General features: G+C 71.9%; 55 protein-coding genes, 1 rRNA gene and 2 riboswitches (1 of these 58 only partly in view). Of the genes, 31 read left to right on the forward strand and 25 right to left on the reverse strand.

Translation table 11 applies throughout. From position 1 onward, the window contains the following. The 12 genes from rrf to ACEZDG_RS17320 form a co-directional block, all read left to right on the forward strand. Positions 1-80, forward strand: a 5S ribosomal RNA gene (rrf, locus tag ACEZDG_RS17265); the annotation flags it as partial. Between the two features lie 144 nt (positions 81-224). After that, on the forward strand, positions 225-833 hold the full coding sequence (locus tag ACEZDG_RS17270) for a CDP-alcohol phosphatidyltransferase family protein (RefSeq protein ID WP_380509846.1): 609 nt from the start codon (positions 225-227) through the stop codon (positions 831-833). A 94-nt stretch (positions 834-927) separates the two neighbouring features. Continuing rightward, the gene (locus ACEZDG_RS17275; protein WP_380509849.1) at positions 928-3426 is read left to right on the forward strand and encodes a sugar phosphate nucleotidyltransferase; all 2499 of its coding nucleotides are present in this window, start codon (positions 928-930) and stop codon (positions 3424-3426) included. A gap of 150 nt (positions 3427-3576) precedes the next feature. Beyond that, entirely contained in the window at positions 3577-4476 is a 900-nt protein-coding gene (locus ACEZDG_RS17280; protein ID WP_380509851.1) for a DUF881 domain-containing protein, read from the forward strand. Next, positions 4473-4805, forward strand: coding sequence for a small basic family protein (locus tag ACEZDG_RS17285; protein ID WP_380509854.1), 333 nt, complete (start codon positions 4473-4475; stop codon positions 4803-4805). The genes ACEZDG_RS17280 and ACEZDG_RS17285 overlap by 4 nt, the downstream gene beginning before the upstream one ends. A 42-nt stretch (positions 4806-4847) precedes the next feature. Then, complete coding sequence (locus tag ACEZDG_RS17290; RefSeq protein ID WP_380509857.1) at positions 4848-5654, forward strand: DUF881 domain-containing protein; 807 nt, start codon at positions 4848-4850, stop codon at positions 5652-5654. Positions 5655-6063: 409 nt separating this feature from the next. Continuing rightward, a complete protein-coding gene (locus ACEZDG_RS17295; RefSeq protein ID WP_380509860.1) occupies positions 6064-6588 on the forward strand; it encodes an FHA domain-containing protein in 525 nt (174 codons plus the stop codon). A gap of 18 nt (positions 6589-6606) precedes the next feature. Next, the gene (ftsR, locus tag ACEZDG_RS17300) at positions 6607-7359 is read left to right on the forward strand and encodes a transcriptional regulator FtsR (RefSeq protein ID WP_380509863.1); all 753 of its coding nucleotides are present in this window, start codon (positions 6607-6609) and stop codon (positions 7357-7359) included. A gap of 47 nt (positions 7360-7406) precedes the next feature. Next, positions 7407-7880 carry a bifunctional nuclease family protein gene (locus ACEZDG_RS17305; RefSeq protein WP_370149843.1) on the forward strand — a complete coding sequence of 158 codons (474 nt, stop codon included), beginning with the start codon at positions 7407-7409 and terminating at the stop codon, positions 7878-7880. Positions 7881-8091: 211 nt separating this feature from the next. After that, entirely contained in the window at positions 8092-8775 is a 684-nt protein-coding gene (locus tag ACEZDG_RS17310) for a MerR family transcriptional regulator (RefSeq protein ID WP_380509866.1), read from the forward strand. Between the two features lie 58 nt (positions 8776-8833). Continuing rightward, positions 8834-9583: a SanA/YdcF family protein gene (locus ACEZDG_RS17315; RefSeq protein WP_380509869.1), complete on the forward strand. Its 750-nt coding sequence runs from the start codon at positions 8834-8836 to the stop codon at positions 9581-9583. A gap of 29 nt (positions 9584-9612) precedes the next feature. Beyond that, entirely contained in the window at positions 9613-11091 is a 1479-nt protein-coding gene (locus ACEZDG_RS17320; protein ID WP_380509872.1) for a DNA polymerase IV, read from the forward strand. Between the two features lie 115 nt (positions 11092-11206). On the opposite strand, the gene ACEZDG_RS17325 is transcribed toward ACEZDG_RS17320, so the two are convergent. Continuing rightward, positions 11207-12490 (reverse strand): PRC and DUF2382 domain-containing protein, encoded by a 1284-nt coding sequence (locus ACEZDG_RS17325; protein WP_380509875.1) that lies wholly within the window; start codon positions 12488-12490, stop codon positions 11207-11209. 152 nt (positions 12491-12642) lie between these two features. Beyond that, positions 12643-12734, forward strand: a riboswitch (glycine riboswitch). Beyond that, positions 12735-12834: riboswitch (glycine riboswitch) on the forward strand. Positions 12835-12887: 53 nt separating this feature from the next. Between ACEZDG_RS17325 and gcvP the strand changes: the two genes are divergently transcribed. Further along, positions 12888-15755, forward strand: coding sequence for an aminomethyl-transferring glycine dehydrogenase (gene gcvP / locus ACEZDG_RS17330; protein WP_380509878.1), 2868 nt, complete (start codon positions 12888-12890; stop codon positions 15753-15755). An 86-nt stretch (positions 15756-15841) separates the two neighbouring features. Here gcvP and ACEZDG_RS17335 read toward each other — a convergent pair whose 3' ends face one another. After that, positions 15842-16033: a DUF5999 family protein gene (locus ACEZDG_RS17335; protein WP_380509880.1), complete on the reverse strand. Its 192-nt coding sequence runs from the start codon at positions 16031-16033 to the stop codon at positions 15842-15844. A 250-nt stretch (positions 16034-16283) separates the two neighbouring features. Beyond that, a complete protein-coding gene (locus ACEZDG_RS17340; protein WP_380509883.1) occupies positions 16284-16874 on the reverse strand; it encodes a hypothetical protein in 591 nt (196 codons plus the stop codon). A gap of 420 nt (positions 16875-17294) precedes the next feature. Here ACEZDG_RS17340 and ACEZDG_RS17345 point away from each other — a divergent pair, with 420 nt between their 5' ends. After that, on the forward strand, positions 17295-18821 hold the full coding sequence (locus tag ACEZDG_RS17345) for a glutamate--cysteine ligase (RefSeq protein WP_380509886.1): 1527 nt from the start codon (positions 17295-17297) through the stop codon (positions 18819-18821). A gap of 99 nt (positions 18822-18920) precedes the next feature. After that, the gene (locus ACEZDG_RS17350) at positions 18921-19730 is read left to right on the forward strand and encodes a CPBP family intramembrane glutamic endopeptidase (protein ID WP_380509889.1); all 810 of its coding nucleotides are present in this window, start codon (positions 18921-18923) and stop codon (positions 19728-19730) included. A gap of 43 nt (positions 19731-19773) precedes the next feature. Here the strand turns inward: ACEZDG_RS17350 and ACEZDG_RS17355 are convergent, their stop codons facing one another. Both ACEZDG_RS17355 and ACEZDG_RS17360 read right to left on the reverse strand, forming a co-directional pair. After that, positions 19774-20679 carry a sigma-70 family RNA polymerase sigma factor gene (locus tag ACEZDG_RS17355; RefSeq protein WP_380509892.1) on the reverse strand — a complete coding sequence of 302 codons (906 nt, stop codon included), beginning with the start codon at positions 20677-20679 and terminating at the stop codon, positions 19774-19776. Between the two features lie 96 nt (positions 20680-20775). Then, entirely contained in the window at positions 20776-21174 is a 399-nt protein-coding gene (locus ACEZDG_RS17360; protein WP_380509895.1) for a VOC family protein, read from the reverse strand. A 92-nt stretch (positions 21175-21266) separates the two neighbouring features. Between ACEZDG_RS17360 and ACEZDG_RS17365 the strand changes: the two genes are divergently transcribed. Then, positions 21267-22301: a helix-turn-helix transcriptional regulator gene (locus ACEZDG_RS17365; protein ID WP_380509898.1), complete on the forward strand. Its 1035-nt coding sequence runs from the start codon at positions 21267-21269 to the stop codon at positions 22299-22301. Positions 22302-22320: 19 nt separating this feature from the next. On the opposite strand, the gene ACEZDG_RS17370 is transcribed toward ACEZDG_RS17365, so the two are convergent. Further along, positions 22321-22692, reverse strand: coding sequence for a hypothetical protein (locus ACEZDG_RS17370; protein WP_380509901.1), 372 nt, complete (start codon positions 22690-22692; stop codon positions 22321-22323). 73 nt (positions 22693-22765) lie between these two features. Next, positions 22766-24292, reverse strand: a complete 1527-nt coding sequence (locus ACEZDG_RS17375; RefSeq protein WP_380509904.1) for a PE-PGRS family protein — start codon at positions 24290-24292, stop codon at positions 22766-22768. Positions 24293-24389: 97 nt separating this feature from the next. On the opposite strand from ACEZDG_RS17375, the gene ACEZDG_RS17380 reads away from it, so the two are divergent. Next, positions 24390-25055, forward strand: a complete 666-nt coding sequence (locus ACEZDG_RS17380; protein ID WP_380509907.1) for a PadR family transcriptional regulator — start codon at positions 24390-24392, stop codon at positions 25053-25055. Here the strand turns inward: ACEZDG_RS17380 and ACEZDG_RS17385 are convergent. Next, positions 25033-25758, reverse strand: a complete 726-nt coding sequence (locus tag ACEZDG_RS17385) for an HAD domain-containing protein (RefSeq protein ID WP_380509910.1) — start codon at positions 25756-25758, stop codon at positions 25033-25035. The two genes, ACEZDG_RS17380 and ACEZDG_RS17385, sit on opposite strands and share 23 nt — an antisense overlap. A 160-nt stretch (positions 25759-25918) precedes the next feature. Between ACEZDG_RS17385 and ACEZDG_RS17390 the strand changes: the two genes are divergently transcribed. Further along, positions 25919-26521, forward strand: coding sequence for a Clp protease N-terminal domain-containing protein (locus tag ACEZDG_RS17390; protein WP_380509913.1), 603 nt, complete (start codon positions 25919-25921; stop codon positions 26519-26521). Between the two features lie 92 nt (positions 26522-26613). On the opposite strand, the gene ACEZDG_RS17395 is transcribed toward ACEZDG_RS17390, so the two are convergent. Together ACEZDG_RS17395 and ACEZDG_RS17400 are read right to left on the reverse strand one after the other, a co-directional pair. Continuing rightward, positions 26614-26988 (reverse strand): hypothetical protein, encoded by a 375-nt coding sequence (locus tag ACEZDG_RS17395; RefSeq protein WP_380509916.1) that lies wholly within the window; start codon positions 26986-26988, stop codon positions 26614-26616. After that, positions 26985-27929: a helix-turn-helix transcriptional regulator gene (locus ACEZDG_RS17400; RefSeq protein ID WP_380509919.1), complete on the reverse strand. Its 945-nt coding sequence runs from the start codon at positions 27927-27929 to the stop codon at positions 26985-26987. Before ACEZDG_RS17400 ends, ACEZDG_RS17395 begins: the two co-directional genes overlap by 4 nt. A 95-nt stretch (positions 27930-28024) precedes the next feature. Here ACEZDG_RS17400 and ACEZDG_RS17405 point away from each other — a divergent pair, with 95 nt between their 5' ends. Next, the gene (locus ACEZDG_RS17405) at positions 28025-28870 is read left to right on the forward strand and encodes an NAD(P)H-binding protein (RefSeq protein ID WP_380509922.1); all 846 of its coding nucleotides are present in this window, start codon (positions 28025-28027) and stop codon (positions 28868-28870) included. A gap of 58 nt (positions 28871-28928) precedes the next feature. Here the strand turns inward: ACEZDG_RS17405 and ACEZDG_RS17410 are convergent, their stop codons facing one another. Beyond that, entirely contained in the window at positions 28929-29702 is a 774-nt protein-coding gene (locus tag ACEZDG_RS17410; RefSeq protein WP_380509925.1) for an alpha/beta hydrolase family protein, read from the reverse strand. Here ACEZDG_RS17410 and ACEZDG_RS17415 point away from each other — a divergent pair. After that, positions 29689-29865: a hypothetical protein gene (locus ACEZDG_RS17415; RefSeq protein WP_380509928.1), complete on the forward strand. Its 177-nt coding sequence runs from the start codon at positions 29689-29691 to the stop codon at positions 29863-29865. The genes ACEZDG_RS17410 and ACEZDG_RS17415 overlap by 14 nt on opposite strands. Before the next feature lie 407 nt (positions 29866-30272). Here ACEZDG_RS17415 and ACEZDG_RS17420 read toward each other — a convergent pair whose 3' ends face one another. The 4 genes from ACEZDG_RS17420 to ACEZDG_RS17435 all read right to left on the reverse strand — a co-directional run bounded on the left by ACEZDG_RS17420 (position 30273) and on the right by ACEZDG_RS17435 (position 34887). Further along, positions 30273-31052, reverse strand: coding sequence for a hypothetical protein (locus ACEZDG_RS17420; protein WP_380509931.1), 780 nt, complete (start codon positions 31050-31052; stop codon positions 30273-30275). 129 nt (positions 31053-31181) lie between these two features. Then, positions 31182-31799 carry a hypothetical protein gene (locus ACEZDG_RS17425; protein WP_380509934.1) on the reverse strand — a complete coding sequence of 206 codons (618 nt, stop codon included), beginning with the start codon at positions 31797-31799 and terminating at the stop codon, positions 31182-31184. Between the two features lie 344 nt (positions 31800-32143). Then, positions 32144-33796 carry a TROVE domain-containing protein gene (locus ACEZDG_RS17430; RefSeq protein WP_380509937.1) on the reverse strand — a complete coding sequence of 551 codons (1653 nt, stop codon included), beginning with the start codon at positions 33794-33796 and terminating at the stop codon, positions 32144-32146. A gap of 503 nt (positions 33797-34299) precedes the next feature. Beyond that, positions 34300-34887 carry a TerD family protein gene (locus ACEZDG_RS17435; protein WP_380509940.1) on the reverse strand — a complete coding sequence of 196 codons (588 nt, stop codon included), beginning with the start codon at positions 34885-34887 and terminating at the stop codon, positions 34300-34302. Positions 34888-35119: 232 nt separating this feature from the next. On the opposite strand from ACEZDG_RS17435, the gene ACEZDG_RS17440 reads away from it, so the two are divergent. Then, entirely contained in the window at positions 35120-35650 is a 531-nt protein-coding gene (locus ACEZDG_RS17440) for a phosphohydrolase (protein WP_380509943.1), read from the forward strand. 165 nt (positions 35651-35815) lie between these two features. Here the strand turns inward: ACEZDG_RS17440 and ACEZDG_RS17445 are convergent, their stop codons facing one another. After that, a complete protein-coding gene (locus ACEZDG_RS17445) occupies positions 35816-36415 on the reverse strand; it encodes a hypothetical protein (protein WP_380509946.1) in 600 nt (199 codons plus the stop codon). Then, complete coding sequence (locus ACEZDG_RS17450; RefSeq protein ID WP_380509949.1) at positions 36412-36633, reverse strand: hypothetical protein; 222 nt, start codon at positions 36631-36633, stop codon at positions 36412-36414. Before ACEZDG_RS17450 ends, ACEZDG_RS17445 begins: the two co-directional genes overlap by 4 nt. Before the next feature lie 264 nt (positions 36634-36897). Here ACEZDG_RS17450 and ACEZDG_RS17455 point away from each other — a divergent pair, with 264 nt between their 5' ends. After that, positions 36898-38277, forward strand: coding sequence for a hypothetical protein (locus ACEZDG_RS17455; RefSeq protein WP_380509952.1), 1380 nt, complete (start codon positions 36898-36900; stop codon positions 38275-38277). Here the strand turns inward: ACEZDG_RS17455 and ACEZDG_RS17460 are convergent. Continuing rightward, a complete protein-coding gene (locus ACEZDG_RS17460) occupies positions 38271-38813 on the reverse strand; it encodes an NUDIX hydrolase (RefSeq protein WP_380509955.1) in 543 nt (180 codons plus the stop codon). The genes ACEZDG_RS17455 and ACEZDG_RS17460 overlap by 7 nt on opposite strands. Before the next feature lie 180 nt (positions 38814-38993). Between ACEZDG_RS17460 and ACEZDG_RS17465 the strand changes: the two genes are divergently transcribed. Further along, positions 38994-39116 carry a hypothetical protein gene (locus tag ACEZDG_RS17465; RefSeq protein ID WP_380509958.1) on the forward strand — a complete coding sequence of 41 codons (123 nt, stop codon included), beginning with the start codon at positions 38994-38996 and terminating at the stop codon, positions 39114-39116. A gap of 61 nt (positions 39117-39177) precedes the next feature. Continuing rightward, the gene (locus ACEZDG_RS17470; protein WP_380509961.1) at positions 39178-39726 is read left to right on the forward strand and encodes an NUDIX hydrolase; all 549 of its coding nucleotides are present in this window, start codon (positions 39178-39180) and stop codon (positions 39724-39726) included. A gap of 79 nt (positions 39727-39805) precedes the next feature. Here ACEZDG_RS17470 and ACEZDG_RS17475 read toward each other — a convergent pair whose 3' ends face one another. Further along, positions 39806-41227, reverse strand: a complete 1422-nt coding sequence (locus tag ACEZDG_RS17475) for a sugar porter family MFS transporter (RefSeq protein WP_380510951.1) — start codon at positions 41225-41227, stop codon at positions 39806-39808. A 175-nt stretch (positions 41228-41402) separates the two neighbouring features. Next, on the reverse strand, positions 41403-42110 hold the full coding sequence (locus ACEZDG_RS17480) for an FMN-binding negative transcriptional regulator (RefSeq protein ID WP_380509964.1): 708 nt from the start codon (positions 42108-42110) through the stop codon (positions 41403-41405). A 77-nt stretch (positions 42111-42187) separates the two neighbouring features. Between ACEZDG_RS17480 and ACEZDG_RS17485 the strand changes: the two genes are divergently transcribed. Further along, complete coding sequence (locus ACEZDG_RS17485) at positions 42188-43534, forward strand: aminotransferase class I/II-fold pyridoxal phosphate-dependent enzyme (RefSeq protein WP_380509967.1); 1347 nt, start codon at positions 42188-42190, stop codon at positions 43532-43534. A 42-nt stretch (positions 43535-43576) separates the two neighbouring features. Here ACEZDG_RS17485 and ACEZDG_RS17490 read toward each other — a convergent pair whose 3' ends face one another. The 3 genes from ACEZDG_RS17490 to ACEZDG_RS17500 form a co-directional block, all read right to left on the reverse strand. Next, positions 43577-45238: a VWA domain-containing protein gene (locus ACEZDG_RS17490; RefSeq protein WP_415860280.1), complete on the reverse strand. Its 1662-nt coding sequence runs from the start codon at positions 45236-45238 to the stop codon at positions 43577-43579. 211 nt (positions 45239-45449) lie between these two features. After that, positions 45450-45692 (reverse strand): DUF5302 domain-containing protein, encoded by a 243-nt coding sequence (locus ACEZDG_RS17495; RefSeq protein ID WP_380509973.1) that lies wholly within the window; start codon positions 45690-45692, stop codon positions 45450-45452. A gap of 63 nt (positions 45693-45755) precedes the next feature. Continuing rightward, entirely contained in the window at positions 45756-46232 is a 477-nt protein-coding gene (locus tag ACEZDG_RS17500) for a MarR family winged helix-turn-helix transcriptional regulator (RefSeq protein WP_380509976.1), read from the reverse strand. A gap of 114 nt (positions 46233-46346) precedes the next feature. Here ACEZDG_RS17500 and ACEZDG_RS17505 point away from each other — a divergent pair, with 114 nt between their 5' ends. After that, positions 46347-46760: an organic hydroperoxide resistance protein gene (locus ACEZDG_RS17505; protein ID WP_380509978.1), complete on the forward strand. Its 414-nt coding sequence runs from the start codon at positions 46347-46349 to the stop codon at positions 46758-46760. A gap of 19 nt (positions 46761-46779) precedes the next feature. Here the strand turns inward: ACEZDG_RS17505 and ACEZDG_RS17510 are convergent, their stop codons facing one another. Then, the gene (locus ACEZDG_RS17510; RefSeq protein ID WP_380509981.1) at positions 46780-48207 is read right to left on the reverse strand and encodes a pyridoxal phosphate-dependent decarboxylase family protein; all 1428 of its coding nucleotides are present in this window, start codon (positions 48205-48207) and stop codon (positions 46780-46782) included. Between the two features lie 155 nt (positions 48208-48362). On the opposite strand from ACEZDG_RS17510, the gene ACEZDG_RS17515 reads away from it, so the two are divergent. After that, complete coding sequence (locus ACEZDG_RS17515; RefSeq protein ID WP_380509984.1) at positions 48363-49316, forward strand: SDR family oxidoreductase; 954 nt, start codon at positions 48363-48365, stop codon at positions 49314-49316. A 120-nt stretch (positions 49317-49436) separates the two neighbouring features. After that, positions 49437-50420 carry a phospholipase D-like domain-containing protein gene (locus ACEZDG_RS17520; RefSeq protein ID WP_380509987.1) on the forward strand — a complete coding sequence of 328 codons (984 nt, stop codon included), beginning with the start codon at positions 49437-49439 and terminating at the stop codon, positions 50418-50420. Positions 50421-50456: 36 nt separating this feature from the next. Here ACEZDG_RS17520 and ACEZDG_RS17525 read toward each other — a convergent pair whose 3' ends face one another. Next, the gene (locus tag ACEZDG_RS17525) at positions 50457-50705 is read right to left on the reverse strand and encodes a hypothetical protein (protein WP_380509990.1); all 249 of its coding nucleotides are present in this window, start codon (positions 50703-50705) and stop codon (positions 50457-50459) included. A 171-nt stretch (positions 50706-50876) separates the two neighbouring features. On the opposite strand from ACEZDG_RS17525, the gene lnt reads away from it, so the two are divergent. The 3 genes from lnt to glmS form a co-directional block, all read left to right on the forward strand. Then, the gene (gene lnt / locus ACEZDG_RS17530) at positions 50877-52514 is read left to right on the forward strand and encodes an apolipoprotein N-acyltransferase (protein WP_380509993.1); all 1638 of its coding nucleotides are present in this window, start codon (positions 50877-50879) and stop codon (positions 52512-52514) included. An 88-nt stretch (positions 52515-52602) separates the two neighbouring features. Beyond that, positions 52603-52866 (forward strand): hypothetical protein, encoded by a 264-nt coding sequence (locus ACEZDG_RS17535; RefSeq protein ID WP_380509996.1) that lies wholly within the window; start codon positions 52603-52605, stop codon positions 52864-52866. Positions 52867-52913: 47 nt separating this feature from the next. After that, positions 52914-54408 carry the 5' portion of a glutamine--fructose-6-phosphate transaminase (isomerizing) gene (glmS, locus tag ACEZDG_RS17540; RefSeq protein ID WP_380509999.1) on the forward strand. Its footprint extends 332 nt past the window's final position, so the window shows 1495 of its 1827 coding nt (coding positions 1-1495); its start codon is at positions 52914-52916; its stop codon lies off the right edge, out of view.

The raw sequence follows: 54408 nt of genomic DNA on the forward strand, positions 1-54408 counted from the left end.
TCCCGAACCCGGAAGCTAAGCCTCACAGCGCCGATGGTACTGCAGGGGGGACCCTGTGGGAGAGTAGGACGCCGCCGAACAACCATTCCAGCGAAGCCCCCTGACAACACGTCAGGGGGCTTCGCTGCGTTCCGGGCCAGGAGCCGGGCGGCCGGCGCGAGGCGGTGGGCTGTGGGGAAGGTAAAGTCGCGGTACATCGTCCGTTCGTTCCAGGAGGCCCTCGGGTGGAGGTTCAGGAGACGCGAGTCCAGACCGACCGCGTGCTCACCATCCCCAACGTGCTGAGCATGGCTCGGCTCGTTGGTGTGCCCGTGTTCCTCTGGCTGGTGCTGTGGCCGGTGTTCGGGGGGCCGCACAATGACGGGTGGGCCATCCTGATCCTGATGGCCAGCGGGGTGAGCGACTACCTCGACGGGAAGCTCGCTCGTAGGTGGGGTCAGATCAGCAGGCTCGGGCAGTTGCTCGATCCGTTGGCGGACCGCCTGTTCGTGCTGTCGACCATTGTCGGGCTGACCTGGCGCCAGATCATGCCCTGGTGGCTGACCGTGCTGCTGTTGGGGCGCGAGGCGTTCATCGCGTCTCTGCTGCCGATCCTGCGGAAGCACGGCTATGGTCCGCCCGAGGTGAATTTCCTCGGCAAGGCGGCCACCTTCAATCTGATGTACGCCTTTCCGCTACTTCTGCTCACTACGAGGCATGACTGGCTCGGAAGTGTGGCATTCATCATCGGATGGGCGTTCGTTTGGTGGGGTACAACCCTCTATTGGTGGGCAGGGATCCTGTACGCGGTTCAGACCCGACGGCTGGTCCGGGCGGGTGCCGCGGCCGACTGACCCGGATGCCCCGGTGCGGGTGTCCCGTCCGAGGGTCCGTCGGAGGATGTGAGTCAGTCACGTCCACCAAGGCCACAAGGAGGAACCACCCGACATGAAGGCCGTTGTGATGGCCGGAGGCGAGGGCACGCGCCTCCGCCCTATGACCTCGAGTATGCCCAAGCCCCTGCTTCCGGTCGTGAACCGTCCGATCATGGAACATGTGCTCCGTCTGCTGAAGCGTCATGGGCTGACCGAGACCGTGGTGACCGTACAGTTTCTCGCCTCGCTGGTCCGGAACTACTTCGGGGACGGTGAAGAGCTTGGAATGACGCTCACCTATGCGAACGAGGAGACCCCGCTCGGTACCGCGGGAAGTGTCAAGAACGCAGAGGACGCGCTCAAGGACGACTCGTTCCTGGTCATCTCCGGTGATGCGCTGACGGACTTCGACCTCACCGAGCTGATGGAGTTCCACCGCTCCAAGGGCGCCCTGGTGACGGTCTGCCTGACCCGGGTGCCGAATCCGCTGGAGTTCGGGATCACCATCGTGGACGACGAGGGCCGGGTCGAGCGCTTCCTGGAGAAGCCGACCTGGGGCCAGGTCTTCTCGGACACGGTGAACACCGGGATCTATGTGATGGAGCCCGAGGTCTTCGACTATGTGGCGGCCGACACCTCCGTGGACTGGTCCGGTGACGTCTTTCCGCAGTTGCTCAAGGAGGGCAAGCCGATCTACGGCTTCGTCGCCGAGGGCTACTGGGAGGACGTGGGCACGCACGAGAGCTATATGAAGGCGCAGGCCGACGTCCTGGAGGGCAAGGTCGACGTCGACATCGACGGCTTCGAGATCTCACCGGGGGTCTGGGTCGCCGAGGGCGCGGAGGTGGACCCCGAGGCGATCCTGCGGGGCCCGCTGTATGTAGGGGACTACGCCAAGGTCGAGGCCGGCGTGGAACTGCGCGAGAATACGGTGCTGGGCAGGAATGTGGTGGTGAAGCGCGGGGCGTTCCTGCACCGGGCGATCATCCACGACAACGTCTACATCGGGCCGCAGAGCAATCTGCGCGGCTGCGTCATCGGCAAGAACACCGATGTGATGCGGGCGGCGCGGATCGACGACGGGGCGGTGATCGGGGACGAGTGCCTGATCGAGGAGGAGTCGATCATCGCGGGCCACGTCCGCGTGTACCCGTTCAAGACGATCGAGGCCGGGGCCGTGGTGAACACCTCGGTCATCTGGGAGTCCCGCGGCCAGGAGCACCTGTTCGGGGCGCGCGGCGTCTCCGGGATCATCAATGTGGAGATCACCCCCGAGCTCGCGGTGCGGCTGGCCGGCGCCTACGCCACCACACTGAAGAAGGGCGCGACGGTCACCATCGCCCGTGACCACTCGCGTGGCGCCCGTGCGCTGAAGCGGGCCATGATCTCGGCGCTGCAGGCCAGTGCGATCGACGTGCGCGACCTGGAGAACGTGCCGATGCCGGTGGCGCGGCAGCAGACCGCGCGAGGCAGCGCCGGCGGGATCATGCTGCGGACCACCCCGGGGGTGCCGGACTCGCTCGACATCCTGTTCTTCGACGAGCGCGGGGCGGACCTCTCGCAGGCCGGGCAGCGCAAGCTGGACCGGGTCTACGGACGCCAGGAGTACCGCAGGGCCTTCCCCGGTGAGATCGGCGACCTGACCTTCCCCAGCAGCGTGTTCGACTCCTATGCGGGCACCCTGCTGCGGGCCATCGACACCAGCGGGGTGCCGGAGGCGGCCCTCAAGGTGGTCATCGACGCCGCGCACGGCAGCGCGGGCCTGGTTCTGCCCAGCATCCTGGGCCGGCTCGGGATCGAGGCGCTGACCGTCAACCAGGGCATGGACGAGGCGCGGCCGACCGAGACCTCGGAGGAGCGCAGGGCCGGGCTGGTCCGGCTCGGCGAGCTGGTGGCCTCGTCCAGGGCGGCCTTCGGGGTGCGCTTCGACCCGGTGGGGGAGCGGGTCTCCTTCGTCGACGAGCGCGGCCATCTGATCGAGGACGACCGGGCGCTGCTGGTGTTCCTGGACCTGGTGGCGGCCGAGGGCCGCAGCGGCAAGGTGGCCCTGCCGGTCACCACCACCAGGATCGCCGAGCAGGTCGCGGCGTACCACGGCACCCAGGTGCTGTGGACCACGACCTCGCCCGACGACCTGACCCGGGCGGCCTCGGCGGACGGCACGATCTTCGGCGGTGACGGGCGCGGACGCTATGTCATCCCCGAGTTCAGCGGGATCTTCGACGGCGCGGCGGCCTTCGTCCGCCTGGTCGGCCTGGTGGCGCGGACGCAGCTGACGCTGAGCCAGATCGACGCGCGCATCCCCAAGGCGCATGTGCACCGCCGCGACCTGGCCACCCCCTGGTCGGCCAAGGGCATGGTGATGCGCTCGGTGGTCGAGGCGGCCGGAACCAGGGACGTCGACACCACCGACGGCGTGCGGGTGGTGGAGCCGGACGGGCGCTGGACCATGGTGGTCCCGGACCCGGCCGAGGCGGTCACCCACCTGTGGGCCGAGGGCCCCGACGACGCCTCCACCCAGGCGCTGCTGGACGAGTGGGGCGCGGTGGTCGAGGCCACCGACCACTCCTAGGGCCTGCCCGCCGGGTGCGTTCGGCGTGCGCGGCAAGGCTGTTGGGCCCGTCCCGGGGCTGGATCGTTTTGTCACGATCCGGTCCCGGGTTCGTCCCGTGGGACGCGAGTTGCGTCGGGGATCGTGATCCGACGTGCGACGATGTGGCCCATGTCGGACACCGGTGAGGACGATGGGGCGGAACGGGCGGCGCGCTACGCGCGGCCCGACGCGTCCATGTCGCTGCTGACCAGTGTCATGGAGCACAGCCTCGACGAGGGCTACGCCGAGGCGGCGCGCAGCCGGGGCCGGTACGGGACCAGCCGGATGCCGACCTCGCTGCGCGGCAGGCTCGCGCTGGCGGCCGGTCTGATGCTGCCGGCGCTGGTGCTCACCATCGGCGCGGTGCAGGTCAGGGCGTCCGCGCCGGTGGCCGCGCAGGAGCGGCAGGAGCTGGTGCAGCGGGTCGGCACGGCCCGGGCGAACGCCGACGCGGTGCAGCGGGAGGTCGACAGCCTGCGGAGCCAGATCAAGCAGCTGGGGCAGCAGTCGGGGTCGGCCGGTTCGGCGCAGCTGGAGCAGCTGCAGCTGGTGACCGGGCTCGGCGCGGCGCGCGGTCCGGGGCTGAAGATCGTCCTGGACGACGCGGCGGCGGCCGACACCGGGGGCGGGACCGATCCGCGGACCGCCTCGGGCTTCGGCAACGCCGGCCGGGTCAGGGACCGCGACGTCCAGCTGGTGGTGGACGCGCTCTGGCGCTCCGGCGCCGAGGGCGTCGCGATCAACGGGCAGCGGCTCACCTCGCTGTCCGCGATCAGGGCGGCCGGCGACGCGATACTCGTCGACAACCGTCCGCTGGTGCTGCCCTACACGGTGCTGGCGATCGGCGGCGGCCCGCTGGTGAGCGGGTTCCAGCAGGACGTCGACGGCGGGGTCTACCTGAACCAGCTCAAGATCGACTATGGCATTCAGTACCGCATGACCGCAGAGGACCGAGTCGACCTGCCGGCGGCTGCCAGGGGCAGCCTGCTGTACGCGGTGCCGGCCGGCAGGGGAGGAGCAACACCGTGATCGCCGTACTTGGCCTCGTTGTCGGGGTCGTCGTCGGGCTGGTGGTCCAGCCGGGCATTCCCGCCTCGATGGTGCCGTATCTGCCGATCGCCATCGTGGCGGCGCTGGACGCGGTCTTCGGGGGGATCAGGGCGATGCTCGACGGCATCTTCGACGACAAGGTCTTCGTCGTCTCCTTCCTCTCCAACGTGGTGGTGGCGGCGCTGATCGTGTTCCTCGGGGACCAGCTCGGCGTGGGCTCGCAGCTGTCGACCGGTGTGGTCGTGGTGCTGGGCATCCGGATCTTCTCCAACGCCGCCGCGATCCGGCGCCATGTGTTCCGTGCCTAGCCGGTGCACCCGGTGCTCGGGCCGGGCGGGACGGATGGCAGGATGATCGGCGCAGGTCGGGAGCGGCGGGAGCAGCAGGTGGGGCAGGACCGGGAAGCGGCGGGAGGCACGCCGGGGGGTGTGCGGCAGTCCGGCCGCCAGCGGCTGGGCGCCGCGCTGTGGCCGCCGCGGGTGTCCCGGGCGCAGCTGGTGGTCGCGCTGCTGCTGTTCTCGCTGGGGCTCGGTCTGGCGATCCAGGTGCGCTCCACCAACTCCGACACCCAGCTGCGCGGCGCGCGGCAGGAGGACCTGGTCCGGGTGCTGGACGAGGTCGACGCCCGGCAGCAGCGGCTCGACAGCGAGCGGCAGCAGCTGCAGCAGTCCCTGTCCACCCTGCAGAACAGCTCGCAGCAGGCCAAGGAGGCGCAGATCCAGACCCGCGACAAGGAGCAGCAGCTCGGCGTGCTGGCCGGGACGGTGGCGGCGACCGGGCCCGGCATCGTGCTGACCATCGAGGATCCCGGCGGCAAGGTGCAGGCCGATATGCTGCTCAACACGCTGGAGGAGTTGCGCGCGGCGGGGGCGGAGGCGGTGGAGATCAACGATGTGCGGGTGGTGGCCGGCACCTGGTTCTCCGACGCCGCGTCCGGCTCGGTGTCGATCAGCGGCAAGAGGGTCGCGCAGCCCTACCGCTTCACCGTGATCGGCAACTCGCACGACCTGGACACCGCGCTGGGGATTCCCGGCGGGGTGGTGCAGTCGGTGCGCCAGCTCAAGGCCTCGGCCACGGTGTCCCAGCAGAAGTCCTTGGCGGTGACCGCCTTGATCCCGCTGACCACGCCTGACTACGCTCACTCGGCGCAGCCGTGACCGGGCGCCGGGCCGCAGACGGTCCCGTCGACCGCAGTTCTCAACTATCGTCCATGATGGCTTCACCCTGCCTCCGGGCAGGCTCGTGTTCACGCAAGGGGAATCGTCCGTGAGTCTGTTCTCGAAGCTGTTCGGTCGGAAGTCCCCGCAGGGTGCCGTCGAGGCTCCCACCGCCCGCCACCGCAGGGCGGACGAGGAGCCTTGGGGGCAGCAGGGCCAGCAGGTGCCCGGAATGCGCGGGGCCGGCGACACCGAGACCTTCGCGACCGCGCAGGACCGCCCGCTGTACCGGGAGGACCCGCGACACGCCGAGGGCGGGGGTGCGGGACCCATAGCACCCGAGGCAGTACCCTCAACCTCAGGTGGAGGGTTCGGAACCGACCCCTATCCGCGACAGGAGGCCGCAGGCATGGCGGTGTGCACCCGGTGCGGGAGCAGCAATCCCGAGGCCAGCCGATTCTGCTCGCACTGCGGCGCGCCGCTGCGCGCGCACGGCCAGGCGGAGCGGCCCTCGGAGCAGACCTCGACCATCTCGATCTCCGGCATCGAGGCCTACGACCCGAACGTGGAGACCCAGGTCACCCCGGCGATCTCGCCGGAGGCCCAGGCCGCCGTGGACGCCCTGCCCCCGGGCTCGGCACTGCTGGTGGTCCGGCGCGGTCCCAACTCGGGCAGCAGGTTCCTGCTGGACACCGAGCTGACCACCGCCGGGCGCCACCCGGAGAGCGACATCTTCCTGGACGACATCACCGTGTCCCGGCGGCACGTCGAGTTCCGGCGCACGCCCACCGGCTTCGGCGTCGCCGACGTCGGCAGCCTGAACGGCACCTACGTCAACCGCGAGCGCATCGACGAGGTCCCGCTGAGCACCGGCGACGAGGTCCAGATCGGCAAGTACCGGCTGGTGTTCTTCGAAAGCCGCAGGGGGTACTGACAAACGGAGGGTGGTCCTGTGCAGGGCGACAACGGCAGTTTCGAGGCCGGTTCTGTCGAGGCGGGCAGGCAACTGCTCAGCATCGGTGCGGTACTCGGGGTCCTGCGGGACGAGTTCCCCGAGGTGACCATCTCCAAGATTCGCTTCCTGGAGGCGGAGCGACTCGTCGAGCCGCAGCGGACCCCCTCCGGCTACCGGAAGTTCAGCCGCGAGGACGTCTCCAGGCTCGGGTACGTGCTGCGGATGCAGCGCGACCACTACCTGCCGCTGCGGGTGATCAGGGAGCACCTGGACGCCATGGACGCCGGCGAGGCGCCCCCCGCGCTGCCGGGCGCCGAGCACCAGACGGCCTCCGAGCTGGAACCGGCCGGGCCGGCCGCCCGCGAGGCCTTCGTCCCCGGCCCGCGGCTGGGCCGGGCCGAGCTGCTGGCGGCGGCCGGGGTGGCCGAGCAGCAGCTCGCCGACTGGGAGTCCTACGGGCTGGTCGCGGCGACCCCCGACGGCGGCTTCGACCCGGAGATGCTGCAGGTCGCCCGGCTGGTCGCGGAGCTGGGCCGGTTCGGCCTCGAGCCCCGGCACCTGCGTGCGGTGAAGGCCGCCGCGGACCGGGAGGTCGGCCTGGTGGAGCAGATCGTCGCGCCGCTGCGGCGGCACCGCAATCCGCAGACCCGGGCCCACGCGGCGGCGCTCGCGCGCGAGCTGGCGACTCTCTCGGTGCGGCTGCACGCGGCGCTGGTGCAGGCCGGCCTGCGCGCCCGTCCGGGAGTCTGAGCCGTGAGAACTGGAGTATCCCGGCCCAGCGCCCTAGGGTTGCGGGTGTGAACGAGCTAGACGTCGTGGGTGTCAGGGTGGAGATGCCGTCGAACCAGCCGATCGTGCTCTTGCGCGAAGTCGGCGGCGACCGCTACCTCCCCATCTGGATCGGTCCGGGGGAGGCCACCGCGATCGCCTTCGCCCAGCAGGGCATGACCCCGGTCCGGCCGCTCACGCACGACCTCTTCCGGAACGTCCTGGAGGCGGTCGGGCAGCAGCTCACCGAGGTCCGGATCACCGATCTGCGGGAGGGCGTCTTCTACGCCGAGCTGGTCTTCGCCAGCGGCGTGGAGGTGAGCGCCAGGCCCTCCGACGCCATAGCGCTGGCGCTGCGGACGGGTGCGCCGATCTACGGCAGTGACGGGGTGCTCGACGAGGCCGGGATCGCCATCCCGGACGAGCAGGAGGACGAGGTCGAGCGGTTCCGGGAGTTCCTGGACCAGATCTCCCCGGAGGACTTCGGCAGCAGCAATCAGTAGCCGCTGCTCCGTGGGCCGAGCCCATCCGACACCGGGTACCCCCTGGCAGGGCACGCTAAACCACTCGTCAGGCTGACATCACCCGCCATGCCGAGCGTGGCGATCGTTGACGCGCCTCTGGCAACTGCCTAACGTCGGGTGTGGACGTCCGGAGTGCGCCACCCCGCCACTTCAAGCGACGCTTCCGTGAGACGAGTGGACGGAGGGCCGCGTGAGCAGCACCGGCGACAGCACGGCCGCAGGTGGCTCCTGCCCGATCCACCCCGGGCTTCGGGGCCCGCGGAGAGCGGCCAGACCGGCCCGGATCGGCTGGGAGGCGGTCCCCCCGGTGGTGCCGGGCCAGGTCGGCCCCGGCCCTGACGAGACCATCCCGGAGCTCCACGGCGAGCCCGAGGCGGACCCGGAGCTGATCGGCTACCGCGGCCCCACCGCCTGCGCGGCGGCCGCGATCACCTACCGCCAGTTGGACTACTGGGCCAGGACCGGACTGGTCGAGCCCACCGTGCGGGCGGCCCAGGGATCCGGCACCCAGCGGCTCTACGGGTTCACCGACGTGCTGCTGCTGAAGGTGGTCAAGCGGCTGCTGGACGCCGGGGTCTCGCTGCAGAGCATCCGGGCGACCGTGGTCCACCTCCGCGCCTGCGGTGACGCGGACCTGTCCGGGATCACGCTGATGAGCGACGGCGCCTCGGTCTACCAGTGCACCTCCCCGGACCAGCTGGTGGAGCTGCTGCAGGGCGGCCAGGGGGTCTTCGGCATCTCGCTGGGCGCCGTCTGGCGGGAGCTGGAGGCGGCCCTCGGACGGCTGCACGGGGAGCGGGTGGACACCGGCGAGACCCTGGTCGGCTTCGACCCCGCCGACGAACTCGCACGTCGGCGCAACCGCGCGGGCTGAATCGGCGTCCGCAGTCGTCAGAGCCCCAGGATGCGGCTCCGAGGACGAGGGGGCCGGGATGACGGCGTTGCTGCGCCGGACGGTGCGGGGTATCGGACGGGTGCCGGGCAGGCTGCGGGGCGCGCCGGGGAGGTGGACCAGGCGCCGGGCCGCCGCGCTGCGCACCCGCCGCGGGCAGCGCCGGGCGTTCCAGGCCGGGGTGGTGCTGACCGTGCTGGTGTCGCTGCCGCCGGCCTGGCTCTACGCCGCCGAGACCGGCCGGCTGCGGACCGTGGCCAGCGCCCCGAGCGCCCCGGTGGCGGTGGTCTTCGGCGCCGGCCTGGTGGACGGCAGGCCGTCCCCGTACCTGGCCGGGCGGCTGGACGCCGGTCTGGCGCTCTACCGGGCCGGGAAGGTGCGGGCGCTGCTGGTCACCGGGGACAACGGGCACGTCGGCTACGACGAGCCCGACGCCATGCGCAGCTACCTGCTCGGGCACGGGGTGCCCGCGGACCGGATCGTGCGGGACTACGCCGGGTTCGACACCTGGGACTCCTGCACCAGGGCGCACCGGATCTTCGGGGTGGACCGGGCGATCCTGGTCAGCCAGGGCTTCCACATCCGCCGGGCGGTCGCCCTGTGCGAGGCGGCCGGGATCGACTCCTACGGGGTCGGCGTGGACGAGCCGCACGACGCCACCTGGTACTACGGCGGGGTGCGGGAGCTGCCGGCGGCGGGGGAGGCGGCGCTGCAGGTGCTGTTCACCCCGGACCCGCACCTGCTCGGACCCAGGGTGAACACGCTGGCCAGGCTGGGCGCCACCGGCTGATTGTCGGTGCCGTGCGCGATGATCGGGGCATGCGGGACCTGCCGTCGATCCTCCACCTCGACATGGACGCCTTCTTCGCCTCGGTGGAGCAGGCGTCCAAGCCGAGCCTGCGCGGAAAGGCCGTGGTCGTGGGCGGTCTGGGCGGGCGCGGGGTGGTCGCCACGGCCTCCTACGAGGCGCGGGTCTTCGGGGTGCACTCGGCGATGCCGATGGCGCAGGCGCGGCGCCGCTGCCCCAACGCCGCCTTCCTGGTCCCCAGGTTCGAGCTCTACCGGCAGGTCAGCGACTTTGTGATGGGCCTGCTCCGGGAACTGTCCCCGCTGGTGGAGCCGCTCAGCCTGGACGAGGCCTTCGTGGACCTGGAGGCCGGCCCCTACGGCGAACTGCTGCGCGAGGGCGGCCCGGTGGCCGGGGCGGCGCTGGTCCGGGCACTGGCCGAGGACCTGCGGTCGGACATCCTGACCGAGGTCGGGTTGACCGCCTCGGTCGGCCTGTCCGGGACCAAGTTCCTCGCCAAGATCGCCTCCGAGCAGGCCAAGCCGGACGGCCTGGTGCTGATCGAACCGGGCCGGGAGCGCGAGATACTCGACCCGCTGCCGGTCCGGGCACTGCCCGGGGTCGGCCCGGCCACGGCGGAGACGCTGCGCCGGTTCGGGATCACCCGGGTCTCCCAGGTGGCCGCCACCTCCGAGGACGAGCTGGTGCGGCTGCTGGGCCGGGCGCACGGGGCCGGGGTGCACGCCCTGGCGCTGGGCGTGGACGAGCGGGCGGTGGTGGCCGAGCGGGACGCCAAGTCGGTCTCGGTGGAGGACACCTTCGAGGTCGACCTGGCCGACCGGGAGCGGATCAGAGGCGAGCTGGACCGGCTCTCCGAGCGCTGCGTACGGCGGCTGCGGGCGGCGGGGAGGTCGGGGAGGACCGTGGTGATCAAGGTGCGCCGGTTCGACTTCTCCACGCTGACCCGCTCGGAGACGCTGCCGGCCCCGACCGACGACCCGCTGGTGATCGCCGCGATGGCCCGGCGGCTGCTGGAACAGGTCGAACTGACGGGTGGTGTACGGCTGTTGGGGGTGGGTGTGTCCGGGCTTGCCGACTTCACCCAGGAGGACCTGTTCGCCCAGGCCCAGGCCCTGCGCGAGGCCGAGGAGGAGGCTTTCGCCGAGCTCGCCGCCGAGGCGGAGGGGGAAGCGGAGGCCGCGCTTGCGGAGGACGCCGGTGTCGCCGTGGACGGCCAGGCCGAGGAGGCGGCGTACGGGGGGCCGGACGGGCCGCGGGCGTTCCACCCCGGCAGCAGTGGCACGCCCGGGCGGCGGTGGTGGCCGGGCCAGGACGTCCGGCACGCCGAGCACGGGGCCGGCTGGGTGCAAGGCAGCGGGGTGGGCCGGGTGACCGTGCGCTTCGAACTGCCCTGGGCCGAGCCGGGCCGGGTCCGCACTTTTTCCGTGGACGACCCGGCGTTGGAACCGGCCGACCCGCCGACGATCGCCCGCGCCCGGGGCGGGGCCTGACGCCGTAACTGGCTGGGCGCGCAGTTCCCCGCGCTCCTGAACGTCTGCAACTGAGCCGGTTGCAGTCCGCCAGGGGCGCGGGGAACTGCGCGCCCAGCACACGGCCGGACAGACCCTAGGCGCCGATGGCGTGGCCCGGGAGGTCGGGGCGGGACGGCGGGGTGGACGGCGCGGCCGAGGGGGCCGACTGGGACGGCTGGCCGCTGCCGGGGACCGGGGTCGGGCCGGTGGGCCGGGTGCTGTCCTGGACCTGGATGTGCTCCCGGTGCAGCTCGTCCCTGATGACCTCCTCCTCGGTGAAGCGCTCGGTCACCAGGCGGATCCGCTCCACCGGCACGACCGCCTTGCGGACCACCACCCGCTGCTCGTGCAGGGTGACCTCTTCCATGCTCTCGGCGATGGCCTGGTCCGTCAGCTGGGCGCGCTCCTCCGCGCCGACCGGGACCCGCTCGACCCGGATCCGCTCGCGGATCACCGGCACCCGGCGCTCGACCTGCTCGGCCGTCACGTACTTGCGCAGCCGGGCCCGGCCGAGGACGCGCCACTCGGTGGAGATGTCCAGGCGCTCCTCGCGGCAGACGAACTCGATCGGCTCGGGGACCCCGGTCCGGCCGGGGTCGCCGATCGGCTGCTCCTGGCTCGGCGTCGGCGCGGGCGCGGTGGCGGCGGTGCCGGGAAGCGGCCCGGTGAGCGGGTCGTTGAGGGGGTCGGTCAGCGGGTCGGGACGCGGGGTGGCCTTGGCCAGCGACGGCGCGGTCGTTGCCGCGGCGGCTGCCGCGGCCGGGGCGCCCTGGGCAACGGTCGGCGCGCTCGGCGCGGAGGTCTGGGTCGCGGGCGCCATGAAGGCCGCGGTCCGGCTGGTGTCGGCGGTCTTGGCGGCGGGCGCCGCCGGGGCCGGGGGAGCGATCGGGGTGCTGCCGGTGCCCGTGGCCACCGCTGCGGAGGTCACCGCCGCCGTTCCCGCCACCGTCGCCGCCGCGGGCGCCGCCACGGTCGGCTGGGCGGCGGTGGTCTCGGCCGGGGAGCTGCTCCGGTCGGCCGCCCTGGCGGCAGCCGCCGCCGTCCCCGAGCCGCTGTCGGCGCCGTGCGGGACGTCGAGGCCGTAGTAGCGGTAGAGCTGGAGCTCCTGCTCGGGCGAGAGGTGCTGGCCCACGCCGAAGTCGGGGGAGTCCTTCACCTGGGACTTCTCAAAGGGCACCCGCAGTTCGTCGCTGATGAACTCACTGCTGGTCAGCGGGACGAAGGCGTCGCGGCCGAACAGCCCGGTACGGACGGCCGCCCACTCGGGGCGGCCGGTGGCGTCGTCGAGGTACACCTCGTCCACCGTGCCGATCTTGTCGCCGTTGCGGTCCACGGCCTTGTGGCCGATCAGGTCCCTGGGGTCGATATCGGTCTGCACGGCTCGATCCACTCCTCACGACGCATAGATGGTCAACTCATACGAAAAGGCACAAAGATCGATTTGTCGAGCGCCGGGGGCCGTGCGGGGTGTGTCGCTGGGCCGTTCGAGTGGGGGATCGGGACGCGCTGATAGTCTTGGCGGTGACCGGTCGAGCGTGCGCGGGAGAGTCCGTGCGCTGCTGCGGCGCCGAAGGAGCAACTCCTCCCCGGAATCTCTCAGGCATCCGTACCGCGCGCGCGAGGTCACTCTGGAAAGCAGGCTCCGTGCAGGCGGATCCTCACCGACGGTGAAAACCGGCTCCGGCCGGTGAAGCTCTCAGGTTCCATGACAGAGGGGGAGGTCGTCCCGGCACGCCCACTGTGCCACCCGGGTCCGACCAGGAGGCTCCCCCGCCATGACTTCCCCCTTCGACTCCGAGCTCTTCGAGCGACGGCATATCGGCCCCGACGCCGACTCCCAGGCGAAGATGCTGGCCCAGGTCGGCTACAGCAGCCTGGACGAACTGACCGCCGCCGCCGTCCCGGCCGCGATCCGCAGCCTGGAGGCCCTGGACCTGCCCGACGCCCGTTCGGAGGCGGAGGTGCTGGCCGAGCTGCGCGAGCTGGCCGGACGCAACCAGGTGCTGCGCCCGATGATCGGGCTCGGCTACCACGGGACCTTCACCCCGCCGGTGATCCTCCGCAATGTGCTGGAGAACTCCTCCTGGTACACCGCCTACACGCCGTACCAGCCGGAGATCTCGCAGGGCCGGCTCGAGGCGCTGATCAACTTCCAGACCGTGGTCTCCGACCTGACCGGGCTGCCCACCTCCGGCGCCTCGCTGCTGGACGAGGGCACCGCCGCGGCCGAGGCCGTCGCGCTGGCCCGCCGGGTCGGCAAGGTCAAGGGCGGGGTGTTCGTGATCGACGCCGACGCCCTGCCGCAGACCGTCGCGGTGATCGAGACCCGCGCGGTGCCGGCCGGCGTCGAGACCGTGGTCGCCGACCTCAGCCGGGGCATCCCGGCCGAGCTGGCCGAGCGCGGGGTCTTCGGCGTGCTGCTGCAGTACCCGGGTGCGTCCGGCGCGGTCCGCGACCTCGGGCCGGTGATCGAGCAGGCGCACGGCCTGGGCGCGATCGTCGCCGTCGCCGCCGACCTGCTGGCGCTGACCCTGCTCGCGTCCCCCGGCTCGCTCGGTGCGGACATCGCGATCGGCACCACCCAGCGCTTCGGCGTCCCGATGGGCTTCGGCGGACCGCACGCCGGCTACATGTCCGTCCGCGCCGAGTACGCCCGCAGCCTGCCGGGCCGGCTGGTCGGCGTCTCGGTGGACGCCGACGGCAACCGGGCCTACCGGCTGGCGCTGCAGACCCGTGAGCAGCACATCCGCCGGGAGAAGGCCACCAGCAACATCTGCACCGCGCAGGTGCTGCTCGCGGTGATGGCGTCCATGTACGCGGTCTACCACGGCCCGGACGGGCTGCGGGCGATCGCCGTCCGCACCCACCGCTACGCCTCGGTACTGGCCGAGGGGCTGCGCGCGGGCGGCGTGGAGGTCGTCCACGGCTCCTTCTTCGACACGGTGACCGCACGGGTGCCCGGACGCGCCGCCGAGGTGGTCGACGCGGCCCGGCTGACCGGCGTCAACCTGCGTCTGGTCGACGCCGACCTGGTCGGGATCTCCTGCGACGAGACCACCACCGGGGCCGACCTGGCCTCGGTCTGGACCGCCTTCGGCGTCCCGCACGGCGACCTGGAGGCGCTGGACGCGGCGGCGGGCGAGGCGCTGCCCGAGCCGCTGCGCCGCGCCGACGACTACCTGGCCCACCCGGTGTTCCACGCACACCGCTCCGAGACCGCGATGCTGCGCTACCTGCGCAAGCTCGCCGACAAGGACTACGCGCTGGACCGGGGCATGATCCCGCTCGGCTCCTGCACCATGAAGCTCAACGCGACCACCGAGATGGAGGCGATCACCTGGCCGGAGTTCGCCGGGATGCACCCCTTCGCGCCGGAGCAGCAGGCGGCCGGGTACCTGACCCTGATCCACGAGCTGGAGGACCGGCTCGCCGAGCTCACCGGCTACGACAAGGTCAGCCTCCAGCCCAACGCCGGTTCGCAGGGCGAGCTGGCCGGGCTGCTCGCGGTCCGCGCCTACCACCACGCCAACGGGGACGCCGAGCGCGACGTCTGCCTGATCCCCTCCTCCGCGCACGGCACCAATGCCGCGAGCGCGGTGATGGCCGGGATGCGGGTCGTGGTGGTGAAGACCCTGGTCGACGGCGACGTGGACATCGAGGACCTGCACGCCAAGATCGAGCAGCACCGGGACCGGCTGTCGGTGCTGATGGTCACCTACCCGTCCACCCACGGTGTGTTCGAGGAGAACATCGCCGACATCTGCGCCACCGTGCACGCGGCCGGCGGCCAGGTCTACGTGGACGGCGCCAACCTCAACGCCATGGTCGGCCTGGCCAAGCCGGGCGAGTTCGGCGGCGACGTGTCGCACCTGAACCTGCACAAGACCTTCTGCATCCCGCACGGCGGCGGCGGCCCCGGCGTCGGCCCGGTCGCGGTGCGGGCGCACCTCGCGCCGTACCTGCCGAACCACCCGCTGCAGCCCTCGGCCGGACCTGCCACCGGCGTCGGTCCGATCTCGGCCGCGCCCTGGGGCTCGGCCGCGATCCTGCCGATCTCCTGGTCGTACGTCCGGCTGATGGGCGGCGAGGGGCTGAAGCGGGCCACCCAGGTCGCGGTGCTCAGTGCCAACTACATCGCCAAGCGGCTCGCGCCGTACTACCCGGTGCTCTACACCGGCCCGGCCGGACTGGTCGCGCACGAGTGCATCATCGACCTGCGTCCGCTGGCCAAGTCGGCGGGGGTCAGCGTGGACGACGTGGCCAAGCGCCTGATCGACTACGGCTTCCACGCGCCGACCATGTCGTTCCCGGTGGCCGGCACGCTGATGATCGAGCCCACCGAGAGCGAGGACCTGGGCGAGATCGACCGCTTCTGCGAGGCGATGATCGCCATCCGCGGCGAGATCGACCGGGTCGGCGCGGGCGAGTGGCCGGCCGCCGACAACCCGCTGAGCAACGCCCCGCACACGGCCGCGCTGCTGGCCGGGGAGTGGGAGCACCCGTACAGCCGGGCCGAGGCGGTGTTCCCGGCCGGGGTGAACCCGGCGGAGAAGTACTGGCCGCCGGTGCGCCGGATCGACGGGGCCTACGGCGACCGCAACCTGGTCTGCTCCTGCCCGCCGCTGTCGGACTACGACGCGTAGTTGTTCCGCACAAGCTGTTCGGCACAAGGAGAAGGGGCCGCCACCGGAGCGTTCGGTGGCGGCCCCTCCGCTGGGGTGGCCGTTGCTCAGGCCGCGTGGACCAGGGTGCGGTTCGGGGCGATCACCCGACCGTCGGGGAGGATCTCTCCGGTGTCCTCGAACAGCAGGATGCCGTTGCAGAGCAGGCTCCAGCCCTGTTCGGGGTGGCTCGCCACGACGACAGCGGCTTCGCGGTCGGTGGAGTCGGCCGACGGGCACTCAGGACGGTGCTGGCACATAGCTCGTACCCTCGATTCAGAGTTGCAGATCACCGCGCGGTCCGCCTCGGAGGTGTGAACCGCCTGCTTCTGGGGTAGAGGCAGAGGCCGCCCGCGCTGGTTCCCAGTGTCGACCGATGGGGACGCTTCCGCAGCAGTTTGGTGACATGCGTCACCACTCTCTTGTACAGACCACCCGTTCGGGCCCCACCTTTCTGTCAGGGCATGACGAAGTGACCATGCCCGGCATGGTCACTTCGGGTGATGCCGCTCAGTGAGTAGCAGTCAGCAACTGTCCGTCACCGAGCGGGAGCAGCGACAGCAGCTCGTCCGCGTCGTGCGGAAGGTGCGAGGTGATCCCGAGCGGCGCGGGGGCCAGCGGAATCAGCAGGTCGGCGCTGTGTGACGGGTCGAGCACGGGGTGCAGCCAGAGCGCGGTCATGTAGTGCCCCGGGACCGAAAGCAGTCGCGGCAGGTACACGGTGGGTGACCCCGCGGTGTGCTGCTTGGCCTGCTGCAGCGCACGCAGCGTGGCCAGCGGGTAGGGCCCCTCGGCGAAGTGCGAGAAGGTCTGGCCCTCCGCGGTCTCCCGGGTGTCGGCGGCGGCGACGATCTCCTCCCCGTCGCGGATCAGGAAGCGCCAGCCGGTGCGCCGGGCGCCGGCCAGCGCCGTGGGCGCCGAGGCGCCGGCGGTCGGCAGCCCGGCCGGCGCCGGGGCGAACATGTGGACCGGGAGCGGGTGCGCCGGGGTGAGCACACCGGTCCTGCGCCGCATGCCCGCGGTGCGGACCGCGCGTACGGCGTTCGGGGAGTCGAGCGCGCCGATCACGGCGCGCAGGGCGGCGGCGGGGGGCTGGGGCATCGTCAGCGACATAGGGGGTTCGCCTCTCGGGGCAGAGACAGGCGGTGCGGGAACGTGCCGAGGAGCCGCCGACGGGGCGAGCGCCGGTGACCGGTGGCTGCTCACATGCTGTGGTTCACAGGCTTTGGTGCCGTACATGCGTACGTGACGTAGACGTAGGGGTGCCGGTCGATCAGGGCCCTTGCGGGTGGCCCGGTGCAACTCCTACCCGTGAGGGTGAGTCTATACGAACGGATGCGCGCCGTGACTCTTCTACTACCCAGCGTGTGCGACTGCAAGTGGCCTTCGGGAACGATTGTGTACGCAAGGCCGAGTTGGCACATGCCACCGCGGCGGGCTATCGATCTCGGCGGCTGGGCATGATGCCCACGCACAGGCACGGTGGGGCAGGGACGCGGTCGACCGAGGAGGACATGGCCCATGGGGGAGAAGGTCGCTGCCGGGAGCTCCGATCTGGCGGACCGCCAGCTCTACCGCAGAAAGCTCAGGCAGTGCCAGGAAGCACTCGAAGCCATGCTGGCCGAGCGGCGCTTCGACAGCCCCAGGGCGCTGATGGGCCTGGAGATCGAACTCAACCTGGCCGACGAGGAAGGGCATCCCGCGATGCTCAACCAGGAGGTGCTGGACTCGATCGCCAGCGGTGACTTCCAGACCGAGCTGGGCCGGTTCAACATCGAGGTCAACATCGCACCGCACCGGCTCGGCGGCCGGGTGCTGGAGACCTTGCGCGAGGAGATCGACACCGGGCTCCGCTACGCCGACCGCAAGGCCGCCGAGGTCGGCGCGAGGATCGTCACCGTCGGCATCCTGCCGACGCTGGCCGGCGAGCACGCCGTGCTGGACAACCTCTCCGAGGGCGCTCGCTACCGGCTGCTCAACGACCAGATTCTGGCGGCGCGCGGGGAGGACATGGTCCTCGACATCGAGGGGGTGGAGCGGCTCAGGTTCGACGCGGCGTCCATCGTCCCCGAGGCCGCCTGCACCTCGCTGCAACTGCACCTCCAGGTGACGCCGGGACGCTTCGCCGCGGTCTGGAACGCCGCCCAGGCGCTGACCGGGCCGCAACTCGCCCTGGGCGCGAACTCGCCCTTCCTGTTCGGGCACGAGCTGTGGCGGGAGACCCGTCCGATCCTGTTCGAGCAGGCCTGCGACACCCGCCCGGCCGAGCTGAAGGCCCAGGGGGTCCGGCCGATCACCTGGTTCGGCGAGCGCTGGATCGACTCGGTGACCGACCTGTTCGAGGAGAACCTGCGCTACTTCCCCTCGCTGCTGCCGATCTGCGACGACGAGGACCCGATGAAGGTGCTGGCGGCCGGGGGGATACCGACGCTGCGCGAGCTCAAGCTGCACAACGGCACCATCTACCGCTGGAACCGCCCGGTCTACGACGTCACGGACGGGGTGCCGCACCTGCGGGTGGAGAACCGCGCCCTGCCGGCCGGCCCGACCGTGGTCGACACCCTCGCCAACGCCGCCTTCTACTACGGCCTGGTCCGCGCCCTGGCCGACCAGGCCCGTCCGGTCTGGAACCGGCTGCCGTTCGCGCTCGCCGCGGAGAACTTCCACCTGGCGGCGCGGTACGGCCTGGACACCGAGCTGTGGTGGCCCCGGGCCGGACGCTTCGGGGCGCGCGGACCCGCGGTGCGCTCCGGCGGCGGGGTCTCCCGGGTCCCGGCGCGGGAGCTGGTGCTCGAGGAACTGCTGCCGCTGGCCCGTGCCGGACTGGACGCCTGGGGGGTGGAGCCGGTCGACCGGGACCACTACCTGGGCATCATCGAGCAGCGCTGCGTCCGCAACAGCAACGGGGCGTCCTGGCAGAGCGCGGTCTTCCACGACCTGCGGGACCGGCTCGGGCTGGACCGGCGAGCGGCGCTGCAGGGGATGACCCGGCGTTACATGGAGCTGATGCGGGACGGCGCGCCCGTCCACACCTGGCCGGTCCGCTGACACCGGCGGGCCGGCTGACTTCCGCGGTGCGCTGGGGCTCGCGGCACAGGGGGCTGTGCGATGATCGGCCGAATCGATCGTCGTGTGGGAGAAGCCACCGTGAGCAGCAGTACCAGCAGTCCCAGCAGCACCGACCTGCCCCTCCTGGCCCCGGCGAAGCTCACCCGGCGGCTGCTCGGCCAGGAGCTCCTCCTGGTCCTCGCCCTGTCCCTCGGGGCCAACGCCCTCAGCGCGCTGATCAGCTTCATCGGCTCGCTCACCGCGCCCGCGAAGCTCAGTTCGCAGACCGCCCAGCTCAACGGCTCGCTGGCGCCCGGACGGCCCTGGCTGGACCTGAGCTGGCAGCTGTTCGGCATCGCCACGGCGCTGGTGCCGGTGTTCCTGGTGGCCCATCTGCTGCTCCGCGAGGGATCCTCGCTGCGGGCGCTGGGTTTCGACCTGACCCGCCGTCTGAACGACTTCGGCAAGGGCTTCCTGATCGCGGCGGCCATCGGCGGCTCCGGCCTGATGCTCTACCTGGGCGCGCACGCGGCCGGGGTCAGCCTCACCGTGGTGCCCAGCTCGCTGCCGGACGTCTGGTGGCGGATCCCGGTCCTGGTCCTCTCGGCCGCGCAGAACGCGGTGGTCGAGGAGGTCATCGTGGTCGGCTACCTGCTCCGCAGGCTGGACCAGCTGGGCTGGTCCTGGCCTGCGGCGATGGCGACCAGCGCGCTGCTGCGCGGCTCGTACCACCTCTACCAGGGCGTCGGCGGGTTCGTCGGCAACGTGGTGATGGGCCTGATCTTCTGCCTGCTCTACCGCCGCTGGCGCCGGGTCGCTCCGCTGGCCATCGCGCACACCCTGATCGACACGGTGGCCTTCGTCGGCTACGTGCTGCTGGCCGGCCACGTCAGCTGGCTGCCGACCTGACCGACCCCCGTCGCGACCCGACCCCCGCCATGGCCGACCGCGGTCAGGCGTCGAGGACGGCCAGGTCGAGCCCGCGCAGCCGGTCCGGGTCGGCGATCACGTCGATCTCGGTGATCCTGTCGTCGGTGATGGTGAAGGCGAGCACCAGGAACAGCTTTCCGAGCGGGGCCATCACCAGCCCGACCGCCCCGTCGACCAGCGCGGGCTGGGTGAACCTGACCCGCTCGGAGGCGGCGGACGCGCCCCCGGCCACGTTCCGGGCGCCGTGCAGCACCACCGGCTCGGGGGTGGGGCCGGCCGCGCGGTCGGCCCGGAGCACCACGTCCGGGTCGAGCAGCGCCACCAGCGCGTCGAAGTCCCCGCCGCGGGAGGCGGCCACAAAGGCGTCCACGACCCGGCGCTGGCGGCCCAGATCGGCGCCGGACGCCGGGACGCCGCCCTTCACCCGGCGGCGGGCGCGGCTGGCGAGCTGTCTGGCCGCGGTCGGGGACCGCTCGATCATCGGGCCGATCTCGTCGAACGGCACGGCGAACATGTCGTGCAGCACAAAGGCCAGCCGCTCGGCCGGGGTCAGCATGTCCAGCACCACCAGCAGGGCCAGTCCGACCGAGTCGGCGAGCAGCGCTTCCTGCTCGGGGTCGCCCCCGTTCGGACGGTCGGCGGCCCCGTGGCCGGTGACCGGGTCGGGGGCGTACGGGCCGAGGTCGAGCGGGTCCTCGCGCCGGGACGCGCGGGTGCGCAGCATGTTCAGCGACACCCGGGCCACTACCGTGGTCAACCACCCGGTGAGGTTCTCCACCCCGCTGGTGTCGGCGCGGCTGAGCCGCAGCCACGCCTCCTGGACGGCGTCGTCGGCCTCAGCCGCCGAGCCGAGCATCCGGTAGGCCACCGCTCGCAGCCGGGCCCGGTGCTCCTCGAACCGCTCGGTCAGCCATACGCGCTCGTCCATCGGGTCACATTCCTCGGTCGAAGGGTCTCCGGTCTCCTGGGAAGTAGACCCGCGAAAGCCCGCAGATGTGACGACCGTGTCCGGCGGGCGAGAACGTCAGCGGGCGAACTTCTCGACGGCGGCCGGGGTGACCGGGGTGAAGAAGTTGACCAGGTTGCCGTCGGGGTCGCGGAACAGCAGCGACCGGTTGCCCCAGGGCATGGTGGTGGGCTCGGTGACGAAGTCGGCGACGAATCCGGACAGGTTCTCGCGGACGGCGTCCACGTCGTCGACGAGGAACTCGATGATCGCGGTGTGGTTGTCGGCCGGCCGGGCGGCACCGGGCGCGAACAGCCCGACGGTGCGGGTGCTGCCGATGGCCAGGGTGCCGCCGGGGGTGCGGACCTCGGCGAAGTCCTCGGTGGACCAGTCCGCCGGCACCCCGGTCACCCGCTCGTAGAAGCCGACCAGGCGGGTGATGTCGTCGGTGATGACGCGGATCGAGACGAGGTTCATGGTGCTCTCCTTGGGCCGTTGAGCTGGTACATCTCGCAGGCTAGAGCAGATACCGGACAGAAACGGTCCGGTATTCGGGTTAGGCTCGGAGCATGGCTCGACCGACCGGCCGCGTGCTGACCCTCCTGGAACTGCTGCAGTCCGGCGGCATCCGGACGGTGGCCGAACTCGCCGACCGGCTCGGCGTCGACGGACGCACCGTGCGCCGGTACGTGGACCACCTGGTCGACCTCGACGTCCCGGTCGAGTCGGTGCGTGGCCGCTACGGCGGCTACCGGCTCGCCCCCGGCTACCGCCTGCCCCCGCTGATGCTCAATGACGACGAGGCGCTCGCCGTGCTGCTCGGCCTCGTGGCCGGCCGTCGGGCCGGGCTGCTGACCTCGGCGGGTGCGGCCAGCGAGACCGCGGCGGCCAAGATCCGCCGGGTGCTGCCCGAGCGGCTCGCCCGGCAGCTCGACACCGTCCTCGAATCCCTCGCCTTCACCGCCCCGGCGGGCGAGTTCGCCACCCCGGAGACCGGGATCCTGCTCACCCTCGCCGATGCGGTACGTCGGCACCGTCCGGTCCTGATCCGCTACACCTCGCGCGACGGCCGACGCAGCGAACGCACGCTGCACCCGTACGGCATCGTCACCCACGAGGGCCGCTGGTACGTCACCGGCGCCGACCCGGGGGCCGGCGAGGGGGTCGGTTCGGGGGCCGAGCCGGCGGTTGGCTCGGGGACCGGCCAGGACCGGACCTTCCGGCTGGACCGCATCGCCGACGCGCGAACCCTGCCCGGTTCCTTCGACCCGCCCGTCGGGGTCGATCCGGCCCAGCGGGTCCTGTCAGGGCTGGCCACAGCCCCATACCGGCACGAAGTGACCCTGCGGATCCACGGAACGGTCGAACAGATCCGCGCCCGGCTCCCCGCCTCGATCGCGAGCGTGCAGGAACTCCCGTCCGGGGCCGGGGCTGCGCAGTCCGAGCGCTGGTACCGCGTAGAGATCCGGGCGGAACGGCTCGACTGGCTGCCCCCGCTCCTCGCGTCGCTCGACCGCCCCTTCACCATCGAGCGACCGGACGAACTCCGCGCCCTGGTCATCGTGCTCGCCGACCGACTCACCGCGGCTGCCCACCGGCGCTGACCGCCCCGCCGCGATCCTGTCAGCGCCCGGGGTAGCACTGGTCGATCCGGTGCGGGTCATGGAGGACCGTCATCAGCGCGACGATGGTGAGGGCCAGCCCCAACTGCACCGACAACTGGGCCTGCAGCCGGCGGACGCGCCCCGTCTCGCCACGCTCGCCGGCGAAGAGCAGCTTCAGGGCCATCACGGCGCTGATCACCGCGACACAGGCCAGTGCCACCCCGCCGATGGCCAGCGCGGGGTCAAAACTCTGCGGTTCGGTCCGATCCGACTGGCCAGGGCTGAAGCACCCGGACGACAGCAGCAGCAGGATCCACCCCGGAAAGGCCAGGCCGGCTGCGAGGCCGACGACCTCCACCAGCAGTGTCCACAGCGCAATCCGCCACCGCACGTTGCTCCCCCAAGCCCACCCGAGACGCGTTCGATCATCCGCGCGCCTAGGGTGCCAGAGAACTTGAACGTGTTCAACTCTCCTCGATGTGGATGACGTCGGGGCAGGCCAGGTCAATCAGCCGATGGATGACCGCCACGGGCAGTGCGGGGTTGCCGGCTGCGGCCTCGGCGGTGTCCGGATCGCGGAGCAGGCGGACGAGGGCGGGGACGGGCAGTCGCGGATTTCTGATCGCTGCCCGGCGGATCCCGGGGGCGGAGTCGAGCAGGCGCAGCACGGTGGCGGGCGAGAGCCGGGGGTCGGCTGCGGCGCGTGCCCGGACCAGTTCGTGCGGGTCGTCGGCGAAGCGCTCGGTGAGGTCGCTGGTGGAGTCGGGGGCGTCCAGCGCCAACCGGCGCCGCCAGGGGTCCGGGTCGTCGGCGAACCGGAGCAGGGTGTGGCGGGGGAAGTTCGGATGGGAGAGCGCGAGAATGGCGTCCTGCCGCCGCAGCGCGACCTCCAACAGCAGCTCGGCGGGGGCTTCTTCGCAGCACTGGGCGACGGTCGACCGCACCTGGCGGTTGGGGTCGCGGGCGAGGCGGTCCACGACGTCGTGGGGAAGCCGGCGGGCGCGGGCGACGCTGCACCGGATGGCCGCACTCGCGGAGCCGGCCAGGCGGCGCATCGCTTCGGGGTCGTCGTGGAGCTCCTCGACCCAGGCCACGCGGAAGTGGGTGGTGTCCGGAGGCAGGCTTGCGGTGATTGCGGTGCGCAACGGCTCGGTGGCGTCGGGGCGGACGGCGACGGCCAGCCGCACCTGGGGGTCGCTGTCCTGGGCCAGGGCGGTGATCAGGCCGGTGTCCAGGCGGCTGTTCCGGGCAAGGGTGCGGCGCAGACTGCGCTCCGGATGGTGGAGCAGGTGGTCGGCGAGGGTGTGTTCGAGCAGCTGGGAGCGTGCCGCACGCCACTGCTCCGTAGAGTGCAGGGCGTCGAACTCCGGCTGTGTCATCGGCCGGTCGAGGGCAGCCAGCCGGCGCGCGGTCTCCTGTACCTGCGGCGAGGGATCGTCGAGCAGTGCCGCCCGTCGGGCCGGGTCCAGCTGGGGCCAGGAGTATCCGCAGGCCTCCGCGCGCACCTCCGGATCGACATCGGCGGCCAGCGCCACGGCCAGCCGTACCGGTAGGCCCCGGAACCACAGGGCGCGCAGGCGGATCCGCGGATCGGGGTCGCCGGCCCAGCGTTCGAACTCGGCCTCGGTCGCCTTGGGGCAGTGCCAGACAGCCAGTGCCTGGAATCGTCGGCGATAGCGGCCACCGGGTTCGGCGGCGATCAGGCGGGTCCACTGATCAACGCTCATATCCCGCTGGAGTTCGGCGAGTTGCAGGCGGACCCGGCGATCGGGATGCGCGATGGCCGCGTCGACGACCGTGGCTGGCAGCTCCAGCCCTGCCAGCCCGTTGACCACGCCCACCAGCCGCACCAGCTCGTCCGCCGGGGCGATGTGGCTCAGCCCGTGCAGCCACGCCCGCCGCATCGACGGCAGTACGGCCAGCTCCTCGATCCCCACGAACAGCCCGGCCCAGCCGCTGTCCTCCCACTCCCCTGCTCCCCGCATCGACATCCGCACACGCTAGCGGCAGGAATGGCGCTTGCCGAGTGAGTGCTTCCGATATATCGTTGAGGCATCGAGACAGTCGTTCATGGAAGGAACGAAGATCATGCGTTCAGGAGTACCTTTTGACCCCGCACAGCCCGGCCGTTCCGGTCGGGGCGAACGAGGGGAGCGCGGCCATCGGAGCCGTGGGCCGCGGGCGGAGTTCCGGGAGGCTTTCGGCGGCTTCGGGCCGCCGCAGCCCGGGTTCGGCGGTCCCGGCGGACCGTTCGGTCCTGGCTTCGGCCCGTTCCGGGGCGGACCCGGCGGCCGGGGCGGGCGGCACGGCGGTCGGGCGCGGCGCGGTGACGTGCGGGCCTCGCTGCTGGCCCTGCTCAAGGACCGGCCGATGCACGGCTACGAGATGATCCGTGAGATCGCCGAGCGTTCGGGCGGCAGCTGGCGGCCCAGCCCCGGCTCGGTCTACCCCACCCTCCAGATGCTGGAGGAGGAAGGCCTGGTCAGCAGTGAGGAGGACGGCGGCAAGCGGCTGTTCAAGCTCACCGACAGCGGCCGGGCCGAGGCCGAGGCCGGCCCGGAGGCTCCGTGGGAGGAGGCCGGGCAGGGCGAGCACTGGCAGACCGTCAGGGAGTTCGGCCAGGCCGAGGGGGCGGTCCGGGACGCGCTGCGCCAGGTCGTCATCACCGGCACGCCGGACCAGCGGGCCAAGGCGCTGGCCGTGCTCGCCGACGCGAGGAAGCGGATCTACCTCATCCTCGCCGAGGAAAGCTGAGCCGGACCGGGGGTCGGCGCAGCAACCGGTCCACATGGCTTCGGCGCAGTCCCTGCCCGGGGTCGACCGGCATGAGCAGCCGGTCGACCCGGGCGGCGCAGCTGAGCCGGAGCGCGTCCGGGATCAGGTCGTCGAGCCAGGCGAACGGCCGTCCGGCCGCGTGCCGCAGGATCGGCGCCCAGTCGCCGGTGGGCTGCCCCGCGTGGCGCCCGACCGGGACGAAGGGCAGCGCGGGCAGGTCGAGCAGCGGGGCGATGCACAGATTGGCCTGTGCCTCCCAGGTGCTGGCCCAGACCAGCTGGTAGACCGCGGAGAGCTCGCGCAGCCAGTGGCCGTGGCGTACCGACATCAGCACGGTGGAGCCGTGTATCCGATGGGCGGTGAACTCGGCCGCGGGACGCGGGCAGACCGGGTTGAGCACCCCGTCGATGTCGAGGTAGAGCAGCGGCTTGGCGAGCTGTCCGCCGAACGGTGCGGCGGCGGTAGCTGCGGTGCCGGGGAGGAGGTCGATGGAGGGCTCCGGGGGCGGCGGGCGGGGGCAGGTGCGTCCTGCTGTGGTGTCGGACGAGCCGCGGTGCCGACTGGTTGCACGGTATCGGGGGCGCGGGAGTGGCGTGCGCGCCGGGTAGCGCGACTGCGCGCCCCGTGGCGAATCATGGCGAGAGTGATGCGCATCGTTCCCGGTGGGAGCGGCTCGCCCCATGGCGGCGTAACGTGAGGGGTGCACCACAGCCGGTGAGGACAATGAGTAGATCGTATCTGTGGGTTGACTGGTGGTCACGCTTCGCAGCAGACTTCCGGTTGGCAGCGGGCCGTTGTGGCCGTGCCGCCCCTACCCCGTCCCTGACGATGTGGTGGATCACGTGTCACTGAATCTCTTCGGCAGTCCCTCGGCCCATCCTTCGACGGTCGAGAACGAACGCCTGGAACAGATGGGCGCCCTGGAGCCGATAGCGGCCAGGGCCCGGCGCAGAGCTGTCCGCGCGGGCGACACCGAGATCGACACCGGGCACCTGCTGCACGCGCTGCTGGAGTCGGACGAGCGTGCGCTCGGCCTGGTCACGCAACTCCCGACCCAGGCAACCCGGTTGATGGGCTACCTGGCCCAGCGCAGCATCGGTTTCGGCCGCGACTGGCGCCCGGGCGAGGGCGCGAACGCGATACGTCCGCGCCTGTCCGCGCCCCTGGCACCCCCGGGGTGGAGCCGCTCCGCGGCGGCTGCGCTGGAGCGCGCGGCACTGGCCGCGCTGATACGCGACCGCGGTGAGCCGGACGTGCTGGACCTGCTGGCCGAGCTGGTCTCCGACAGCGAGTGCCGGGCCGCCGCGATGCTGCTCGGCGCCGGCGTCGAGCTGCAGGGCACGGTCGCCCGGGTGCGCGCCGCGGCGGGCCGCGCGGCGGAGCAGGACGAGGACGGGGCGGACGAGGACGGGGCGGATGACGACGGGGCGGGCGTAGGCAGGTAGCGCGGTGGGGCAGGGGCGGCAGGGGGTGACGGGGGAGCGGGGGTAGGGGCGGCGGGAGCGGGGCGGGGGAGTGGCGTGGCGGGGGTGGGGCGTCAGTCGCCGAGGGCGGCGCGCAGGTCGGGGTCGGTGGTCTCGGCCCAGGGGGTGCGCACGGTCCGGCGGGTGAGGACGGTCAGCCGATAGCCGGGAAGCCGCTGGTCACGGTGCTGCTCCAGGCGGATCAGCAGCGCCTCGCGCTCGGTGCCGTACTCCTCCGTGGTGCCGGGCCGGTCGTCGATGTGCGCCTGGACGGCGTACTCGGTGATGCCCCCGGACAGCAGGGCGTTGAGCCGGTCGATCTCGCCGAGGAGTGCGCCGACCTCGGCACGGGTGAACGTGTCGGCCTCGGCGCTCTGCGCTTGGTCGAACCTCGCGCGGACGGAGTCGACGGTGGCCGGGGCGGCGGGCGGCCTGGCGGGTGTGGTCAAGGGGTCGACTCCAGAGTCGTACGCGCCGGACGGGTCGGGAGGGAGGGACGGACCGCCCGGAGGGCGGATGCCCGCAGACGGTCGAGGGCCTGGTGGGACGTGGTCCCTGGCGCGGCAGTGTAGAGCAGCAGGCGCTGGTCGTGGCCGGGGACGGTGAGGATCTCGCAGTCGAGTTCCAGCTCGCCGACCAGCGGGTGGACCGTCCGCTTGGTGACGGACCGTCGGACCTCGACCTCACGGCTCGCCCACAGCTCGGCGAACAGCGGGCTGTCGGCGGACAGTTCGTCGACGAGCCGCCGCACCTCGGGGTCGCCGGGATAGCGCCCGCCGGCCCGCAGGTCGGCCACGCACTGACGGGCGAGTTCGAGAGTGTTACCGGAAGCGGCGGCATTCGCACCGCTGAACACCCGCCGCAGCCGGTTGCGCTGACGGAACGGCACCTCGGACAGGTCGCCGATCAGCGCGACCAGCATCCGGTTCCAGGCGAGCACGTCGAAACAGGCGTTGATCACCATGGCCGGGAATCCGTCGAGCCGCTCCAGCAGCCGCAGGACGTTCGCGGGCACCTCGCGGGCCGGGTCGACGGGCGCGGGCGGCTGGTCGGCGAGCCGCAGCAGGTAGTCGTGCTCGTCGCCGGTCAACCGCAGGGCGCGGCCCAGCGCATTGACCACCTGCTCGGAGGGGTGCGGCCCACGGCCCTGCTCCAGCCGGATGTAGTAGTCGACCGAGATCCCCGCCAACAGGGCGAGTTCCTCACGGCGCAGCCCCGGCGTCTGGCGCCGACGACCGGGCGGCAGGCCGACCTCGGCCGGTTGGATCCGGGCCCGCCGACTGCGCAGGAAGCCGCCCAGTTCCGCCCTGCTCGCGCCAGCCCTGTCCCCACCCGCCCTGTCCCCACCCGCGCCGCTCGCGCTCGCGCCACCTGTACCCGCCATCGTCATGACGCCCATGGTGGCACTCGGGCGGCCTGGTACAACCAGTCCCAGGCCCGGCGGTGCCTACCCGGCGGCGTCGCCGCCCGCAGAGACTGAACGGCATGACGATTCTGGTTACCGGGGCGCGCGGCCACGTCGCACGCAGCCTCGTTCAGCAGCTGCTCGCCGCCGACCCCGAGGTCAAGGTCCGCGCGGCCGGACGCGTCCCGGAGGCCGTCCGGTTGCCGGTCGGGGTGGAGCTGGTCCGGGCGGACCTGGCCGAACCGGCGACCCTGGGGCCGGCGCTCACCGGAGCCGCCAAGGTGTTCCTCTACGCCGAACAGCGCGGACTGCGGGGTTTTGTGACGGAGGCGCAGGCAGCCGGGGTCGCGCACATCGTGCTGCTGTCCGCCGCCGGCGCCGATCCCGCCTCGGAGGACGCCATCACCCGCGCGCACGGCGAGGCGGAGCAGACGGTCGCCCGCTCCGGGATCCCGTGGACCTTCCTGCGGCCCGGCGGGTTCGCCACCAACCGGCTGCTGTGGGCCGACACCGTCCGCACCCACGGCGTGGTGCACGAGGCGTTCCCCGACTCGCACTCGTCCCTGATCCACGAGGCCGACATCGCGGCGGTGGCGCTGCACGCCCTGACCGAGCCGGGCCACCACGGCAAGGCCCACACGCTGACCGGGCCGGAGTCGCTGACCGGCCGGCGCCACGTCGAGCTGCTCGCCGAGGCGATCGGCCGACCGCTCCGGATCGAGCCGCAGAGCCTGGACGACTACCGCAGGGCGCTGAGCCGTTGGCCGCCGGAGATCGTGGAGGCCCGGATCCGGCGGATCGCCGCCCTGGTCGACCGCCCGGCCCCCGTCACCGACACCGTCCGCGAGGTGACCGGGCACCCGGCCCGCAGCTTCGCGACCTGGGCCGCGGACCACACCGCGGACTTCGGCCGCTCCGCGGCGTAGGCCGTGGCGCCCGCGGCTGTCCTGCCCTGTCCTGCCCTGCCCCGCCCCGTCGGGTGGGTCAGTGGGCGGCGACCCAGGCGGCGATGTCGGCGACGACCGCGGGGTCCAGATGCTGGGCGGGCTCGTACTCGGCCGGTGACGAGGGGCCCGCGCCGGGGAAGAAGAGATGGTTGTCGGCGTCGTGCACACGGATCGTCACATCCGGGCGCTGGGCCAGGCCGGCCCGCCACAGCGCGAGGTCGTCGGCGACGGTGGCCTGGTAGTCGCGGCCGCCCTGGAGGATCAGCATCGGCCTGCCCGACGCGGCTGCGGTCGCCACCGGGTCGTAGCCGCGCAGATCGAGCCAGTAGGGGGCGGCAACGCCGAAGGGCAGTTCGCTCCTCGGCGTGGACGGGGAGAGGTCGGGGCTGTCGACCGCCTCCGCCAGCCTGGTGAAGGCTTCGACGGCGGGGCGGGCCGCGGCGGCCTGGCCCGGGTTGAGCGAACCGAGGTAGCGGATCTGCCGGACGGCGGCCCAGTGCAGCGGCTGCGCCCCGCCCGCCAGGATGACCAGCCCGGCGACACCGGCCTCGGCCGCCGCCACCCGGGGCGCGACCGTGCCGCCCTGGCTGTGGCCGAGCACAAAGACCCGGTCGGCGTCGACGGACGGGTGCCGGCGGAGCAACTGGACGGCCGCGACGGCGTGGTGGACGTACTCGTCGGTGAGGGTGAAGTCGGGCTCGTTCTCGACCTCGGCGGGATGGGCGTAGGTGACCTTGTCGAAGCGCAGGACCGCCGTGCCGCGGTCGGCCAGGCCCCAGGCGAGGTCCTTGAGGTGCTTGTTTCGCCCCATCGTCCCGTCGCGGTCGGCCGGCCCCGAACCCGCGAGCAGCACGATCGCGGGCAGCAGCGGCAGCGGCAGCGGCCCGGCCGAGTGGCGCGGCTCGGCCGATCCCCGCGGCAGCGGGCACCGCGAGCGGGCCGGAGCCGACGGTCACGTCCTGCTCGTCGAATGACTCCGGGTCCGCGTAGGGCGGTGGCTGCCACGGCCGCACGGGCTCGGCCGCCGCTGCGGGGGCGAGCTGAAGACCGGTCAGCCGGTCCTGGCCGTCCACTCCGACGATCAGCGTCAGCTCCCCGTGCTCGAATACCAGAGGGATCTTCACCACGGCCGCTCCGACCTCCGAGGGCTCGCTCACCGGCGTTCCGGCGGATCGCAGCGGGCCGTTGCGGTCGAGCTCGGCGGTCCACGCGCCCTGGAGCGCCTCGGCCGACACCAGGCCCCGAAGCTGCGGCACGAACATCTCGCGAATCTCCGCGAAGCGCCCCGCCCGCGCCCTGTCGAGCACGCTCAGGGCCGTGGGAACAGCTCCGGTCGCCATGGTGATTCCCTCCGCGTCAACGAGCCTGCAGCGGGGACAGGCTAGGCGATGACGGTGAAATTGTGCTTTGCGCCGAGGGCGGTGAGGGAGGTCCTGCCCGGGATGCCGTTGACGTCGGCGCCGGTCCAGCCCAGGTGGTGGGCGGCGCTGTAGGCCTTCTGCCACTTCGCGTACGCCTCGACGGTCAGTGAGCCGAAGGAGCCGTCGGCTGCGTACTGCGCCGCCAGATAGCCCTCTGCCTTGAGGGCCTGCTCGACCGGGCGGACGTCGGACGGGTGGGTGGTGTGGCCCTGCGCCGCGGCCGGGTCGGCCTTCGCCGCCGCGATCACGTTCTTCAGCGACACCTTCGGCTTGGTCGGGACCGGCTTGGGATCCACGCCCGGCCAGTACGCCGCCACCACCGACTCGTCGTACTGGGCTGTGTTCTTGTACTGGAGGGCGATCGCCCCGGCCGGGATGACCGCGGCGACGCCGAAGTGCGCGATCCAGTAGTGCGGCGGGGCCACGTCCGCGGCGGCGAACGCGGCCCGAACCGCGGGCCAGGTACTGGTGTTGCAGTACACCGTGGGGTCGACTCCGGCGGCGCGGCGCAGCTTCACCCAGCCCGGGGCCTGCGCCGGGGTCGCGTCGCCGGCCTCGACGTCCAGTACGGTGCCGCCGTTGAAGCCGGCCGTCACCGCGATGCCGACGACCACGGCGTGCGGGAACCGGGCCTTCAGCCCGGGGATGTTGGCGTAGCGCCCGTTCACATAACCCGCGACCAGGGTCGCCCCGGCCGGGATGCCGGACGGGTCCACCGCGTCGTACATGTAGCGCGTCACAGTGCAGGCCCTTTCTTCTGCAACTGGAATGCGGTCATGCCACAACGGTAGACCTCGTCCGGCCGCCGGCGCGGAGGTACGGGACGGTAGCCAGGCAGCGCGGCCGTTGCTGACGGCGGGTCAGCGCCGCTAGACGACGTCCGGGATGAGGTTGATCTCCTTGTTCAGGTCAACCGAGTAGTCCTGGGTGATGCTCTGCTTGGCCAGCAGGGCCTGGACGACCCTCCGGGCGAGGGGCTTGCCGTGGTTTCCGGCGTCGATGATCGACCGGGAGAGCAACTGCTCGTCGTTCAGCAGCACTGCGATGTCTGCCATCCGCTGCCACAACGCCTGGTCCGCGTGTTCCTGCGCCTCCTGGGCCAGGATGGCGGCGTCCGTCACCGGGAACACCGGTGCGGCCTGCCGGGCCCTGGCCGTGAGGTGGGTCCGGGCCGCTGGGGCCGCGTGCAGGATCAGCTCGTGCAGCAGACCGCTGTGCAGCCCGCTGCCCAGGGCGTCGACCGGCATGATGACGGTGATGCGGGTGTTCGGCTGCTTCCACTCGACCAGCGTCTCCTGGTCGTCCGCGTCCGACTCCTCGGACGACGACGTTGCCGCTGCCTTGACCTTCTCGACGAGGACGAGGAGCCGGATGTCCTGGACCGTCACGATGCTGTTCACGGTCTGGTCGACGGACGCGACGGCCCTGACGAACTTGCCCGCGTCCTCCTTGAGTGCAGTGGATGCTGTTCCATCGATCGTCAGCACAGGTTCCCCCCTGATGAGCTGATGCGGGCCCCGGTTGGCCCGCGGTCGTGCAGCACGCTATCCGGCAGTGTGTCGACTGGGAACAGAAATGGGCCAATTCGGCTCAAGGGGAAAGGAGTTGACCTGATTGCTGTGAAGCGTGCGACGGCAGGGACACGGTGGTGTCCGATGTCCGGTGGCGACGGACGCCGGCCGACGAGTTTCCCTTCGCCGACCGGATCCATTGGGCCGCTCTGGCACAGCCCGCGTCCTGGCAGCACCTGGTGTGCGGTGTCGATCCTACGAACGGCCCGGAGTCGGTGCGAAGGGTTTTGCGGTCGCCTCGGTTGGGCTGTGACGGTCGGTCAGCCGATCTGCTCCCAGGGCCACTTCGCCGACACGCCACGCTCCAGCATCGGGATCATGCGGAACGCGGAGTCGCCCAGGCCACCGAAGACGTGCCGGTTACGGCTTCCGGAGGGCGCGTGGCCGGCCTGGTAGCCGGCCAGGTTCCAGGTGTACATCGGCACGGTCTCCGGGATCGAGTTGCTGATGCCGACGGGATCGGCGCCGGCCTGCTCGTCGGTGACGATGACGACCCGGTCGTGGCCCTTGAACGTGGCCCGCAGCGCCGCGGCGGTGTCGGTGCCGCCGCCGAGGAACCAGCCTCCGTCCTTCCACTGCTTGACGTCCGTGAGCAGCGATCGGCCGGCGGCGAGGGGGAAGTCCTTGACCTTCGCGCCGGGCCGGTCGTTCCGGTAGTACTTGGCGGAGGAGAACGACACGACGTCCGCGGTCGCGCAGCGCCGGCCGAGGGCGATCCCGAACAGCGCGGCGGCGTCCCAGCGCATCAGGGTACCGTCCTTGGAGAACCCGGCGCTCATCGAGGAGCTGGTGTCGACCAGGATCAGGCTACGGCCGGTCAGCTTCGGGATGTTCGCCAGCGACGCGGTCAGGGCCTTCTCCAGCGCCCAACCCCAGCGCAGCGACGGCGCGGCGTTGTACGCGGAGTAGAACCGCATGGGCAACTGCCGCGAGCGGGCGACCTGTTCCGGGTTGCCGAGGCGCGCGGCCACCTGCTCGGCGACGGTGTCGGACACCCCGGCCTGGTCGAAGTTGCGCAGGTTGCGGAGCAGAGCCGTGTAGCCCATGTTCGGGATCACGGTCTCCCAGGCGTCCTTGTCCATCGGCCCCTGGAGCCAGCCGGCGAGGGCCTCCCAGGTGAGCTTGGAGGCACGGAACAGGTTGTCCTGCTCGGTGGAGCCCCCGCCGAGCAGCACGGCACGGCGCTCCGCGACGGGCACGGCCATGAGCAGCGCGTGGGCCCGGACCGGGCCGAGGCGTGCGGGGATCTCGGTGTCGCGTCCGTGGCGCCGGTCGATGGCGTGCTTGAACAGGTCGCCCTGCCAGGGCTTGTCCGCGGCGGGGGAGGGGTGCACGAGTTCGAGGACGTCGCCGAAGCGGTAGCCCTTGGAATCGGTGTCGTACTTCAGCAGCGCCTTGCTGTCGTACAGGCGCTGGACGGCGTCCGCGACCCCGCGCTTCACCGGCTTGGGCAGGTTGCGGCCGTAGCGCGAGGTCCAGTACGCGAGCAGCTCGCCGGGCTCGTCGGGGCGCTGCAGCACGGAGGCGATGACCTTGCGGTTCAGCCCGGCTGTTGCGTCGGAGGGGTCCGGCCCGCCGGCGGCGAGGCGTGCCTTGACGAACTCGGCCGCCCCGACGATGGAGGCGGTGCGCATGTTCCCGTCGCCGCGGAGCCAGCCGAGCAGGCCGGCGGTCCATGCGGGGTCCTGTACGGCGAGGGTGTGGACGAGCTGGGTGAAGCGGTCGTCGCGGGCGCCGCCGGTCTCGTAGAAGGCGTCCTGGCCGACGAAGTTGGCGACGGCGAGCAGGAAGAGCTCGGACTTGGCGCTGCGGAGGTGACCGGTGCCGCCCTCGTGGGTGACGGTGGTCCGTCCCGTGCTGGTCACGGGCGAGAGCGCGGTCGGCTTGGCCGTACGGGTGTTGAAACGGGACATGGAGAACCCCTCGCGTGGGAGGGGAAGACGATGCGGTGGGTGCCCGAGATCGAAGTCGGCAACGGAACGGGTCTCTTCACTGCCGTGACCGGGGCAAGGCGGAGCCTCGCACCGGGACGACTCCAAGAAGTATCCGTGGCCTGCGCACCGGGCACCCCGATGCATGTCCTCCCGAGATCAGTGTCGGCTGCGGTCCTGCGGGGTTCGATCCCCGCACGCCAGTAGGCGTTTCTGCCAAAAGAAGTAACCGCGGCCTTCGCACCGGGAGGTGCTGTGAAGTTGTGTGTCCAGAGATCAAGGTCGACTACGGAAACGCGCGCGCTGCTGTTACGCCACCGCTGATCGAGCTCAGCGGCCGGGACTTGCACCCGGACCTCGTCCATCAGAAGGGAAGTATCCGTGGCCTGCGCACCTGGACGACCCGAGCATATACAGCGGCGGCGGTGCTGGGCCCGGCATTTATTCGGGCGCAGCGACGACCTTCCGTCAACAGACCGTCAGCGTCAGTGGTTGACCGCGAAGCGAAGCAGCGCCTGGATGTTGCCCTGCTCGACGTTCCCACGGGCGTTGACCACCTCCAGCGTCCACGACGTCCCCGCGCGCACGGCCTTGGCGACCGCGATCGCGTTGCCCGTGCCCAGCAGGCTCGGCCAGATGTCGGCGACGACGTCCATCGTGCCGCCGGTGCCGTCGTAGACCTTGCAGCTGACCTTCGCGGCCTTCTCGAAGGAGGTGCCCTTCTTGAACGCCGCGATGGTGATCAGCACCGCGGTGATGTGGCTGGGTATCCGGTTGAGTTCCATGCGGATGAACTCGTCGTCGCCGTCGCCCTTGCCGGTCTGGTTGTCGCCGGTGCTGGTGACGCTGCCGTCGTCCATGGCGTCGGTGACGTCCAGGCCGACGTAGCGCACGGGCTGGCGGTCGGCGTCGAGGAGGATGCCGAAGGCGTCCAGGTCCACGCCCTTCTTGCGCTTGGCCCGGCCGAGCAGGCCGCCGCTGGCGCCGCCGGTGGCGTCCCAGGACAAGCCCATGCCGAGGGTGGTGACACCAGTGAGGTCGTTGGGTCCGTCGCCCTTGGTGAGGGTGGGCATGTGTTCTTGTCCTTTTCTCTTGAGTTCTGGAGTTATGGAATTGTGGAGCACGACAGCGGACGGCAGTCGTTCCGTTCCCTGGTCCGTGTGACTGACGAGGTGCGGACATCATGCCGTGCCTGTTGTGACGGCGACGTACGGGGTCCCGGTTGCGATGGTTCGCAGGCCACCTCGGCGCGGTCGGCCATGGCTAGAGTCCACGAGGAGCGCCTACCGGAGAAGGGACCACCCCATGCCGAGTCCTGCCCCCGCCCTCACCCTCGCGGACGTCGACGCGCTGGCGGCGCGGGCCCACGCCGGCCAGTTCGACAAGATCGGCGTCCCCTACGTCAACCACGTCCGCGCGGTCTCGGCCGGGCTCGCTCCGTTCGGTGTCGGGCTGCAGATGGCCGGACTGCTCCACGACACGCTGGAGGACACCACGCTGACACCGGAGCTGCTGCGCGCGGCGGGTGTGCCGTTCAGCGTGGTCACGCTGGTCCGCAAGGTCACCAACCGCGAGGGCGTCGCCTACGAGGACATGCTGGACGGCATCCGCGCGGACTACTCCGCGACCCTGCTGAAGGTCAGCGACAACGCCCACAACAGCCTCCCCGACCGCGCCGCCCAGCTCCTACCGGAGCAGCGCCTGCGGCTCGCGGAGAAGTACCGGCACGCCCGTTCCGTGCTCTGGCCCTCCGTACCCCACGAGGACGTCCGAGCGATCCTCCGCATCGTCAACCCGTCCCTGCTCACCGAACTGACGGCGGCGATGAGCCGGTGACTCGGCTCATCGCCGCCTTGACGTCACAGGCCGGGCAGCGCAGGACGGTGCCGCCCCAGCCAGTGTCGCCGTGAACCTCGGCAACGACCCGTGCCCCGACCGTGTACGTGTCGCATCCGCCGCAGTAGCCAGTCTTCGTCGTGCCCGTCGGCAGGAGGTCAGGGATCACTCGGCGCTCCCGGCGAGTCCGGCCATCGCAGCCTGGGTGATCTCCATGGCTCCGATCAGCAGCCCGTAGCAGGCGTCGTGGTCCAGGGCGGCGCGCGGGCTGGAGCAGTCCTTGGGGCGGGCGGCGACGACGCGGCCCTCGGTGGGCTCGTCGCAGTAGTCGCAGGCCCTCTCGCCTGCCCGGTGCTGTTCCCACAGGGCGGTTGCGAGCCATGCGGCCCCGGTCAGGCGCCTGATGCTGGGAAGGTACGCCCACGACGCCTCCCGGCCGGTGTTCCTCTCCGACGCCGGCACGCGCAGCCAGCCTCCGGTGCTCAGGAGTTCGGTGCCGCGGGGCCAGGTGTCGGAGGAGCCGGGGGCTATGAGCCAGTACAGCCAGCCGCCGCGCAGGTCCTGCAGGACCGGGCCGAGCCGGTCGCGGTCCTCGGGCCGTGTGAGGAACTGATCGAGGAGGACCACGCCCGGGGCGAGCCGGGTGCGGACCGCGTCCCACAGGACTCCGGTGGGCAGCAGTGCAGTGAGATGCTCACCCTGCTGCTGTTCCGCCCCGGGCGGGATCAGCCAGCTCGGCGACAGCAGCGCGGCCGTGTCAATCATGACCGGCCGCCCGCGTGCCCGGGGTGCGCGGCGACGGGCCACGTCAGGTGGGTACCGTCGCCGATGTCGACCTTGACGTGGCCGGCCGGGACCAGCTCACCGGCGGCATCACCACAGATGATGCAGGCCTTCTCGTGGAGCTGCTCGCGGGAGTACGTGTTGGCACTCACGGGCGGCATGTCAGCAGGCGCCGGGGGTGCCGGCTGGGTCTCGGTCATGATCCGAGAGTGGACCGGGCTGCTGGCGGTGGCAATTGCAGCCTGTCTATGAGAACGGCCCATCTCATAGCCTGGATATGAGGTGCTGGCGTCCCGTCATATACCGGAAGCACCAACTGCCGTCGGCCTGCGGGCTCTGCGTCGTACCGTGGAACCACCCGCCGACGCCCGGAGCGCTCCATGCCTCGCACCGACCCCAGGAAAGCCGCGGCAGCCCGTCTCCGCAGCGATGCCGCCGTCCGTGGGTGGACACACTGGGAGCTCGTGTACGCCATCCACACCCAGTGCGACGTCCCGCTCCTGCTCGCGCAGCGCCTCGCGCACGACTGGACCCTCGACACCGCGGTCACCGAGTACCTGAGGGTCTGCGCCCGGGCCGGCATCTCCGAGGCGAAGCTCTCCCCGCAGCAGCTGTCGATGTTCGAGACCGGCCGCAGCACCCCGAGTTCCACGAACCTGGACCGGCTGTGCCGCCTGTACGCTACCCGCCCCGACCGGCTCGGGTTCGGCTCCGACTACTCGACCAGCGCGGACGACGGACCCACCCCGGCACCCGCATTCCGAATCGGCCGCCGCCCCCGCGAGACCACCGCGCCGCCCGGGCGCACCACGCACCGGCGGGACATACTCCGCGGCCTCCTCGCCGGCGCCGGAGTCGCCATCAGCGGCGCGGTCCTCGACGTCCTCGCCGACGCTCGCCACAGCATGACCGACACGCTGGAGAGCGCCTCCGTAGGCGAGAACACCCTGGACCAGTTGGAGCGCACCGCTGTCGAGTACGGGTACGCCTACCAGGTAAGCCCACCGGCGACGCTGCTCGCCGAGTCGGTGCAGGACTTCCTCGACACCCACGCCCTGCTGGAGCGCCGCCAGTCGGCCGACGTCCGGATCCGCCTGTGCCGGGTGGCAGCCCAGCTCGCCGGGACGGCCGGGATTGCCCTGGTCGCACTGGGCGAGCACCGGGAGGCACGCGCCTGGTTTCGGACCGCGCAGGTCGCGGCCGAGGAAACGGGGGACCGGGCGCTCCGGGCTTGGCTGTATGCCCGCGAGGCCGTCATCCCGTTCTACTACGGGACCCCGCAGGCAGCCCTCGCGCTGGCCGAGCGCGCTCGTGTCGTCGCAGGTAAGACCAACTGCGCGACCGCTGCGTGGGCGCCGAGCCTGGAGGCACGCTCGCTCGCCCGCATGGGCCGGGGTGCCGACGCCGCCGCGGCTATGCAACTGTCCCAGGCCGCGTTCGCCCGCCTTGGCGACGACCAGATCGGCGACACCGCCTACGGCTACACCGAGCGCCAACTGCGCTGGCACGAGGGCAGCATGTACACCGTCCTCGGTGACACCCGGCGCGCCCAGCTCGCTCTCGACGCCGCATGGAACCTCTACGCCCCGACCGAGCACCTCGACCGGGCCCTGATCGCGTTCGATCAGGCTACGTGCCTGCTTCGGGTCGGCGAGGTCACGATGGCGTGCCGGCAGGCCGAATTGATCCTCGGTGCTGTCCCGCCGCAGCACCTGACAGGGATCGTCATCAGTCGCTGTGGCGATCTGATCTCCGTCGTGCCGCAGCGGGCTGCACGCCAGCCGGCCGTGCGGCAGCTCCGGGAGCTGGTCACCGCCACTGGCAGGCCCGAGCTGACTCAGTAGGCACCCGGTCGGGCGAGGAGCTGCAGCAGCCCGGTGACGGCGACCCCGGCGACGATCTCCCGCCTGTCGATCATGTCCTGGATCCGGTCGAGCGGGGTCCATTCGATCCGGTCGGCCTCGTGGGTGTCCACGGGGTCCGCCTGGAAGGCCGCATCCCGGGCGAGGAACACGGTGTGCTCGGCGTTGGACATGCCGCCGATGGGCTGGTTGTAGGCCAGTGGCACCAGGCGTCCCGGGTCGACCCGGTACCCGGTCTCTTCCAGCACCTCCCGGGCGGCAGCCTCCGGCAGGGCCTCGCCAGCCTCGACGATGCCGGACGGAATCTCCCAGTTCCAGGTGTCGGTGGCGAACCGGTGTCGCCACATCAGTAGCACCTCCCGGTCGTCGCTGAGCAGCACGGTCGCGGCGACGGGTGCCATTTTGATCAGGTGGTGCTGGTAACGGGGTTGGCCCGGTGGCTCGACGTCGACCAGGTCGAGCTCGACCCAGGGGCTGGAGTAGACGGTCCTGCTGCCGTAGACGTGCCACTGTGCCATGGTGCCGCTCCCTGATCGTCCGCCACAGGAGCCACATCCTGGCACGGACAGATCATGGGTAGGCGTGTGCGTCTCGGGCCCGCTCCACCTGGAACAATGACCGACGAGATCCGTGGGCCCGGAGGACTGGCAGCCGGCCCGGGCCTTCGCCGAGGAGGCTGGCTGGAGCTCGCGGCGGGCATGGAGTCCCAGCGGCTGCGGGACCGCTTCGTGGCGCTGCGCCTCAAGCTCGCCGACCACGGCTCCGCTGCGGCGCGGGATGCCGTCGCGCGGATCGACGCCGCCCTGTCCGTGCCGCTCTGAGTGTCGACGGCTGCGATAGCGTCGGCCGCACCACCTGGGTCGAGCGAAGCGGGGCAACGGCATGTCGGTATGGAAGAACCTCGGCGAGCACGAGGTCTATTCGAACCCGTGGCTGCGGATCAACCTCGCCGATGTCGAACTCCCCGATGGGCGCCACCTCGACCACTACCTGATGCGTCTGCGCCCGGTCGCCCTGTGCACGGCCGTGAACGAGGCTGACGAGGTGCTGCTGCTGTGGCGGCACCGGTTCATCACCGACACGTGGGGCTGGGAACTCGCCGCCGGCGTCGTCGAGGTCGAGCGGGGCGAGTCCCTGGAGGAGGCTGCGGCCAGGGAGATGCTGGAGGAGACCGGGTGGCGACCGGGCCCGCTGAAGCACCTGCTGACCGTCGAGCCGTCGAACGGCCTGTCCGATGCCCTGCACCACGTCTACTGGTCCGAGAGCGCCGAGTACGTCGGGCACCCGGAGGACGACTTCGAGTCCGAGCGGCGCGAGTGGGTGCCGTTGGCCGACGTGCCCGACCTGGTCGCCGGCGGACACGTACGGTCGGCGAATGCCGTGGCAGCGCTGCTGATGCTGCACCAGCTGCGGTGCCGCCCGGTCGGCTGACCTGTCCGCACCGCTACCGGGCCAGCTGCGGTGCCGGGCCTCGGCTGAGGCCGGGCACCGCTGCTGACCAGTGGATTCGTCAGCCCATGGATTCCAGGGTTCGGCCCTTGGTCTCCTTGATGAAGAAATAGACGAAGGGGATGGAGAGAAGGGCGAAGCAGGCGTAGATGACGTAGGTCGCCGAGAGGTTCCAGTCGGAGAGGGACGGGAAGCTGACGGTGATGGCCCAGTTGGCGATCCACTGGGCGCAGGCGGCGACGGAGAGGGCGAGGGCGCGGATCTTGTTGGGGAACATCTCGCCGAGCAGGACCCAGACCACCACGCCCCAGGAGAAGGCGAAGCAGAGGACGAAGATGTGGGCGGCGACCAGGGCCACGGTGGCCTGCAGGTTGGGCAGGGTGGCCGTGTCGCCGGTGCCGTGGCGGTAGGAGAAGGCCCAGGCGGCGGTGCCGAGGGCGACGGCCATGCCGGCCGAGCCGGCCAGGGCGAGCGGGCGGCGGCCGATGCGGTCGACCAGGGCGATGGCGATGACCGTGCCGATGATGTTGACCAGTGAGGTCGACACGCTGATCAGCAGCGAGTTGCTGGCGTTGATGCCGACCGACTGCCACAGCAGCGAGGAGTAGTAGAAGATCACGTTGATGCCGACGAACTGCTGGAACACCGAGGCGCCGATGCCGATCCAGACGATCGTCTTCAGGCCGGCCCGGCCGCCCAGCAGGTCGCGCAGGCTGGACTTGTGCTCGCTGGCCATGACGCCCTGGATCTCCGCGACCCGGGCGGCCGGATCGCTCTCCGGGCCTTCGACGTCGCGCAGCACCTGCTTGGCCCGGTCGATCCTGCCGATGGAGATCAGGAAGCGGGGGGACTCGGGGATCGCGTAGGACATCAGGAAGTAGATCAGTGCCGGGATGGTCTCCACGCCCAGCATCCACTGCCACGCCTGGATGCCGGCGATCGGGTCGTTGGGGTTGCCGCCCGCGCCCTCGTTGAGGGCGTAGTTGACGAGCTGGGAGATGAAGATGCCGAGGACGATCGCGGCCTGCTGGAACGAGGCCAGCCGTCCGCGGATGGCCGGGGGCGCGACCTCGGCGATGTAGGCGGGGGCGATCACCGAGGCCATGCCGATGGCGACGCCGCCGATGACGCGCCAGACGCCGAGGACGAAGATGTTGGGCGGGAACATGGATCCGACGCCGCTGATGGCGAAGAGCACGGCCGCGATCTTCATGACCTTGATCCGGCCGATCCGGTCGGCCAGCCAGCCGGCGCCCATCGCGCCGACGGCGGAGCCGAGCAGGGCCGAGGAGACGACCAGCGCGGTCTCGCCGCTGCCGACGTCGAAGTGCTTCTGGATACCGGTGACGGCACCGCTGATCACGGAACTGTCGTAGCCGAAGAGGAATCCACCCATCGCCGCGGCCGCAGCGATGAAGATGACGTGGCCGAGACTGCCCTCCCCGGAGGCACTGGGCTGCGGTGTCGTCGCTGTGCTGGTCAGTGGAGGCTCCCGGTGGTGCGGTGGACCGCGGTGGTGGCCGTTGCCCGGAACTTGTTGGACCGTCGGACCAGCGTATGAACACTGGTCCGGACGGGGGCGGTGGCAGGGCCGTGCCCTGGGCCGTCCGGGTGGGAGCCTGCCCCGGACGGCCCAGCGCACTCGTGGTGACGTCGCGTCAGTATGCGACGGGTGTGGTAGCCGCGGCACCGCCGTCGGCACCGGACGCGTCCCCGCCCGCGTCGCCGCGCGCGTCCCTGCGGCGGAGCAGCTGGGTGCGGGCGCCGGGGTCGCGGGGGCGGTCGCGTTCGCGCAGCCGCTCGGCGACCTCGGTCTGCAGCTCGACCGGCTTCTTGTCGTCGTACTTGAACTTGGGCAGCACCTCGGTGATCTGCAGCCGCAGCCCGCGGATGCCCGACAGCATCCGGCCGAACGGCGCCTGGCCGGGGACGATCGGCCGGTGCGCGGTGTCCGGCTGGAAGCGGCGGACCTGACGGTCGAGCAGGGCGGCCTTCTCCGCCGGGTCGTCGACCACGGTGGCGCAGCAGACCAGGTGGACCGAGGCGTAGTAGCTGGTCGGGACGCCCTCCTCGGGCGGGGTGCCGTCGGGGGCGCGCCAGGGGCCGGGGACGAAGGCGTAGTCGTCGGTGACGGCCAGGGTGAGCCGGGGGTTCGCCTCGATCGCGGCCCAGACCGGGTTGGGGCGGGCCAGGTGCAGCAGGACCTCGTCGGAGTCCTGGTCCGAATCGTCGAAGAGGAAGTGGGTGGGGACCAGGACGGGCGCGGCGCCGTCCGGCCCGTTGGCGGCGAGCAGGCCGAAGTCGCGCCGGGCCAGCCAGTGGCGCCATTCGTCGTCGGCGCCTCGGTCCCAGGGATGGATCAGCATGGTGGTGTCACGTCCTCGCGCATGCGGCAGGTAGCAGGCATTCGACAGGATCAATGCACTAGTGCATAGTGTCTTTTGTGCTAGGAGAATATCGGATCCGCGGACGCCGTGCCACAGAGATCGCCGCCGACGTCGAACAGGCCGTGGGCGCCGGTGAGCTGGCGCCGGGGGCTGCGCTGCCCCCGCTCCGCGACCTCGCCGCCGAACTGGGCGTCAACCCCAATACCGTCGCCGCCGCCTACCGGCTGCTGCGCGACCGCGGCGTGATCGAGACCGCGGGCCGACGCGGCAGCAGGGTCCGCGCCAGGCCCTCGCTGACCTCGCGGGACCAGTTGCGGCTGGTCCTCCCCGACGGCGCCCGCAACCTCGCCGACGGCAACCCGGACACCGCCCTGCTGCCCGGTCTGGAGCGGGCGGCGCTGGAGGCCGCGCAGGCGCACGCCACCGGCCCGGTGATGTACGGGGGACCGGCCGTCGACCCCCGGCTGCGCGACCTCGCCGAGGCCGCCTTCCGCGCGGACGGGGTGCCGGCCGGGCCGGTCGGAGTGGCCTCGGGCTCGCTGGACGCGATCGAGCGGATCTTCCTGGCCCGGCTGCGCCCCGGCGACTCGGTGGCGGTCGAGGATCCGGGCTGGGGCAGCCTGCTGGACCTGCTGCCCGCGCTCGGGCTCAAGGCCGTGCCGGTCGCCGTGGACGACGAAGGACCGGTCCCGGCCGAGCTGGCCCGGGCGCTGGCGGACGGGGTGCGCGCCGCGGTGGTCACCAGCCGGGCGCAGAACCCCACCGGGGCCTCGGTCGGCGCGGAACGGGCCGCGGTGCTGCGCGGGCTGCTCGCCGCGCATCCCGGGGTGCTGCTGGTGGAGGACGACCACGGGCACGGCATCGTCGACCTGCCGATCCATCCGCTCTGCGCCGGGCCCGGCGGCGGGACCAGCACGGCGGCCTGGGCGGTGGTCCGCTCCGCGGCCAAGTCGCTGGGCCCCGACCTGCGGGTCGCGGTGTTCACCGGCGATGCCGAGACCGTCGAACGGGTGAAAGGCCGTCAGCGGCTGGGCGCGGGCTGGGTCAGCCACCTGCTGCAGCGCACGGTCGCGGCGCTGTGGACGGCCGAGGACACCGCCCCGGCGGCGGCCTCGTACCGGGCCAGACGGGACGGGCTGCTGGCGGAGCTGGCCGCGCGCGGGGTGGTCGGCCACGGGCGCAGCGGGCTCAACGTCTGGATCCCGGTGCCGGACGAGACCGTCGCGGTGGCCGGGCTGCTGCAGCGCGGCTGGGGGGTGGCGGCGGGCTCGCGGTTCCGGCTGTCCTCGCCGCCCGGGATCCGGCTGACGGTGTCCCGGCTGGCCGCGGCGGACCTGCCGCTGCTGGCCGAGGACGTCGCCGCGGTGCTGCGTACGCGGGGCGGCGACGTCCGAGGGGTGTGAGCCCCGGCCGGACAACGCCGGCCGGGGGTGTGAGCCGTCCGGCTACTGGGTGATCAGGCCCTGGGCGTGGGCCTGCTGCAGCCAGGTCGGGTAGGCGCCCATCATCAGCTCGAACAGCTGCTCGTCCCCCAGGTTGGCCGGGTCCTGGACGCAGAAGAAGTCGGCGTTGTCGAGGAAGCGGCCGGGCATGTCGTCCAGCTCCTCCAGGAAGCGGAAGGTGCCGTCGCCCCAGTTGGCGGTCATGCTCGCCATCCGGCGGGCGAAGCGCGACTGCTTGAGGTCGGGCGGCGGGGCCTGCGCCGCGACCGGGGCGTCCACCGACTTGGAGGAGCGGCCGATGCCCATGAACTGCCAGAACAGCGGCTCGTAGCTGGACGACATCACATGGTCCCTGGTCGCCTGCTCACTGGTGGTGTGACCGTCCGTCACAAACATCACATAGACCGGCTGGCGGTCCGAGTGCGGCTTCTTGCGCTTGCCGCCGGAGCCGAAGTACTCCTTGCGGATCAGGTGCATGGCGGCGGCGTAGTCGGTGCCGCCCTCCAGCCGCCAGCGCTGCAGCATCTGGTCGGTCCAGCCCTGGTAGCTGTTCAGGCCGACGCTGCCGGCCTCGTGGCCTTCGCGGCCGAAGAGGAAGACGTCCACCTCGGCGTTGTCGTCGAAGCGGAGGCCGAGCGCGAGCACCCGCTCCACCAGCGCCTGGACCTTGCCGGAGCGGTACAGCATGGACATGGACGCCGAGATGTCGAGGCAGAGCGCGACCCGCGCCGTGTGCTCGCCGAGGCCGCGCTTCTCCAGGGTGACGGCGGCGCGCTTGGTGAGGTCGAGCAGGTTGCGGTCGCCGCGGTCGGCGAGCTGCTTCTCCAGGTTGATCAGCTTCTGCTTCTTCAGGCTGATCCCGCCGGGGCCCGCGGGCGCCGCGCCGGGGGCGGGCGCGCCGTAGAGCGGGGCGGCCGGGGCCGGCCCGGGCGGGGGCGGCGGAGCGGCCGAGTAGGACGGCGGGACCTGGACCGCCTGGGTGGGCTGCGCGTACTGGGGCTGGGAGTACTGCTGGTACTGCGGGTTGGCCGTCGGCACCGGGGAGCCGTAGACCGGCGGCGGGGGCCCGAACCCGGCCGGCGGCGGGCCGAAGCCCTGCTGCGGCGCGGGCTGCTGCGGCTGTTGCGGCGCGGCCTGCGCGGGGGCCTGCGGCTGGGCCGGGGCGGCGTCGTCGCCCTCCACCGAGATGCCGAAGTCGGTGGCCAGGCCCTCCAGCCCGGAGTCGTAGCCCTGGCCGACCGCGCGGAACTTCCACTCGCCGGCCCGGCGGTAGAACTCGCCGAACAGGAACGCGGTCTCGCTGCTCGCGCCGTCGATGTCGAACTCGGCCACCGCCGCGCCGTCCTGGGTCAGCACCCGGAGCCGCAGCCCGGGCACCTGGCCGAAGGTCCCGCCGTCGGCCGAGGCGCCGACCACAATGCGTTCGACCGCCGGTTCGATCCGGCCGAGGTCGACCAGGACGGCGTCCATGGTCTCGCCGGCCTGGACCCGCTTGCCCTCGTGGCGCACCGAGCCGGAGGCGTGGTTCGGCTGGTTGTAGAAGACGAAGTCGGCATCCGAGCGGACTTTGCCCGAGGCTGCGAGCAGCAGCGCGGACACGTCGACATCGGGCACCCGCCCGTCGTTGCGCCAGCTCACCACCGCGTGCAGGGCGGTCGTCGGCACCGGTAGGTTTGAGCCTTTGGGCATCGTGGTCATGCTGCACATCCTGCCGCTTTCTGCGGAGCTCCGGGAAGTCCTGGGGAATACTCGCGGAACAGGATCACCAGGCCGGGGCCGCTGTCCGGACCGGGCCATGACAGCAGGACGGGCGGCGGCCGTCCCGGCCCACCGCCCGTCCTGTGCTGTGCGGCTGCTGCCTGCCGTCGGTTTTCGGTCAGCCGCTCTTGCGCCGGAAGTCGCGCTGCCCACCGGACTTGCCGTGGGTGCCGTGGATCTTGGACGACTCACCGGAGCCGCCCGCGGCAGCCGCGTCCGCGCTCTGGCCGCTCTTGCGGGCGAGTGCCTCGCGGAACTTGCGCTTCACATCCTCCGCCGGGCTTTCCGCCGCGACCTCTGCCGACTCCTCCGGTGCGGTTGCGGCGCCGGTCGCGCTGTCGGCCACTGCGTCATCAGCCATGGGGGCCTCCTGTATCGGTCGAGTGCAGGCACAGTCTGGCACGTGAACGGACGACAGGTTTGATCATTCCGCGGCGGCGGAGCCCACCGAGGCGTCGAGGTGCTCGGTCAGCCGGCCGAGCATTCCGTGCAGCGACTGGAGTTCGTCGAGGTCCAGGCCGACGCTGGCGGCGATGGTCCTGGGCACCTGCTGGGCCCGTTCGCGCAGCGCGGATCCCGCCGACGTCAACCGGACGATGACGGAGCGTTCGTCCTCCGGGTTCCGGGTGCGCTGGACCAGCCCGGCCGCTTCCAGCCGCTTCAGCAGCGGGGAGAGGGTGCCGGAGTCCAGGCGCAGCAGCTCGCCCATGCGCTTGACCGGCAGTTCGCCGTGCTCCCAGAGGGTGAGCATGGCCAGGTACTGGGGATAGGTGAGCTCCACGTCGCGCAGGGCTTCGCGGTAGACGCCGCCGAAGGCCCGGGAGGCGCTGTGCAGGGCGAAGCAGACCTGGTGCTCCAGACGGAGGAGGTCCTCGGTGGCGGTGGGCTGTGGCTGCGACATGCTTCAAGGATACTATCTAGTTGTGCACAACTGAATTGTGTGCTGTTATTGAACCCGGAAGAGCAGCACGGAGCCGGGTCAGGAACGAGCCGGGCCAGGAACGAGGAGACAGTCATGGACGCCATCTACACCGCCGCCGCCACTGCCAATGGACGCGAGGGTCGCGCGGTCAGCTCGGACGGGCAGCTCGACCTCACCCTGGCGATGCCGCCGGCGCTGGGCGGCGACGGCAAGGGCACCAACCCCGAGCAGCTGTTCGCGGCCGGCTACGCCGCCTGCTTCGCCAGCGCCCTCGGCCTGGTCGGCCGGCAGGCGAAGGTCGACACCAGCGAGGCCTCGGTGACGGCGGAGGTCAGCATCGGCAGCAACGGCGAGGGCGGGTTCGGCCTGGCGGTCGTGCTGCGGGTCGAGCTCCCCGAGGCGCTGCAGGGCGACGCGGGGCGCGCGCTGGTCGAGCAGGCGCACCAGGTCTGCCCGTACTCCAACGCGACCCGCGGCAACATCCCGGTCGAGCTCGTCGTCGAGTAGTCAGGCGAGTGAGGGGCCGTCAGGCTTGGTTCGACAGGAGGTCCGCGCCCACGGTGCGGGCCTCCTCGACCAGTACGGCCAGGTCGTCCTCCGCGACGGCGGGGTTGATCAGGCAGGCGCGCAGCGCCTCCCGGCCGTCCAGCACCGTGCCGGTGGCGAAGGTGCGGCCACGCTGCTGGATCGCCACCGGCAGCGCCTGGTTGACCCGGTTCAGCAGTTCCTCCGACACGCCCTCGGCGGCGTAGCGGAAGGCGGTGATGGAGGTCTCGACCGGGGCCAGCAGCTCCAGATCCGTTGCGGCGTCCACGAGTTCGCCGAGCCGGCGGGCCATCGCGGTGCAGTGCGCCACGTCGCGGGCGATGCCGTCGCGGCCGGAGGCGGCGATGGTGGCCCAGACCTTGAGCGAGCGGAACGGGCGGGTCTGCTCGATGCCGTACTCGGAGAACCAGCCGAGGCCGCCCGCGTTCTCGTCCCGCAGGTAGGAGGGGACCAGGCTGAAGCTGCCGCGCAGCTCCGCCGGGTCGCGGACCAGGACGCAGCCGCAGTCGACCGGGACGCCCAGCCACTTGTGCGGGTCGAGGGCCAGCGAGTCGGCCCGGTCCAGACCGGCGTAGCGGTGCGCGGAGAGCGGGTCGAGCAGGCCGAAGGCCCCGTACGCGCCGTCCACGTGCAGCCAGAGGCCCTCGTCCGCGCAGACGTCGGCGATGGCGGCGATGTCGTCCACCGCGCCGGTGTTCACCGTCCCGGCCGAGGCGACGGCGAGGAAGGGGTGCAGCCCGGCCGCGCGGTCGGCGGCCACCTGCGCCCGCAGCGCGGCCGGGTCCAGGTGGCCCGCGGCGTCGGTGCGCACGGCGCGCAGGTTCCGCCCGCCGAGGCCCAGCAGCTCGGCGGCCTTGCGGACGCAGGAGTGGGTCTCCGCGCTGACATAGCCGACCAGCGGCGGCAGCGCGGCCACGCCCTCCTCGCGGACGTCCACGCCCAGCAGCCGGGCGGCCCGGTTGCGGGCCGAGCCGAGGGCCACGATGGTCGCCATGGACGCGCCCGAGGTGAGCAGCCCGGCGCCGGGCGGGTGCGGGAATCCGGCCAGTTCGGCGATCCAGCGCACCACTGTGCGCTCCAGGTGCACATCGGCGTGGTCGCCGCCGGCCGAGCTGGGGTTCATCGCGGCGGCGGCCAGCGTGGCCAGGACCCCGGCCGGGGCCGGGGCGGCGTTCACCCAGCCGAAGAAGCGCGGGTGCCCGTTGCCCATCGGATAGGGCAGTACCTCGGTGCCGATGTCCGCGACCAGTTCGTCCAGGCCGCGCCCGTCCTTCGGCAGCGGGAGGGTCAGCAGCCGCTCGCGGGCGGCGGGATCCATGGCCTGCCAGACCGGCCCCTCGGGGAGTTTCCCCAGGTAGTCGGCCAGTAGGTCCACGGCGGCGTGCCCCGCCGTACGGAAGTCGTTCATGGGCACGATCGTACGGGGAGGGCCTCCGCGGGCCGCGACCCGTCCGGTCCGAACCGTTGACGGGCGGCGCGCCGGGCCCTACTTTGAGCGAGCGCTTAAAACACTCGCTCAAAACAGTCGCTCAAAACTCTCGCTCAAACTTCGGAGGAGCAGACATGGCGTCAGACCTGGCGGCGGACGACAGCGGGACCGATGTCGTCACCGGTGCGTTCAGCTACTCCGGGCGGGCCGTCGCCGCGGCGCTCACCGCCGCCGGGCGCGAGGTCCGCACCCTCACCGGGCACCCGGACCGGGCTCCGGCCGGATCGCCGATCACCGCCCACGCCCTCGTCTTCGACGACCCCGAGGCGCTGGTGCGCGCGATGTCCGGGGCGACCACGCTCTACAACACCTACTGGGTCCGCTTCGCCCACGGCGGCACCGACCACGGGCTCGCGGTGGCCAACTCGCGGATCCTGTTCCGGGCGGCGCGCGAGGCCGGGATCCGCCGGATCGTGCACGTCAGCATCACCCACCCGAGCCCCGACTCGCCGATGCCGTACTTCCGCGGCAAGGCGCTGGTCGAGCAGTACCTCGAGGAGAGCGGGGTGCCGTACTCGGTGCTGCGGCCCGCGGTGCTGTTCGGCGGGGACGACGTGCTGATCAACAACATCGCCTGGCTGCTGCGGCGGCTGCCGGTGTTCGGGGTCGGCGGGCGCGGCGACTACCGGGTCCGGGCGATCCACGTCGACGACCTGGCCCGGCTGTGCGCGGCGCACGGCCGCGAGCGCGGCAACCTGGTGGTGGACGCGGTCGGGCCGGAGCGGCCGACCTTCCTGGAGCTGGTGCGGGGCGTCCGCTCGGCCGTCGGCAGCCGGTCCCGGATCGTCCGGGTGCCGGGGCCGGCCCTGCCGCTGCTGGCCCGGGGCCTCGGCCTGGCGCTGCGCGACGTGCTGCTCACCGGGGACGAGTACCGGGCGATGGCGTCGGGGCTGGCCGACTCCGAGGCGCCGGCCACCGGGTCCACCGCGCTCAGCGGCTGGCTCGCCGAGCACGGGCCGGAACTGGGGCTCCAGTACGCCAACGAACTGCACCGGCACTACGGCGAAGACACAGTAATACGCGCGTAGAGAGATGGACATGCCAAGTTAACCGCAGGGGCCTTCCCGTCGGTTCTACGCGCGTGGTCTGCTGGGTGCCGAGTCAGTCCAGCGGGCCTGACGATCAATCAAGTGTCCTGGGAGACACCGATGATCCGTACCTCCATACGTCGCGCCGGGATCGCCCTCGGCGTGGGCGCCGCTGTGTTCGGCACCACCGTCCCCGCCCACGCCGCGGGCAGCTACTCGGCGTTCGCCTTCGCGCTCGGCAGCACCGAGCCGACCATCTACAGCTTCATCAACTCGGCGACCAGCACCCTCGACATGACCATGTACGAGCTCAGCGACAGCACGGCGGTCGCCGACCTGGTGGCCAGGGAGAAGGCCGGCGTCACGGTGCGGGTGATCCTGGACCGCCAGGAGACCTCCACCAACGCCTCCGCCTACTCCACGCTCAAGGCGGCGGGCGTCGGCGTGGTCTACTCCTCGACCTCGTACGTCTACACCCACCAGAAGACCATCACCGTCGACGGCGCCGAGTCGCTGATCCTCACCGGCAACCTCACCGCCAAGTACTACTCGACCAGCCGCGACTACGGGGTCTTCGACTCCAACGCCGCCGACGTCGCGGCGATCGAGAAGGTCTTCGCCGCCGACTACGCGCACACCGCGGTCACCCCGAGCGACGCCACCGACCTGCTGTGGTCCCCGACCGACTCGCGGAGCCGGCTGCTCACCGTGATCAACGGCGCGACCAGGACCCTGGACGTCGAGGAGGAGGAGTTCAGCGACACCACCGTGGTCAACGCGATCGTGGCCAGGGCCCAGGCCGGGGTGAAGGTCCGGGTGGTGCTGGAGACCCCCGGCGACTACTCCAGCGAGGTCTCCAAGGTGAAGGCGGCCGGGGGCACCGTCCGCGGCTACTCCTCCAGCACCGGCTACTACATCCACGCCAAGGCGATGGTCGCGGACTACGGGCTGTCCACCGCGAAGGTCGAGGCCGGGTCGATGAACATCACCAGCAACTCGCTCAGCAACAACCGCGAGCTGGGCATCATCCTCACCGACACCGGGGTGGAGTCGGTGGTCGAGAACGCCTTCGCCAGCGACTACGCGGGCGGCACGGCGGCCTGATCCGGCGGCCTGACCGACTGACCGCCACGGGGGCGGTCAGTCGCGCGGTACCGGGAGGGCGATCGCGTCCGCCGGGGGTCCTGGCCTCGGGCGGCGGGGTTCGCGGTCGCCCGCGGTGGGCGGACGCCAGTCGCCGCCGCCCAGGTCGTCCCGGCCGCCCCAGGCGGACCGGAAGGGCCCTCGGCGCACCACGAAGCGCAGCGGGGCGCCCAGGGCGTTCACCACCTGGCGTGCTCTCCGGGACGCCTTGTCGGCTCTTCCCTGCCGTTTCGGACGTGACGTCATGTCAGCCTCCCAGCCTCCAGGGTGCCCCAGTGGCGCACCGGAGGGAACAGGACCGGGGCGGCTTCTGCGACGATTGCCGGGTTCGCGATGCTGAGCAGCGGGAATGCGCCGAGACTGGGTTGGTTGTCACGGAGAGGACGGAACGTGAGCTTTGTCGCCGGGAGGGGCCCGATGGGTGATCGGATCGCGGAGGCCGAACCGGGGCACGCGGACCCGGGCCCGGACGGCGCCCCGACCGGCCCGGCCCGGAGCGACCCGAGCCCGGCCGGGCCGGCCCCGACCGGTGCCGGAGACGGCTCCGGACGGCTGGACCGCTTCGCCCGGCGCGCGGCGATGCCGCTGCTCGCCGCCGCGACCGGGGCGCTGCCGGTGCTGGTCTTCCCCACCGTCGGCTGGTGGTGGTTCGCCTATGTCTGCCTGGTGCCGCTGATGCTGGTGCTGCGCGCCGCGCCGACCGCGCGGCGGGCGATGGTGCTGGGCTGGTGGGGCGGGCTCGGCTTCCTGGTCGGGGTGATGAGCTGGCTGATCCCCACCCTGAGCGTGGCGATCCTGGTGCTGGCCGGGCTGCTCGGCGCGTTCTGGGCGCCCTGGGGCTGGCTGGTCTGGCGGCTGCTCCGGGGCCGTCCCGACGCCGGCCGGGCCGCCGCCGCGGTGGTCCTGGTGCCCTGCGGCTGGCTGGCGATCGAGACGATCCGGTCCTGGCAGTACCTCGGCGGCCCGTGGGGGCTGCTCGGGGCGAGCCAGTACCAGCAGCACGCGGCGCTGGTGCTGGCCTCGGTCGGCGGGGTGTGGCTGGACAGCCTGGTCATCGTGGTGGTCAACACCGCGCTGGTGGTGCTGATCGCCGCCTGGGGCCGCTCGGTGATCGCCTACGGCACCGTCGCCGCGCTGGCGGGCGGCACCCTGGCCGCCCTGGCCTGGGCCCCGCAGCCGCGGCTGACCGGGGGAACCGCCGCGATCGCGGTGGTGCAGCCGGGCGGGACGGCCACCCTGGACGAGCGCACCGCCCGCGGCGAGCAGCTCACCAGGGGCCTCATCGGCACCCGTCCTGACCTGGTGGTCTGGGGCGAGAGCAGCCTTGGCTACGACCTGGCGACCCGTCCCGACCTGGTCGCGCAGCTGGCCGGGCTCTCCTCGCGGACCGGCGCGGACCTGCTGGTCAATGTGGACGCGGCCCGGCCCAACGGGGCGATCTACAAGAGCTCGGTGCTGGTCGACCCGCAGGGGCTGACCGGGCAGCGCTACGACAAGATCCGGCTGGTCCCGTTCGGCGAGTACATCCCGATGCGCCCGCTGCTGGGCTGGATCACCTCGTTCTCCAAGGCCGCCGCGGTGGACCGGCGCCGGGGCGACACCCCGGTGGTGATGACGGTGCCCGAGCCGGGCGGCCGGACGCTGCGGATCGGGCCGCTGGTCTGCTTCGAGTCGGCCTTCCCGGACATGAGCCGGGCGCTGGTGCGGAAGGGGGCGCAGCTGGTGGTGATCCAGTCGTCCACCTCCAGCTTCCAGGACACCGCCGCGCCCGAGCAGCACGCCTCGCTGGCCGCGTTCCGGGCCGCCGAGACCGGCCGTCCGGTGGTCCAGGCGACGCTGACCGGCGTCAGTACCGCCTACGACCCGCACGGGCGGCCGGTCGGGGTGCAGATGGGCACCGACGACCGGGGCACCACCACCTACCGGATGCCGCTGGCGACCGGCGACACCCTCTACGACCGCTGGGGCAACTGGCTGCCCTCGCTGTGCTGCCTGCTGCTGGCCGTCACCGGCCTCGGCGCGCTGCTGGTGGCACGTCGGCGCCGCAGCAGTTGAGGGGCGAATCACTCGTCTGCGAGGTTTCCTGCCCGATTTCGGGCAGGAATATTGGTTTCGTGGGTAGATCTGCGTAAGGTCTTCCCTCGTGTCCAGTTACGAGGACCTCCTCGACCACCTGGCGCGGACCACCGCGCTCGGCCCCAATGAGGCGGCCCGCGTCGTCGCCGACGTGCTCGCGTACTTCGCGGAGAGCACCGACGAGTACGTGCGCCGCCGCCACACCGAGCTGCAGGCCCGCGGACTGACCAACGACCGCTGTTTCGAACGGATCGCGGCGGAGCTGCGGCAACGGCGCGTGCGAGCGCCCGAGCTGTCGGCCCGCCAACTGCGTCGGCTGATCTACGGCTGACCGGATCTCCGCTCACTCCTCCTCCACCCTCAAAGAAGGAGCCCCGTATGTGTGGCATCGTCGCCTATATCGGTCCCAGGGACGCCGCGCCCATCCTGCTGGAGGGCCTGCAGCGGCTGGAGTACCGGGGGTACGACTCCGCCGGTGTCGCCGTCGCCGCCAAGGGCGGCCTCAAGGTGCGCAAGAGCAAGGGCCGGGTGGCCGAGCTGGCCGCCCTCGTTCCCGCGCGCTTCACCGGCAAGGCCGGCATCGGCCACACCCGCTGGGCCACCCACGGCGTGCCCAGCGACGCCAACTCGCACCCGCACCTGGACGGCGCCGAGCGGATCGCGGTGGTCCACAACGGGATCATCGAGAACGCCGACGAGCTGCGCGCCAAGCTGCAGGCCGAGGGCTGCGTGTTCCAGTCCGAGACCGACACCGAGGTGCTGTCGCACCTGATCGCGGGTCTGGCCACCGAGGGCGTGGACCTCGAGGACGCCGTGCGGGCCGCCCTCAAGCGCATCGTCGGCACCTACGGCATCGCCGTCATCGACGCCGACCAGCCGGACCGGATCGTGGTGGCCCGCAACGGCAGCCCGATCGTGCTCGGCATCGGCGAGAAGGAGATGTTCGCCGCCTCCGACGTCGCCGCCCTGGTCCGCTACACCCGCCAGGTGGTGCACCTGGACGACGGCGAGCTGGCCACGGTCCGCGCCGACGGCTTCAACACCTTCACCCAGGAGGACGCCCGCGCCACCGCGAAGCAGCCCTCCACGGTGGACTGGGAGGAGGCCTCCTACGACACCGCGGGCCACGCCCACTTCCTGGTCAAGGAGATCCACGAGCAGCCGACCTCGGTCGAGCGCACCCTCAGCGGCCGGATCGACCAGCGCTTCTCCACCGCGCACCTGGGCGGCCTCAACATGGACGCCAGGGAGGCCCGCGCCTTCCGCCGGGTGAAGATCCTCGGCTGCGGCTCGGCCTACTACTCCGGCGAGCTGGGCGCCCAGCTGATCGAGGAGCTGGCCCGGATCCCCGCCCACGCCGAGCCGGCCTCGGAGTTCCGCTACCGCAACCCGGTGATCGAGGCGGACACCCTCTACATCGCGGTCAGCCAGTCCGGCGAGACCTACGACACCCTGGCCGCGGTCCAGGAGATCAAGCGCAAGGGCGGCAAGGTGCTCGGCGTGGTCAACACCGTGGGCAGCGCCATCGCCCGCGAGTGCGACGGCGGGATGTACCTGCACGCGGGCCCGGAGATCTCGGTCGCCTCCACCAAGGCGTTCACCTCCACCGCGATCGCCTTCGCGCTGATCGCGCTGCACCTGGGCCGGGTGCACGACCTGTCCCCGGCCGACGGCCGGCGGATCTGCGCCGGGCTGAAGGCGATCCCGGACCAGATCCGGCAGATCCTGGAGCAGGAGAAGGTGATCGCCGACCTCGCGGCCAAGTACTCGGGCCACGAGGGGATGATGTTCATCGGCCGGGTGCGCGGCTACCCGGTGGCCCGGGAGGGCGCCCAGAAGCTCAAGGAGGTCTCCTACGTCCACGCGGAGGCCT

It is taken from the genome of Streptacidiphilus alkalitolerans, from assembly GCF_042511045.1.
In the GTDB taxonomy this organism is placed as follows: Bacteria; Actinomycetota; Actinomycetes; order Streptomycetales; family Streptomycetaceae; genus Streptacidiphilus; species Streptacidiphilus alkalitolerans.

Excerpts from the sequence above, each read along its gene's own strand:
- ACEZDG_RS17275 (WP_380509849.1), top strand. The coding sequence starts at position 928 with ATGAAGGCCGTTGTGATGGCCGGAGGCGAGGGCACGCGCCTCCGCCCT.
- ACEZDG_RS17280 (WP_380509851.1), top strand. The coding sequence starts at position 3,577 with ATGTCGGACACCGGTGAGGACGATGGGGCGGAACGGGCGGCGCGCTAC.
- ACEZDG_RS17290 (WP_380509857.1), top strand. The coding sequence starts at position 4,848 with ATGATCGGCGCAGGTCGGGAGCGGCGGGAGCAGCAGGTGGGGCAGGAC.
- ACEZDG_RS17295 (WP_380509860.1), top strand. The coding sequence starts at position 6,064 with ATGGCGGTGTGCACCCGGTGCGGGAGCAGCAATCCCGAGGCCAGCCGA.
- ACEZDG_RS17315 (WP_380509869.1), top strand. The coding sequence starts at position 8,834 with ATGACGGCGTTGCTGCGCCGGACGGTGCGGGGTATCGGACGGGTGCCG.
- ACEZDG_RS17320 (WP_380509872.1), top strand. The coding sequence starts at position 9,613 with ATGCGGGACCTGCCGTCGATCCTCCACCTCGACATGGACGCCTTCTTC.
- gcvP (WP_380509878.1), top strand. The coding sequence starts at position 12,888 with ATGACTTCCCCCTTCGACTCCGAGCTCTTCGAGCGACGGCATATCGGC.
- ACEZDG_RS17335 (WP_380509880.1), bottom strand. The coding sequence starts at position 16,033 with ATGTGCCAGCACCGTCCTGAGTGCCCGTCGGCCGACTCCACCGACCGC.
- ACEZDG_RS17340 (WP_380509883.1), bottom strand. The coding sequence starts at position 16,874 with ATGCCCCAGCCCCCCGCCGCCGCCCTGCGCGCCGTGATCGGCGCGCTC.
- ACEZDG_RS17345 (WP_380509886.1), top strand. The coding sequence starts at position 17,295 with ATGGGGGAGAAGGTCGCTGCCGGGAGCTCCGATCTGGCGGACCGCCAG.
- ACEZDG_RS17355 (WP_380509892.1), bottom strand. The coding sequence starts at position 20,679 with ATGGACGAGCGCGTATGGCTGACCGAGCGGTTCGAGGAGCACCGGGCC.
- ACEZDG_RS17360 (WP_380509895.1), bottom strand. The coding sequence starts at position 21,174 with ATGAACCTCGTCTCGATCCGCGTCATCACCGACGACATCACCCGCCTG.
- ACEZDG_RS17365 (WP_380509898.1), top strand. The coding sequence starts at position 21,267 with ATGGCTCGACCGACCGGCCGCGTGCTGACCCTCCTGGAACTGCTGCAG.
- ACEZDG_RS17375 (WP_380509904.1), bottom strand. The coding sequence starts at position 24,292 with ATGTCGATGCGGGGAGCAGGGGAGTGGGAGGACAGCGGCTGGGCCGGG.
- ACEZDG_RS17380 (WP_380509907.1), top strand. The coding sequence starts at position 24,390 with ATGCGTTCAGGAGTACCTTTTGACCCCGCACAGCCCGGCCGTTCCGGT.
- ACEZDG_RS17385 (WP_380509910.1), bottom strand. The coding sequence starts at position 25,758 with ATGGGGCGAGCCGCTCCCACCGGGAACGATGCGCATCACTCTCGCCAT.
- ACEZDG_RS17400 (WP_380509919.1), bottom strand. The coding sequence starts at position 27,929 with ATGACGATGGCGGGTACAGGTGGCGCGAGCGCGAGCGGCGCGGGTGGG.
- ACEZDG_RS17405 (WP_380509922.1), top strand. The coding sequence starts at position 28,025 with ATGACGATTCTGGTTACCGGGGCGCGCGGCCACGTCGCACGCAGCCTC.
- ACEZDG_RS17410 (WP_380509925.1), bottom strand. The coding sequence starts at position 29,702 with ATGGGGCGAAACAAGCACCTCAAGGACCTCGCCTGGGGCCTGGCCGAC.
- ACEZDG_RS17430 (WP_380509937.1), bottom strand. The coding sequence starts at position 33,796 with ATGTCCCGTTTCAACACCCGTACGGCCAAGCCGACCGCGCTCTCGCCC.
- ACEZDG_RS17435 (WP_380509940.1), bottom strand. The coding sequence starts at position 34,887 with ATGCCCACCCTCACCAAGGGCGACGGACCCAACGACCTCACTGGTGTC.
- ACEZDG_RS17440 (WP_380509943.1), top strand. The coding sequence starts at position 35,120 with ATGCCGAGTCCTGCCCCCGCCCTCACCCTCGCGGACGTCGACGCGCTG.
- ACEZDG_RS17445 (WP_380509946.1), bottom strand. The coding sequence starts at position 36,415 with ATGATTGACACGGCCGCGCTGCTGTCGCCGAGCTGGCTGATCCCGCCC.
- ACEZDG_RS17450 (WP_380509949.1), bottom strand. The coding sequence starts at position 36,633 with ATGACCGAGACCCAGCCGGCACCCCCGGCGCCTGCTGACATGCCGCCC.
- ACEZDG_RS17460 (WP_380509955.1), bottom strand. The coding sequence starts at position 38,813 with ATGGCACAGTGGCACGTCTACGGCAGCAGGACCGTCTACTCCAGCCCC.
- ACEZDG_RS17465 (WP_380509958.1), top strand. The coding sequence starts at position 38,994 with ATGGAGTCCCAGCGGCTGCGGGACCGCTTCGTGGCGCTGCGCCTCAAG.
- ACEZDG_RS17470 (WP_380509961.1), top strand. The coding sequence starts at position 39,178 with ATGTCGGTATGGAAGAACCTCGGCGAGCACGAGGTCTATTCGAACCCG.
- ACEZDG_RS17480 (WP_380509964.1), bottom strand. The coding sequence starts at position 42,110 with ATGCTGATCCATCCCTGGGACCGAGGCGCCGACGACGAATGGCGCCAC.
- ACEZDG_RS17495 (WP_380509973.1), bottom strand. The coding sequence starts at position 45,692 with ATGGCTGATGACGCAGTGGCCGACAGCGCGACCGGCGCCGCAACCGCA.
- ACEZDG_RS17500 (WP_380509976.1), bottom strand. The coding sequence starts at position 46,232 with ATGTCGCAGCCACAGCCCACCGCCACCGAGGACCTCCTCCGTCTGGAG.
- ACEZDG_RS17505 (WP_380509978.1), top strand. The coding sequence starts at position 46,347 with ATGGACGCCATCTACACCGCCGCCGCCACTGCCAATGGACGCGAGGGT.
- ACEZDG_RS17510 (WP_380509981.1), bottom strand. The coding sequence starts at position 48,207 with ATGAACGACTTCCGTACGGCGGGGCACGCCGCCGTGGACCTACTGGCC.
- ACEZDG_RS17515 (WP_380509984.1), top strand. The coding sequence starts at position 48,363 with ATGGCGTCAGACCTGGCGGCGGACGACAGCGGGACCGATGTCGTCACC.
- ACEZDG_RS17520 (WP_380509987.1), top strand. The coding sequence starts at position 49,437 with ATGATCCGTACCTCCATACGTCGCGCCGGGATCGCCCTCGGCGTGGGC.
- ACEZDG_RS17525 (WP_380509990.1), bottom strand. The coding sequence starts at position 50,705 with ATGACGTCACGTCCGAAACGGCAGGGAAGAGCCGACAAGGCGTCCCGG.
- lnt (WP_380509993.1), top strand. The coding sequence starts at position 50,877 with ATGGGTGATCGGATCGCGGAGGCCGAACCGGGGCACGCGGACCCGGGC.